Genomic DNA, 55,292 nt, shown 5'->3' with positions numbered 1-55,292 from the left:
ACCGCCGATGTAGAAACCGGTCCAGTTGTAGATCGGAGCAGGCACATAGGCCGGCGCCTTGGTGTAGGTACGGGCCGGCAGGTCAGCCGCGAAAGCCGACGTGCCCAGCGCGATCAGCGCCACGCTGCCCAGCAGGATCTTCTTCATCATCGTATTCTCCACTACATCCCCACGCGCACTGAGACGGCGCGCTTGAATGGCCGGGTGATACAGGGATTCCATTAAGAAAGCTGTGACGCGTCGGCAACACACAGAGGCTGTCGTGCGAAAAAATGGAACCGCTAACTCCTTGAAAATGACATCAAATTTCCAAATTTTCTGGAGCGGTTCCAAGTTTCGCTAACCCGCAATCCTTGCCGAAAAAAGTTCAACTCGAAATGATCTGGCAAGGGTTTGAAAGTGCACGCAGAAATAGCGCGGTCGTCGACCTGCGACGATTTGCTGAGGCCGTGCGAGCAAAAAATCTAGCCGGATATGAGTGGCGGCGACCGCGCGGCCTGCCCAAAAGAGTGGGGCCTCGCGCCGGGCGCGGGCCCCTGATCACAGGAACGTGAGTGCCATGCGCTACGCGGCGCCAAGGGCGGCGATCAGGCGCGTGGCGTGATCCTCGAGCACCTGCGGCGTCTCCTTGTGGCTCATCGGCGGCAGCAGCGCGACGCCGGTGGTGCGCGGCATCACATGCATGTGCAGGTGGAACACGGCCTGGCCGCCGGCATGTTCGTTGAACTGCTGCACGGTGATGCCGTCGGCGTTGAACGCCTTGCGGGCGGCGCTGGCGATCTTGTGCGCGGTGCGGGCGACATGGGCGAAGTCGTCGGCCGTGATGTCGAGGATGTTGCGCGCAGGCGCCTTCGGGATCACCAGCACATGGCCCGGCGAGCGCGGCATGATGTCGAGGAAAGCGAGGGTATGCGGGTCCTCATAGACCTTGTAGCAGGGGATCTCCCCACGCAGGATTTTGGCAAAGATGTTCTCGGGGTCGTATGCCGTCATCGGGGCCTCTTGCTTGCGAACCATCGCGCGGCGCCACTCTCGCCGCCGCGCCAGAGCCGGTCAAGCCGCTCAGCCCTGATCGTCGCCCGCCTTGCGGAACGGACCAGCGTCGGTCATCTCGCTGATGTCGTCGGCGACATGGGCGCGCTCATGCGTCAGATACTCGCGCACCGCGCGGCGGAAGCCGGGGTCGGGGATATAGTGGGCGGAATACGTCGTCTGCGGCAGGTAGCCGCGCGCCACCTTGTGCTCGCCCTGGGCGCCGGCCTCGACCCACGTCAGGCGGTTGGCGATCGCATAGTCGATGGCCTGATAGTAGCAGACCTCGAAATGCAGGAAGGGGTGATGCTCGATGGCGCCCCAGTTGCGGCCGAACAGCGTGTCGGAGCCGATGAAGTTGATCGCGCCCGCGATCCAGCGATCGTCGCGCTTCGCCATCACCAGCAGGACATGGTCGCGCATGGTTTCGCCGATCTCGGCGTAGAACTTGCGGTTGAGATAGGGCCGGCCCCATTTGCGCGAGCCGGTCTCCATATAGAACTCGAAATAGGCGTCCCACGCCTCCTCGGTGATGGCCTCGCCGGTGAGGTGGTGAATGGTGATGCCGGCGGCGAGCGCATCGCGGCGCTCGCGCCGGATCGCCTTGCGGTGGCGCGAGGCGAGGTTGCCGAGAAAATCCTCGAAGCTCGCATAACCTTCATTGTGCCAGTGAAACTGACGGTCGGTGCGCTGCAGGAAGCCGTGCTCGGCGAGACGCTGCCATTCCTGCTCGCGGGCGAAGGTGACATGCACCGAGGAGGCGTCGGTCGCGTCGCAGAGCCCGATCAGGCCGCGCGCGAGCATGGAGGCGATCGCGTCGCGGTCGACACCGTCGCGGATCAGAAGGCGCGGTCCGGTGGCGGGGGTGAACGGCACGGTGGCCTGCAGCTTGGGATAGTAGCGCCCGCCGGCGCGTTCATAGGCGTCGGCCCAGCCATGGTCGAAGACGTATTCGCCCTGGGAGTGCGCCTTCAGATAGCAGGGCACGATGCCGACGATCGCGCCGTCACGACGTGCCACCAGATGGCGCGCGCCCCAGCCGGCGCGGGCGCTGGCCGAGCCGGAGGCTTCCAGCGCGGCGAAAAAGGCATGGGACACGAACGGATTGAACGCCTCGCCGGCCGGATGGGCACAGGCGTCCCAGTCGGCGGCCGGGATCCTGGCGACGGAGGGAACGGCTTCAAGCGTCAGGTCGGGCTCAGGCATTCAGCGGGCAGGGCGGTTGCGCGGCAAGGGGCGGTGGTCGGTGATGTCCATCGGTGTCCTTCAGATCGGAACGCGCGCGCCATTTTGCAAGCGGGCGCGGCCGTCATGGCTGCGGCACGAACCCCTCGAAGATCATCTGGTCGGCATGGCGCGCGGCGCGCTGGCGCTGTTCCGTGGTGCGCACCGTCCAGGTCAGCAGCGGGCAGCCGAACACGTTGCGGGCGATCCAGGGCGCCGGCGCCGGCAATTGCTCGATCCAGTAGGCGACGAAATGCGGCTGGGTGTGAAAGCCATGGCGCAGCCCCAGCATGGCGTTGCGCTGCGCAAGGGGCAGATGCTGCCAGTAGTCGTCGTCATAGCTGCGCTGGGCGACGATCCCGCGCGGCAGCGACGGCGCGATCTCGCGCACCGCCAGCACCTGATCCGGATCGAACGACATCGCGACCGCGGGGCCGCTGTACTCCGCGAGCACCTGCGCCATCCGCCGCACCAGCCGCCGGTCGCCCGTGAACGCGCTCTTGACCTCGATCACCAGCGGGACGCGTCCTGCGACCAGGGTGCAGAGATCACTGAGCGTCATCATGCGGTCGGTGGTGTCGCGAAACGCCACCGCCTTGAGCTGTGCCGCCGTCAGGTCGGCGAGCTTGCCGGTGCCCTCGGTCAGCCGGCCGAGCGCGGCGTCATGATGCACCATCGCTTCGCCGTCGGCGGAGAGCTGGATGTCGACCTCGATGGCGAAGCCGCGCGCGGCCGCAGCCGCGGCCGCGGCCGGCATGTTCTCGATGATGCCGCGCGCGCGGTCGTGCAGTCCACGATGCGCGACCGGGCGCGCCGTCAGCCAGTCGGGGGCGCGCATCGCGGTCAGGCGACCTCGAAGACCGCTTCGACTTCCACCGCCGCGTCCGAGGGCAGGGCGGCGACGCCGACGGTGGTGCGCGCATGGCGCCCCTTGTCGCCGAACGCTTCGACCATCAGGTCGGAGGCGCCGTTCAGCACCTTCGGGCCGTCGAGGAAGTCGGGAGCTGCGTTGACGAAGCCGCCGAGCCGCACCACGCGGGTGACCTTGTCGAGGTCGCCGAGCGCGGCCTTGACCTGGGCGAGCAGGTTGATCGCGCAGGCCCGTGCGGCGGCGCTGCCCTGTTCGATGCTGACGCCGGCGCCGAGCTTGCCCTTCGCGACCAGCTGGCGGTCGGCGCCGAAGCACACCTGGCCGGACACGAACAGCAGGTTGCCGGTGCGCACGAAGCCGACATAGTTCGCAACCGGTGCCGCCGGCGCATGCAAGGTGATGCCCAATGTCGCGAGTTTCTGCTCAACCGTTCCGGCCATTGTGTGTGTCCTCGATCCCAGGTTGCGGCGCGCCGGCTCGGCTGTGTCGGCTTTCAAGCCGATTTGACCGGAGCTCGTGTCCCGGTTCTAACATTTGCGCCACTTTGCGGAAGGCTTTTTTGCGAATGTCAGAATCAGAGGGACACTTGCAAATATAAGATTCTAGAGTGGTTTTGGACCTGACATTCGCTTGATGGACTGGCGGAGATGCCGAAGCGAATGCCAGATCCACCAAACCGGCCTTATTTCACCCATCAACGGGCGCCATGCAAGTTTGGCAATGACAGGAAACATGGCCGTTTTTTAATGGAGCCGGCGACGGTTTCGAGAGCTATCCCGATTGCGGCGCACCATGGCGGCAACTATGGTTTGATTCGTTTGTCCAAGGAGGCGGCATGCGTCGCTCGCAGCTCTACGTTCGCTCAAGTGCCGTGACCATGCGCAAGATCGCGCCGCTGTTGGCTGCTGCCGTGCTGACCTTCACCGCCGGCGATACCGTGCGGGCGGCGCCTGCGGCCAGCGTGCCTTTCCTCGCCCATCAGGCGGTCTATGATCTCAGCCTGCGCAAGGCGCGCGGCAATGCCGCGGTGAACAGCGCGCGCGGGCGCATCCTCTACAGTTTCTCGGGCAGCAGCTGCGATGGCTACACCACCGACTTCCGCCAGGTGTCGGAGCTCGACAGCGGCGAGAGCAGGACCACCATGAGTGACCTGCGCTCCACCAGCTGGGAAGAAGCCGACGGCAAGAGCTATCGCTTCAAGGTCGAGACGCGGATGAACGACAACGCCCCGGCCGCGGTCGATGGCATGGCCGAGCGCACCGCCCACGGCATCACGGTGAAGCTGAAGCAGCCGCAGCAGAAGACCTTCAACCTCGGCGAGGAGACGGTGTTTCCGACCGAGCAGGTCAAGCGCATCATCGCAGCGGCCAAGGCGGGCAAGACGATCCTTGAGCTCGTGGTCTATGACGGTTCGGACGATGGCGAAAAGGTCTACAACACCCTGACGGTGATCGGTCAGCCGATCCCCGGAGACCGCAAGCCGGCGCAGCCCGACGCCAGCAGCGACAGCGATGCGCTCAAGAGCATGACCCGCTGGCCGGTGACGGTGAGCTATTATGATCGCGCGGCGAAGTCCGACGCCGGCGAGCAGACCCCGGTCTATGCGATGTCGTTCGAGCTCTACGAGAACGGCGTGTCGCGGGCGCTGGTGCTCGATTACAACGATTTCGTCATCGCCGGCGCGATGGGCAAGATCGACGTCAAGGATACCAAGCCCTGCAAGCCGTGAATTCTTCAAGTCGTGAATTCTTCAAGCCTTGAGTTCCTGTAAGCCTTGCACTGAGCGTTTCGGGTCGGCGGCTGCGGACGCGCCAAGCCGGCCGCTTCCTCTGTCTGCTTCAGTCTGACTTGGCTGGACCGTCATAGGCGATGCCGCGGATCACGGCGGCCGAGCCGAATTTTTTCCTGAGGTCATCCATGGCCCGCTCCGCATGGGCGGAGCGGCGATCCAGCATGTCGGTATCGTCGGCGGCGCTGGCGCCGGGCTTCAGCGCGCTGACGCCGGCACCGATCAGGCGGAATGCGGTGCCGTCGATTTCCCTCGCGAGCATGTCCCGCGCCGTCGCGAAGATGCGGCCGGCGAGCTGGGTCGGCGCGTTGATCGACTGCGAGCGCGTGCGCTGGCGGAAATCCGCCGTCTTGAGCTTGAGCGTGATGGTGGAGCCCGCGAGCTCGCCGCTCTTGAGGCGGCCGGAGACTTTCTCGCACAGCCGCCACAGCACCTTCTCCAGCGTCGCCAGGTCCTTGATGTCGCTTTCGAACGTGGTCTCGTTCGAAATCGTCTTGGCGTCACGGTCGGCAATCACCAGGCGATCGTCGATGCCGCGCGCCAGCCGCCACAGCCGCCGTCCTTCCGGGCCGAACTGCCGCATCAGCTCGATCTCGTCAGCACGCTGCAGGTCGCCGATCAGGCGGAAACCGCGCTGGGCGAGCTTGGCTTCGGTGGCGGGGCCGACGCCATAGATGAAGCCGACCGGCTTTGTCGCCAGCATTGCGGCGGCTTCCGCCTGGTCGAGGGCAGCGAAGCCGCGCGGCTTGTCGAGATCAGAGGCGACCTTGGCGATGAATTTGTTGACCGACAGGCCGATCGAGACGGTGATGCCGATGTCGCGCTCGACGTCGCGGGCGAAGCGCGCCAGCACCTTCGCCGGGATCATGCCATGCAGCCGCTCGGTGCCGCCGAGGTCGAGGAAAGCCTCGTCGATCGACAGCGGTTCGACCAGCGGCGTCAGCGCCAGCATGGCGGCGCGGACCTCGCGGCCGACGCGGACATACTTGGCCATGTCGGGCGGGATGACGACGGCGTCCGGGCAGCGCTCCAGCGCCTGGAACATCGGCATCGCCGAGCGCACACCATAGGTGCGCGCGATGTAGCAGGCCGCCGACACCACGCCGCGCTTGCCGCCGCCGATGATCACCGGCTGGTCGGCAATGTCGGGACGATCGCGCTTCTCGACGGTCGCATAGAACGCATCGCAGTCGATGTGCGCCAGCGTCAGGCCGGGGAGGTTGTGGTGGCGCACGATGCGGGGGGAGCCGCACGCCGTGCATCGCGTGGTCGTGCGTGGCAGGTCTGCCAGACAGTCGCGGCAGAAGCACTGCGGCGCCTCGCTCACGGGTCCTCACGCTCCCATGTCGGCCCGCCCAGCACCTCGCGGGCGTTGGAGACGATCTTGGCGTCGAGATGCGACGATTCGCAGAAGGCGAGCAGCGCCGCCTCGTCGCGCAGCAGGAAATCCAGCACGCCGGTGAGGAATTCGGGGTCTTTCGCGGCCGTGCGCAGGGTTTCCGGCCCGATGCCGGTCTCGGCCAGGAAGGCGCCCAGCCGCTCGACATCGCCGGCGATGAAGGAAAGCGCCTGAATCGCCACGATTTCAGCAACTTCGCGGGGATCGTGCGATCGCTTTGTCATCAATTCTGTTTGCCTTTCCGTAACTTATCGTCTCTATTTTGAATCATCATGCCCGAGTCAGCGGAGCCTTATCAAGCGACGCCATGGTCCGACTCGTGCTGTGATCGCGCTGTCCACGTTGTTTTGAAATGAGCGCCTGGCGCGGCGAAAGTGATTGTTTGCCGATGACGGATGCATTGCACCGGATAGGAGGGACGGGATGGCCAAAACCGTCCTGATCGTGGAAGACAACGAGCTCAACATGAAGCTCTTCCGCGACCTGCTGGAGGCCCATGGCTACCAGACCGTCGGAACCAACCGGGGGACCGATGCGCTCGACCTCGTGCGCCGGCACCGGCCCGACCTGATTCTGATGGATATTCAGCTGCCCGAAGTCTCCGGGCTCGATGTGACGCGCTGGATCAAGAACGATCCGGAGCTGCGCGCCATCCCCATCATCGCCGTCACCGCGTTCGCCATGAAGGGCGACGAGGAGCGGATCCGCGAAGGCGGCTGCGAGGCCTACCTGTCGAAGCCGATCTCGGTCGGGAAATTCATTGAAACGGTCCGGCAGTTCATCGGATAAGATGAGGTTGCGATGTCCGCACGCATTCTGGTCGTCGACGACATTCCAGCCAATGTGAAGCTGCTGGAAGCCCGCCTGTCCGCCGAATACTTCGACGTGCTGACCGCCAGCAGCGGCGCCCAGGCGCTGGAGATCTGCGAGCGCGCCGAATGCGACATCGTGCTGCTCGACGTCATGATGCCGGACATGGACGGCTTCGAGGTGTGCCGCCGCCTGAAGTCCAATCCGAAGACCCACTTCATTCCGGTGGTGATGGTGACCGCGCTCGATCATCCCTCCGACCGCGTCAAGGGGCTGGAGGCGGGCGCCGACGATTTCCTGACCAAGCCGGTGTCGGACGTGGTGCTGATCGCCCGTGTCCGCTCGCTGACGCGGCTGAAGATGATGACCGACGAGCTGCGCATGCGCGCGATCACCTCGTTCGAGATCGGCATCCAGAGCCCGGAGCGGGAGGCGGTGGCCGATGTCGGCAAGGGCGGCCGCATCCTGCTGGTCGACGACCGCCCCTCGTCCTATGAGCGGCTTGCGCCGGTGCTCAGCACCGAGCACACCGTCGACGTCGAGACCGATCCGAACGAGGCGCTGTTTCACGCCGCGGAGGGCAGATACGATCTCCTGATCGTCTCGCTCAGCCTCGAGAACTTCGACGGCCTGCGGCTGTGCAGCCAGGCGCGCTCGCTCGATCGGACCCGCCAGGTTCCGATCCTGGCGCTGGCGGATGCCGACAACAATGCGCGGCTGCTGCGGGGCCTCGAGATCGGCGTCAACGACTACCTGCTGCGCCCGGTCGACAAGAACGAGCTTCTGGCCCGCGCGCGCACCCAGATCCGCCGCCGCCGTTACACCGATCACCTGCGCGACAACGTGCAGAGCTCGATCGAGATGGCGATCACCGACGCGCTGACCGGCCTGCACAACCGCCGCTACATGGAAAGTCATCTCGCGACGCTCGCCGAGCAGGCCGCCACGCGCGGCAAGCCGCTGGCGCTGATGATGCTCGACATCGACTTCTTCAAGTCGATCAACGACAGCTATGGCCATGACGCCGGTGACGACGTGCTGCGCGAGTTCGCGGTGCGCATCCGCAAGTCGATCCGCGGCATCGATCTCGCCTGCCGTTACGGCGGCGAGGAGTTCGTGGTGGTGATGCCGGAGACCGACATCAGTGTCGCGGCGATGGTCGGCGAGCGGCTGCGCCGCTCGATCGCCGGCGAGCCGTTCGCGATCGAGAAGGGCGCGCGGCGCATCGACGTCACCATCTCGATCGGCATCGCCGTGCTCGGCGGTAACGGCGAGCCGGTCGCTGACGTCATGAAGCGCGCCGACCAGGCGCTGTACCGCGCCAAGCACGACGGCCGCAACCGCGTCGTCGCCAACGCCGCCTGAACGGCGACGGCGCAGTCCAATCCGCTTACGTTTTTGCGCCTCGCGACCGGCGCGTGGCGTGCGCCGTCTTCGGTGTGCGGCGAGGGGCGGCCGCCTCGCGTGCGGCCCGCGGCGCGGCGGCGAGCGGCGCATCGAGCTGTACTCCGGCGTTACGCAGCAGCACGGCGGCCGCGGCTTTCGCCGCCTGCGCCATCGCCGGATCCCGGCGCACCAGGTCGGCGGCGATTGCGCCGTCGATCAGCACCACGATCTGGGTGGCGAGGCGATCGGCCTCGGCGGCGCCGAGCTGTGTCAGCAGATCCCGCGCCCACAGCCGGCGGCTCTCCTTGAAGTCGAGGGCGATGCGCCGTGCCGCATGGTCCTCGCTGCTGAGCTCGGCCACCGCGTTGACGAACGGGCAGCCGCGATAGTCGCTACGGCCCGAGGCGCGCGCCAGACGATCGAACGCCCCGAGCAACTGCTCGAGCGGCGGCTTGTCGGAGGCGGGCACCGGCGTCGAGCGGCGTGACAGGTAGGCGGCGATCAGCAGGTCCTTGGACGGGAAGTGATTGTAGAGCGTGCGTTTGCTGATGCCGACCTCGGCCGCCACCGTGTCGACGCCGACGGCACGGATGCCCTGCAGGTAGAACAGGCGGTCGGCCGCGGCGAGGATCCGCTCCTTCATGGTCGGCTTGGGCGAACCCGGCTGTGCGGGAGTGGCTGGCATGACACAGACCTGTGTTCTTTTCCCTTGACGCTGGGGGCGCTGCCGACTCTAATTACACAGATCGGTGTAATCAAGTCGCGAAAACGGCGGCAAAGGGGAGGCCGCGGGCCGCAACGGCCGAGCGGACAAGACCTCGGGAGAACAACAACAATGCCGACGACCGTGCTGCGAACCCTGCGTCCTGCGTTGCCCATCCTGATCGGGGCGTCGGTGATGCTCAGCCTCAGTATGGGGCTGCGGCAGAGTCTCGGCATCTTCATGCAGCCGCTGACCCATGACATCGGCATCTCGGTCGCCGATTTCACGCTGGCGATCGCGGTGCAAAACCTCGCCTGGGGCTTCCTGCAGCCACCGGCTGGTGCATTGACGGTCCGCTACGGCTTCCGCCCGGTCATGATGGCCGGCGCGCTGCTCTATGTGGCCGGGCTGGTGCTGATGGCGGCGGCGCAGGGCCTGCTCGCCATCATGCTCGGGGCGGGGCTCCTGATCGGCGTTTCGCTGGCCTGCACGGCGGCCGCGATCGCGATGTCGGTGGCGACGCGGGCCACGCCGCCGGCGGTGCGCAGCACCGTGCTCGGCATCGTGTCGGGCGCCGGATCGCTCGGCGCGCTGATGGCGGCGCCGCTCGGCCAGGTCCTCAGCCAGGCCCACGGCTGGCGCATCGGGCTGGTCGGCTTCGTCATCCTCGCGCTGGCGCTGATTCCGTCAGCTTGGTTCGCCGGCAAGGTGGACCGCGTGCCGCTGCCCAAGCCTACGGGCGCTGAGATCCGCGAGACGTCGGCGGGCGTCGCGCTGCGTGGTGCGCTCGGCAGCGCGCCGTTCGTGGTGATGACCGCAGCCTATTTCGTCTGCGGCATGCAGCTCGTGTTCATCACCACGCATCTGCCGTCCTATCTGCAGTTCTGCGGCATGGATCCGATGTTGAGCGCACAGGCGCTCGGCGTGATCGGCGGCTTCAACGTGCTCGGCAGCCTGTTCTTCGGCTGGGCCGGCGGGCGCTGGAACAAGCTGATGCTGCTCGGCATGATCTATGTCGCGCGCTCGCTGGTGCTGGCCTGGTATTTCATGTCGCCGCCGACGGCGACGAGCACGCTGGTGTTCGCCGCGATGATGGGCTTTCTCTGGCTCGGCGTCGGCCCGCTGGTCGCGGGAGCAGTGGCGGAGATGTTCGGGCTGCGCTGGCAAGCGATGATCCAGGGCGTCGCCTTCATGAGCCACCAGATCGGCAGCTTCCTCGGCGCCTATGGCGGCGGCATCATCTACGACGTGTTCGGATCCTACACGCTGGCCTGGCGGTTCGGCGTCGCGCTGGGGCTGACCGCGGGTGTCGTGCAGGTGGCGTTCGCCCTGGTACGGCCGTCAGAGCCGCCACTGGTTGCCGCCGGGCGGGGCTGACCAAAGGTCAGGCCGGTAAGACAACAGGGAGCCAGAACAAAAAACGGGGCCGCAAGGCCCCGTCCCGTCGATCGGCAGACGGCTCGCGCCAGCGGCGCGATCTGCGATCGCTTACTTGATCTTGGCTTCCCGGAACTCGACGTGCTTCTTCGCGACCGGGTCGTACTTCTTCTTGACCAGCTTGTCGGTCATGGTGCGCGAGTTCTTCTTGGCCACGTAATAGAAGCCGGTGTCGGCGCTGGAAACCAGCTTGACCTTGATGGTGACCGCTTTGGCCATGCGAAACCCTCGGGTGTTCTGAAAAATGCGAAAAGCGGGCCAGCCACGCCGGACCCGCGTTTGGGCGGCAAACTAGCCGGGAACGCCGCAAAGTCAAGCTTTTGGCAAGAAAATCACGGGTCTTTCTCGCCTCGCGGGCCCCGGAACCGGCGCTTACAGCCGATTTCAGGCCTTTTTCACCCCGATTTGCCGCATCATCCGTGGCACGATCAGGCGATGGAACGGCAGCACCAGGCACAGATAGGCGCGACCGAGTCGGTTGTGGGTGCGCACCAGGGTGGTTCCGGTGACCTCGCCAGTGCCGGGGGCCTCGATCACCAGGCGAAAATCGAGGTGCCGGTCGTCTATTCCGAGCACGACCCGGTCGGGTGCTTCGCTGAGCACGGGGAAGATGCCGAGGCGGGTCATGCTCTCGGGCAGCGGCTCGCGGCCATGCTTGAGCCCGAACGGCGACACGAGGAGGTTGCGCAGCGCCAGCAGCGCCGCGACCCACGGCAGCGGCTGCGTGGCGCGCCGTGCGACGGTGAAGGCGTCGAGCTGCGGATCGACGGCGTCGATGCGGTAGGCATCGGCGAAATCGGCGCCCTGCAGCAGCGCCGCATGTCGGGGATCAGGAGACACGGGCTGCACCTTCATGATGTCTCTCCTCGCACCGGCCGGGGGAGCGCCGCGACAGCGTGCGGACCGGGGTTTGCCGATCGTAGCAACCCTGGCGGCGCGTGCGCCGGACAAATTGTCCAAGGTGACAACCCACCGCAGACTCCTGTGAACGGCATTGTCACGATTCTGTCGTCGACGGGGGACTAGTGTCCGCGCCGTTTGCCGGCTCGCAGCGGGGGGAATGGATCCCGCGCGACCGGCTGCGCCAGGGAAGACTGCGTGCGTTGCGAATCCGAGCGGCCGTGTCAGGCCATTCCGCCCGCCTTCAATCGCGGCCGTGCCGGCTGGGCGGCCCTCTGGCTGATGCTCGCGCTGACGTCCGGCGCGATGCGGTCCGCCGTCGCGCAGCACGATGCGGCCGCGCCGTTCGATATTCCCGCCCAGCCACTCGCCGCGGCGCTCGACGCCTACAGTGCTGCGACCGGTCTCGTCGCCGTCTACAATGGACGTCTCGCCTAGGGGCGAATCTCCAACGCCGTCCGCGGCATCTTCGCGCCCGAGCAGGCGCTGCACCTGCTGCTGCGGGACAGCGGCCTCGTTGCCCAGTACACCTCGGCGGGGGCTTTTGTTGTCGTCGTCGCGCCGGACGATCCGGGACTGATGCGGACGCCCGCCGCGATCGCGCGCGCCGCATTGTCGGCGCAGGACGCCGTGGAGCGACGCTATTCTGCGCTGCTGCAGCAAAGCGTCAACGAAGCGCTGTGCGGCAGGCCGCTGACGCGGCCCGGCGACTACCGCGCCGCGCTCAGCCTGTGGGTCGGCGCGGATGGCGCGGTGACGCGGGTTCGCCTGTTGAGTTCGACCGGCGACGTGCAGCGCGATGCGCAGATCATTGACGGCGCCACCGCGGTCGCGGTCGGCGAGCCGCCGCCGGCACGGATGGCGCAGCCCTTCACCATGGTGCTGCTGCCGCGCGCCTCGGGCGGCGTCGTCGCCTGCACGGCCACGGAGAACCATCGCCGTGGCTGACGAGCGCGACGAAGCCAATGCGGCCGGCACGGGCCATGGCGCCCCCGCGCTGCGTGCGCTGCTGACCGAGCGCTATGGCGACCTGAAATCGCGTCTGGCGCGGCGGCTGGGCTCGACCGAATGGGCGGAGGACGCGCTGCAGGACACCTATCTGCGCCTCGACGGTGCCGAGGCGGTCGGCAAGGTCCGCAATCCCGTCGCCTACCTGTTTCGCGCCGCCTTCAACATCGCGCTCAACCAGCGCCGCGCCGAGGTCCGCCGTCTCGGCGCGGCGGAGGTCGACGACCTCCTGCACATCGCCGACGATGCGCCGGACGCCCAGCGCATCATCGAGGGCCGCTCGGACATCGAGCGGCTGAAGCACATCATGGCGGAACTGCCGCCGCGGCCGCGCGCCATCCTCCTGGCAGCGCGCCTCGAGGGGCTGTCGCGGCAGGCGATCGCGCAGCGCTTTCGGATTTCCGTCAGCCTCGTGGAAAAGGAGCTGCGCCGGGCGCAGGAATATTGCGTCACCCGTTTTCGCCAGGGCCGCGGGAGGCGTTGACGATGATCCCTCAACAAATTGATGCGGGTTTGAGCATCCACAGGTGTCTATGCAACGGAGGGGCCTTGAGCCGCTCCGCCGGCAGGATTGCGACGGCCGGGGTGGACGCGAGAGGGCGATGGTGGTGACCGACGGGCAGACGGAGGAGCTGGCGGCCTTGCAGGCCGAGGCCCTGGCGTGGGTCCGGCGCCTGACCTCGGGCGAGGCGACGACGGCCGATGCGGCGGCGCTGCGGCAGTGGTGCGCGCGCAGCCCGGCCCATGCGGCGGCCTTGTCGGAGGCGCGCCAGTTCTGGGATGCGTTCGGTCCGGCTGGCCGCAGCCTGCTCGATGACGAGCGGGCGGCGGCCGATCGCGCGCGGATTGCGACGGCCTCCCGCCGCATCGGCCGGCGGGCGCTGCTCGGCGGTGCGCTCGCGGCGTCCGCGGCGGGCGTGATGGTGGTGCGGCCACCGCTCGGACTGTGGCCGTCGGTGTTTGAGCTGCGCGCCGACTATCGCACCGCCACCGGCGAGCAGCGTCACGTCACGGTCGCCGACGGCATTTCGGTGCAGATGAACACCCGCACCAGCCTGTCGGTCGGTGCCGGATCTGACGCCCGCACGGTGGAGCTGATCGCAGGCGAGGCCTCGTTCAACCTCGCGCAGCAGGCGCGAGCCACGGGCGCAGAGAGCGAAGGGCTGTTCCGCGTCGTCGCCGCCGGCGGCCGCACCACGACGCGCGGTGCGAAGTTCGATGTCCGCATGACCGGCGCGACGGTGTGCGTGACATGCCTTGCCGATGACGTGCGCGTCGAGCTGGGCGCGCAGGCGGTGACGCTGTCATCGCGTCAGCAGGTCGTCTACGGCGCCGACGGCCTGCGCCCGGTGGCGGCGATCGATCCCGCCGTCGTCGCGGCTTGGCAGCAGGGCCTGATCGTCTGCAACATGCAGCCGCTCGCCGAGGTCATCGACGAGCTCAACCGCTATCGCGCCGGACACATTGTCTTGCTCAACGCCGACGCCGGGCGCCTGCCCGTGAACGGCCGCTTCCGGATCGACCGGCCCGACGAGGCGCTGGCGCAGATCGAGCAGGCGTTCGGCGTGCGCCGGCGCTCGCTGCCGGGCGGCGTGGTGCTGTTGTCGTAATCATGCACGCACGCGATCGCGTGTGATGTGAGGCGGCCAGCGGCGAATCGCCGGTTCCCCGCTGACACCGAACTTTCATAAAAATCCTTTGAGGCTTTGCAGGTCCCTGGGTGTCTCAGCATTGAGGCGTGCGTACCGCGCGCGCGAATGCTGAAAGGACACGTCATGCCGCTTCGGAATGCAACCTCGCGTGCGGGGAACTCGCATCGGTTGTGGTGTCGCGGCGCGACGGTTGTTCGGCCGTCGGAGCATGTGGCGTGTAGCCTTGATCGTCGCTTCGGACGAGACGCTCGGGCATGAATGTCGTGTCGTCCGTGACCCAAACTAACGAAGCCGCCGCGCCGCGCGTGAATCCGGCTGAGGCGATCGACTATCAGGTGACGCCGTCGTTCGTGGCGCTGCTGGAGCGGCTCGGCTGCTCGCTGGTGATCACCAACTATCAATCGAGCACGGTGATGACGTTCTCCAGCCTCGGCGAGGGGCGTCCGGTGCAGATGTTCGCTCGCTTTCCCGCGGCGATGGGATTGGCGCTCGACGGTGATCGGCTGGCGGTCGCGGCGCGCACCGAGATCGTGGTGATGAGCAACATCCGCAAGCTGGCGCCGGGCCTGCCCAAGTTTCCCGGCGTATTCGACGGCTATTTCGTGCCGCGCGCGCGCTACCTCACCGGCGAGTGCGCGCTGCACGACATGGTGTTTGCTCCCGAGGGCCTGCTCGCAGTGAACACCGCGTATTCCTGCATCTGCCGCATCGACGGCTTTCACAGCTTCGTGCCGGTGTGGCAGCCGCCCTGGATCAGCGAGATCCGTCCCGGCGATCGCTGCCATCTCAACGGCATGGCGGTGGTGGATGGCGAGGTGCGCTATGTCACCGCGCTTGGCACCACTGACACGCCGCGCGGCTGGACCGCAAACCGCCTCGATGGCGGTGTGCTGATGGATGTGCCGGGCAGGCGCATGCTCGCCTCCGGCCTGTGCATGCCGCATTCGCCGCGGCTGATCGGCGAGGATCTCTACATCCTCGAGGCTGGCACCGGCACGCTGCTGCGGATCGACCGCGCGAGCGGGGCGTGCTCGCCGGTGGTGTCGCTGCCGGGCTTCGCCCGCGGCGTCGCCGTTCATGGCGGCTACATGTTCGTCGGCCTGTCGCTGATGCGCGGCAGCCAGCCGTTCGAGGGGCTGCCGGTCGAGCGCGGCGGCCGCGAACTGATCTGCGGCGTGGTAGCGATCGAGCTCGCACGCGGGCAGGTGGTCGGCACGCTGCGCTACACCGGTGGCTGCAGCGAGATCCATGACATTCAGGTCGCCGCCGGCGTGCGCCGGCTCGGCATCAGCGGCCTCGACACCGACACCGCGACACTGGCGGTCGACATGCCGGAGGTCGGCCTCTGGCTCGAGCCGCCGTCCGCCAGCGATGACGCCGCATCGTTGCCGATATCCCTTTCATCGTGACGCCTGCCAGCGCGCCGTCCCTGCAACCGTTTGCCTGAGGATACCCCATGTCATTCCCTGCCAAGTCCGCCAACGGAGCCACCAAGGCGCGTCGTTCGCGTCACGCTGCGCGGCGTGTTGCACCGCTGCCGATGGGGCGGCCGGCCGGGCTGATCTCGCGGGCGGCCTTGCTGGCAGGCACCAGCCTGCTGACATTGCTGGTGGCGGCCGAGCAGGTCTCCGCGGCGCAGCTCGGCGGCGGCGTCGGCATTCCGGCGACGACCTATGCCACCGATGCCGCGGCGCTCGCCGCGCAGCAGGCGGCGGCAGCGGCCCAGCAGGGCCAGAGCGCGATGCGGCGCTCGATCGAAGCGATCCAGGCGATGCAGGGCGCCCAGGCGGCGGCGCGTGCGGCTGCTGCGGCCGCGCAGCGCTCGGCGACGATGCCGCAGATCACCGTGCCCAATGGTCTCGGGGCGGGCGGCCTGCAGGTCGCGCCCAATGCAACCTGGAGCGGCGCCAATGCGCCCGTGCAGAGCGTGAATGGCAGCGGCACGACCGTCACCATCAACCAGACGGCGCCACAGGCGATCCTGAACTGGCAGAGCTTCAACGTCGGCGCTCAGACCACGGTCAATTTCAACCAGCAAGCCTCGACCTGGACGGCGCTGAACCGTGTCATCGGCAATGTCGGGCCGAGCCAGATCCTCGGCCAGATCAACGCCCCCGGGCAGGTGCTGATCATCAACCAGAACGGCATCATCTTCGGCGGCGCCAGCCAGATCAATGTCGGCTCGCTGATCGCGTCCACCGCCGGCATCACCGACCAGCAGTTCCTGACGAAGGGAATCTATTCCAATACGGGCGGCAGCAACGGCTACCTGCCGAGCTTCACGGGCGCGGGCGGCAAGATCATCGTCGAGAACGGCGCGTTGATCACCACCAGTGCGCCGACATCCGCCACCTCCGGCGGCGGCTTCGTCGCCTTGCTTGGTAGCGAGGTGCGCAACGCCGGCACCATCGCCACGCCGAAGGGGCAGGCACTGCTCGCCGCCGGTGACGATTTCGTCCTGCGCGCCGGCTATGGCACGGCAGGCAACCAGTTCTCCACCACCAATGGCAACGAGGTTGCGCCGATCCTCTATGCCGGCAGCGCCAGCGGCACAGTCGGCAACAGCGGCCTGATCTTCGCGCAGCAGGGCGATATCACGCTCGCCGGCCGCACGCTGATCCAGGACGGCGCGCTCCTCTCGACCACCTCGGTCAACCAGCGCGGCACCATTCACCTGCTCAACTCGGCAAGCGATGCCAACGGCAGCGTGACGCTGACCGGCAACAGCACCACGCTGATCCTGCCGGAGCTGCGGTCCTCCGATACTGCGTTGAACTCCCAGCGCGATGCACTGATCGCGGCGTCCGGACCCAACGCGCTGGCCCTCGGTCTGTTCGATAATCTGTCGACGTTGGGTGACCGCAAGGACCAGTCGCGCGTCGAGATCGTCACCGGTGGTCTCGTGAATTTCCAGAACGGCTCCGTCACCATGGCCCAGGGCGGCCAGATCGCGGTGTCCGCTGGCAAGCGTGTGTTCACCGAGAACGGCGCGACGCTCGATGTCTCCGGTGTGCAGGGCGTGCTGCTGCCGATGTCGGCCAACGCCATCCAGGTCAACATCCAGGGCAACGAGCTGCGCGATTCACCGGACAACCGTGACAGCGGGTTGTTGTTCAACCAGAACGTCTGGATCGATGCACGCTCGCTGACGCTGGTGCCGGCCGGCACCGGCGGCTACGCGACCGATCGCTACTACACGGCCGGTGGCCTGCTCGAAGTCTCGGGCTATCTCAGCAACACGCGGCACACCATCGGCGAATGGACCGCGGTCGGAGGCACCATCACGCTGTCGGCGCCGGAGGTGGTGGCGCAGCAGGGCTCGATCTTCAACATCTCCGGCGGCTCGGTCACCTACCAGGGCGGCTTCCTGCCGCAGAGCTATGTGCTCGGCAGTGACGGGCGGATCTACAACATCAACAGCGCGCCGGCCAACCTTAGCTATTTTGGGGTGATGAGCGGCTTCACGGTTTACCACAACCAGGGTGGTAAGCGTGACAACAGCCTGACAGAGACCTACGCCAGTCCTCTGGGCTTCGGCGGCAGCATCTGGCAGGACGGCTACACCATCGGGCGCGATGCCGGCCAGCTCATCCTGTCGACGCCGACCTCGGTGTTCGAGGGCCAGATCATCGCCGACGTGATCACCGGCCTGCGGCAGGCCAGCGCGCGTCCCACCACTGTGACCGACGGCTACAAGCAGACGCAGGGCACCGCGCCGCTTGCGGGCACGCTGGCGCTCGGCCAGTACAACACCTACGGCCTGGCTGGCGCCTACAATACCGACGTGAAGTTCGACCACGTCACGCCGGTGGTTAACCAGATCGGCGCGACCGATGCGCTGTCGGCTGACCGCACCAATACCGCGTACTTCGATGCGCCAGCCCTGAACAGCTATGGTCTCGGCGGCCTCAACATCAACACCGGCAACAAGATTGCGGTCGATGCGCCGCTGAACCTTGCGCCGGGCGCCCAGGTCAAGCTGACGGCGCCGGTGGTGGATGTTGCCGCCAACATCACCGCGCCCTCCGGCAGCGTCAGGATCAGCAATATTCTCAACGGCGCCAAGGGCGATACCGTGCTGACGCCGGCGGTCGGGAACGTCCAGCTGACCCTGGAATCCGGTGTCACCATCGATACGCGTGGCCTGTGGGTCAATAGCGTGACGGATCCCGCCAGCGTTTCGGGGCTCGCCTTCCTCAACGGTGGCAACGTGACCTTCGATTCCACCGGCAACGTGGCGCTCGCCGATGGCAGCGCCATCGATGTGTCGTCGGGCGGCGCCATCCTTGCCAACGGCAAGACGCAGGGCGGCAAGGGCGGCAATGTCACTGTTATCGCAGGCGACACCTTTGGTGGCGATCCCGGCGACGTGACGTTGTCGTTCGGCAGCGCGATCCGAGCCTATGGCGTGACGGGCGGCGGCACGCTGACCATTTCCTCGCCGGGCAACATCCTGATTGGCAACAACGCGTCGCTGGCGGGCGGTGTGCTGGCGGCCGGCACGGCGGCGCCCGTCGCGCTGAAACTCCAGCAGGCGCTGACTATTCCGGCAGGGCAGCCGTTGCCGGCGGCACTGACGGTGACGCTGACGACCATGATGCTCGATACGCCGGCACTCGCTGACATTACGCTCAGCAATATCATGCCGAGCGGACCGACCGGCGCCGATTGGCCGCTCCCGGCCGGGCTGACGGTATGGACAACCACCGGATGTTACGGCGGATGGCCCTGTGCGTCCGCAACCGTGCCGATCGGCTCGATCATCACCACCTGGGCGGGATCCGGAAAGATTCCTGCAGGAGTCACCGTTCCCTCGAGCGTCTTTCCCAACGGCCTTCCGGTCCTGCCCTACCAGGTGACCTACGCCGCCGGATCGGTGCAATCCACGCCAATGACCTATCCGGTCGGCTACATCATTCCGGCAGGCGCGGTGCTGCCGCAGACGGTCGCGATCGCGCCTGCGCCCGCGCTCGATCCGTCGCTCTTCACCGCCGGCTTCTCCAGCTACGACATCAATGGCGGGCAGAGCGTGCTCGTGGCGAACGGCACCGTGCTTGCGCCGACGATGCCGGTCTACCGTTTCACGGACGCGAGCTTCAGTGCGCGCACGGGCAGCGATCCGGCGTCGGCGATGTCGGTGTGGCTGCCGCCGCTGTTCATGGAGAATCCGCAAAGCGCGACATTGACCCAGCGTGCCGGCGCCAGCCTCGCGCTGCGTTCGGTGATCAAGTCGGGATATGGCAGGGGGAGCGCCGTCGTGATCGGCGACGGCGCTTCGATCACCGTCGACCCGGGACAGAGCATCACGCTCGATGCCTTCGGGCAGATTGCGGTCAACGGCAGTCTCACGGCTCACGGCGGCACGATCGCCATGATCAATGAGGCCAATGGCAGTATCGATGTGGCCAGCCGAAATTTCGATGCAGCAGGGCACGGCCGTGGCGTATCGATCTGGATTGGCACCGACGCTACGCTCGATGTGTCCGGACTGGCCTATCGCGCGACTGACGCCGCGGGGCGTCCCTATGGTGTCGCGTCCGATGGCGGCACGATCAGTCTCAATGGTGGCGGGGCGTTCGTGATCCTGCGTCCGGGCGCCGAGCTCAATGCCGACGGGACGCAGGCCGCGATCGATCTCTCCGCCGGCACGAAGGGCGGCACACCGTCCCAACCGCTGACGCTCGCCAGCAATGGCGGCTCCATTGCGCTCAGCTCATCGAGCGGCCTTTACCTCGATGGCAACATGCACGCCGCGGCGGGCGGCGCTGGAGCGGCCGGCGGCAGCCTGTCGATCGCACTCATCACGCCGATATTCCGCGACGACACTTTCGTCCAGAACGGCCAGACCGTTACGCCGCCCAATGTCTTTCTGCCGAGCGTCATGACGGTCGTGCAGACGCGCCAGCTTTCGCTGTTGCCAACGGACATCGCGCCGGGGACTGACGCTTCATCGCTCGTGTTCGGCCAGACCACAGTCAGTGCCGACATGGTGAAAGCCGGTGGCTTCGGCGCGCTATCGCTGAGTTCCGGTGACTACATGCAGTTCGCGGGCGATGTCTCGCTCGCGCTCGGACGGAGCCTGACGCTCACCGCTGGCGCGTTCAGCTCGGGCCCCGCCATCGCGGGTGGCCCTGATCCGTCGGCGCCACCTGTGACCGGCAATGTGCAGCTGTCGGCACCATATATTCTGCTCCGGGGGAATCCCGTCATCCTTCCGGATCACATGATCACTGGCGGCATTCTAAACCCGGCGCCGTCCGGGTCACCGACCACCGCCACTTTTGAGGCGGACGCCAACCAGATCGACATCCAGGGGCTGGTTGCCTTCTCGGCGGCGGCGCCGAACAGCATGCGCGCGCCCGGCTTCTCCTCGGTCAGGCTGGTCAGCCAGGGGGACATTCGTTTCCTGTCGACCACGGCTCCGCAGGGGACGACGCTCCAGACGGACTGGAATCTGGATCTGATTGCGGCGCAGATCTATCCGGCGACGAACGTCGTCGCCACAGTCTATGTCGGACAGAACAATATCAGCTACGACCCGGACAGTCCGCCGACCCTGACCATCGGTCGGAGCACCGCGACCATTCCGGATGCACCTCTGTCCGTGTTCGGCAGCCTGACGCTTGGCGCGCGGGTCATCGAGCAGGGGGGCATCCTTCTGGCTCCGTTCGGCAGCATCCAGCTCGGCCAATTCATGTCGGGGACCGCGCGGGCGATGGTGTCGCAACGGGTCGATCTGCTGCCGGGCAGCATTACGTCCGTCTCGATGGCGGGCGTGACCATTCCTTACGGCGGCACGCAGGATGGCGTGACCTACACCTACAACGGGGCCAGCGTCACGTCGAAGCCTCTGACGAACATGGACACGCGTGCATCCGGCGTCACGATCGATACGCTGTTCAGCAACGTCCAGAGCGGGGCGATCCTCGATCTCTCGGGCGGAGGCACGCTTGCCGGCGCTGGCTTCGTCTCGGGCCGCGGTGGCTCGGTCAACGTGCTCAATACGCCGTTGGTCAACGCCAATCCGACGACGACCCTGAGCAAGGCCTCGGACAAGGTCTATGCCATCGTGCCGGGCTACGGCTCCGCATACGCCCCCGTCGCTCCCGAAAACGGTGCGGGCGACCCGGTGATCGGCCAGCAGATCACGATCCCTGCGGGCGTGCCGGGGCTTCCGGCCGGCACCTACACGCTGCTGCCGTCCAACTACGCGCTGCTGCCGGGCGCCTATCGCGTCGAGCTCGGGGCGCCCACCGCCGCACCGATTCCGGCTGGGTTCGCCATCGGCAACGGCACCTATGTCACTTCTGCCTATACCGGCATTGCCAACACCGGCATCCGCAGCAGCCTGCCGTCGCTTGCCCTGGTCACGCCGGGGACGTCCGTTCGTCGATATTCGCAATACAACGAGCAGAGCTACAGCGACTTCATGGTCGTCCAAGCGGCGCAGTTCGGCGGCATTCGCCCGCTGCTGCCTGCCGACGGCAAGACCTTGTTCCTGACGTTCGAGACGCCGACGCAACAGCTTTCGGGATCCGCGCTGGTGTTCGACGGCACCGCCTTGTTCCAGGCCGGGGCGGGCGGTGCTGCGGGGCAGGTGGTCCTCAGGAACATCGGCGAAATCTATGCGGATGCGCCGACACAGGGCTTTGCCAGCCCGTCGGTCCGTGCGTCCGATCTCGATGCCATCGCGGCGCCGCGGCTGCTGATCAATGGTTCGGCGGGGATCATCGATGGTACGATGGTTCTGTCGGGGGGCAGCGACCTCTTCATCCGGGACGGCGTCACGCTCAGGGCCGCGGAGCTATTCCTGTTCGGCGGCAACATCACGATCGGCAATAATGTGGTGCTGACGACCGTCGGCCAGGGACCTGCGCCTTACGATTCCGCCTCGCTCGGCGTCGGCTATTCGACCGGTGTCGGCACGACTGTGCTGGCGTTGTCGAACGGCGACCTCCAATTCCTGGGCTCGAAGGGAACGGGAGCGATCACGGTCGGGGCCGGGTCTGAGCTCTATTCCGAGGGAACGCTGGCGTTCGCCACCAATGGGGTTTCCACCCTCGATCCATCGGCCCACTTCGGCTCGCGCAACATCACGCTCGCGGTCGGCACGATCAACATCGGGGATGATGCCACCATCGCGGCGGCGGGATCTCCGGCAGGGCTGCTGTTCAACCAGGCGCTGTTCAACACGCTGGTCAACGGCGATCCGACCCACGGCGCGCCGGCGCTGCAGACCATCACACTGAGCGCGGCCAATGCCATCAACGTGTTCGGCTCGACCGGCCTCGATGCGACCGCCGCCGGCATCAACCTGACTTTCAACACCCCGGCGATCTACGGCTACGGCTCGGCCGGCGACAGCGCGACCATCGCCGCCGGCAAGATCGCCTGGAACGGCATCTCCGGGGCCTCGCCGCCGCAGGTCGTCGTCGGTGGGGCAGGGAGTGGAGCAGGGACACTCAACCTCGTCGCCAGCGAGATTGATTTCGGCAAGTTCGTCTCCCTCGACACCTCCTCGGCGAGCCGGGTCATCTACGGCTTCGGCAACGTCAACCTTGTCGCCAGCACGCAGATCGTCTCGGCCGGCAACAGCTCGCTGTTCGTCTACCAGGCGCCGAGCACTGCGGCAGGCGCGGTGTTTGGCCAGAGCGGCACCGGCGGCAACCTGACGCTGTCGACGCCGCTGCTCACCGGCGTGCAGAAGTCGGTCATGGCCTATGCGGCCGGTGGCGTGCTCAACGTGGTCACGCCAGCGGGCCTTGCGCCGAGCACGGCCAGCTCCACGGTGTCGGGCGCCGAGATCGACCTCAGCGGTGACAGCGTTGCCATCGCCAGCACCATTCTGCTGCCGAGCGGCAAGCTGGTGGTCAATGCCACCAACGACATTACCTTGAATGCCGGCAGCCGCCTCGACCTGTCTGGCCAGCCGTCGATGATCCAGCGCGCGACCGTTTACGGCTTCGGCGGCACCGTCATCCTCAGCAGCGCGCAGGGCAGCGTGACCCAGGCGGCGGGGGCGGTGGTCGACGTCTCGGCGATCAATGCCAATGCCGGCTCGATCACCGTCAATGCGGGCAATGGAGGAGTTTCCTTCGGTGGTGCGGTGAACGGCACCGCCACCGCCGGGTATACCAGCGGCGGGTTCAGCGTTACCGCCGGCACGCTGACTGATTTCGCAGGCCTCAACGCCACCCTCAACCAGGGCGGCTTCTTCGACAGCCGCAGCTTCGACATCAAGACTGGCGATCTCGTCATCGGCGACGGTGTCAAGGCGCACAACGTGACCGTCTCGGTCGATGGTGGCAGCCTCACCGTTGCCGGCACCATCGATGCATCGGGCGCCACGCCCGGCACCATCCGCCTGTCGGCCATCAACGGGCTGACGCTAGCCTCGACCGCGGTGCTCGATGCCCACGGTACCGTGCTGCAGGTCGACAGCTACCGGCAGCCGATCGAGGCCAGGAACCGCGGCCATATCGAGCTGACCGCGACCCGTGGCCGGCTCGTGCTGGCGGGCGGCGCGACCATCGACCTGTCGACGCTGGACGGCGTCGCCTATGGCGAGATCAATCTCAACGCGTCGCGCACTGGCGAAACGTCGGGCGATATCAACATCAATGCTTCGGGGCCGCTCAACATCCGCGGTGCGCAGAGCCTCGCGGTCAATGGCTTCTGGACCTACGCACCGACCGATGCCTACGGAACCATCGTCCAGGACAATGGCGACACCAGTCCGGTGTCGGCCTCGACGGGCTTTGTCGGTCTGAAGCAGATCGATACACAAAGCCAGGCTTTCATGACTGCGGCGCTCGCCAACAGCAGCCTGCAGGGACGCCTCGCTGGACTGAGCGCCTATACCAATGCCTTCCATCTGCGTCCCGGTGTCGAGATCGACGGCGTCCCCAGCGCAGCGAACCCGACCGGCACGCTGACGGTGGCAGGCGATCTCGAGCTCGCCGGCTTGCGCTATCAGAGCCTCAATCCGAACTTCCAGAAGACCGGCGTCTACGGCTCGGGCGAGCCCGGCGCGCTGGTGCTGCGCGCCAGCGGCAATCTCGACATTGTCGGCAGCATCTCCGACGGCTTCATGCCCGCGCCGGCCACGTTCGACGACAACAACTGGCAGCTGAAGACCGGAGTACAGACCGGCAGCGTGGTGACGCTGATGCCGCTGGTGCTCAGCAGTGGGACCAGCTTCCCCAACACCGCGGGGCTGTCGCTGCGCTATGCGATCAGCATCAATCCGGCCACCATCCGTGCTAACACGGCGATCCCCGTGCCGGTGACGCTGGCAGCCGACGTGACGCTCCCGGCGGGGACGCGGCTGACCGGCAACGTGCTCGACGGCAGCGGCAACGTGCTGTATCCGGCAGGCACTGTGCTGGGTTCGGCAATGACCATTCCGGCAGGCGCGCAATTCGCGGCTGGTTCGGTGTTGCCGACCACGGTCAGCATCACTGCGATGACTTGGCCATCAGGTGCCTCGCTCGGCGTCTTCACCGCCGCGGTGACCACCAGCGGTGACACCACGGTGCCGTTCGAGGGGATCATTCCGGTCGGCGCCAATGTTCAGATGGCGCAGTCCAGTGCACCGACCCGTCCAACGGGATCATCGGGCAAGCAGGGGACGATTCTGCCCATCGCCGCGATGTTGCCGCAGGGCTCACTATCCTGGTCGATGCGGCTTGTTGCCGGTGCCGACTTGAGTGCGGCTGATACGCGCGCGGTCAGGCCGACAAGCGCGCTCCAGGCGTCGGGCGCCAGCGGCAACCTGACGTTGACAGATAGCCATTTTCAGGCGGCGACGACTTTCTTCTACTACTTCAACGGCAACAAGAATGGCCCCAAGAGCGTGGCCAAGTACGGCTACCTCTGTAACTATTATACGTGCGTGACAGGACCTACGCCGGCCGTGCCCAGTGTCGTCCGAACAGGAACCGGGAATCTCGACCTGATTGCCGGCGGCAGCTTCAGCGAGCAGTCCCTGTTCGGCGTCTACACCGCCGGCACGCAGTCGGCGCCGATCACGGCGTCCGATGGCAGCAACCCGTACAACCAGCCGCGCGCCTTGCAGAAGAATGGTACGCTGCTCGGCGGGGACAACGCCATCAATGCTGCAGCCGCGCTGGCCGCGTACCAGGCCTGGTATCCTGAGCATGGTGGCGACGTGCTCGTGTCCGCCCAAGGCAACCTCACCGGCAACATCGCGCTCACCGACACCCCGGTACGTTGGGTCGATACGGATCGGACCGGAAACTGGCTGTGGCGCCAGGGCGGCGGTGGCTTCGCGACGCAGCCGACGGCGTGGTGGATCAATTTCGGCACCTACGCTCAGGCGAGCGGAGATCCGAACGCTTCGACGAACACAACCTTCGACGCCAGCGTGGTCGGCTTCCAGGGCATCGGCACGCTCGGTGGCGGCAACCTCACCGTCATCGCGGGAGGGAATGCGGGCGTGCTGAACATCGGTCGCAACACCAGTTCGACCGGTCTGGACCTCGCCGTCGCCTCGACCGGACGGGTGCTGCCGGATGGCACGCTGGTGCAGACCGGCGGCGGCGATCTCACTGTGAAGATCGGCGGCGCGCTCAACCCGGTCATTCCCATCGGCTCGTTGGCTGTACAGGCGGACTATTTTGGATCGATCGCCGACCTGCGCGGCAACATCACGATCAATGCGGGCGCGGTCGGCGCGCTCGCTCCGGGTGCTGGCGGCGCCTATTTCTCATCACTCGATCCGCGCACGCTCGATGCCAATACCTTCAGGCGTTCGTACAAAACCCCCGGGCCGGTGGTGACGCCAGGCGATGGCAGCGTCAGCATCACCACCCGTGGGGACCTCGTCCTCGGCGGCGCAGCGGACGCTGGAATGGGCGTGCCGGTTGATCAGAACGGTCTGCCCTATACGCTGAGCGCGAACGGGACGTTCTATGCCGGCGGCGCGGCCTCGAGCTTCGCCCTGTGGACCCCGGCGACGTCGATCAGCCTGTACGCGGCCGGCGGCGACGTCGCTCCCCTGAACGTCAGCAATGCGGGGCAGGGCGCCACGCAGAATGGCAACGGCTTCTATCCGGGCACGCTGATCGCGGCTGCCGCCAACGGCGATATCCGCTTCGCAGAACCTGGGGTGACCGGGTCCGCGTTCCCGGTCATCGAGCTGATGCCGTCTCCGTTCGGTCAGCTCGAATTGCTGGCGGCGGGCTCGATCTATGGTTCGACCCAGGTGGTGGCGATGTCAGGCGCGGCAATGAGCAGCGTGGCCACCCCGTTCCATCCGATTTTTGCTCAGTCATTTGGCAACGTGACCGCTGGCAAGACCAATGCCAGCCCGAATTCGGGCTATGTCATGACCGGGACCAGCCCGATCGCGTTCGGGCCGGATACCGCGACCAACCTGCATGCCGGCGACACGCGGCCGGCGCTGATCTATGCCGGTGTCGATATCGTGGATCTGATTGTCGGGCAGGCCTCGCAGACCTTCCCGACGCTCGACTTCAGGCCGGAGTTGTCGATCTGGTATACGGTCGCCAAGCCCTTCCAGATGATCGCCGGCCGCGACATCGTGGGCACGGGTACGACGCCTGATGTGTTCTTCAACATCGGACCGAACGATATCTCGCTGGTCCGTGCCGGGCGCGATGTCATCTACCAGTCGGTGACGATCGCCGGCCCGGGATTGCTCGATGTGGAAGCTGGCCGCAACCTCTATCAGGGGTATTACGGCACGCTGGCCAGTTTGGGCGACCTGTCCAGCAGCTCGTTGAGCAAGTCCAACGGCGCGGGCATCACGACAGTCGTTGGCGCCGGCGCCAAGGGGCCGGACTACAGCGCCTTCGCCAGGCTGTATTTCGACGCCGCCAATCAATTGTCCGGCGATGGCACGCCGCTCGCCGGCAGCGGCAAGGTGGTTCACGCCTACGACCAGGAGCTGCTGACCTGGCTGCAGCAGCGCTTCGGCTACAACGGCACATCAGCCGATGCTCTCAGCTATTTCCTGGCTCTCCCGGCGGAACAGCAGGGCATCTTCGTCCGGCAGGTCTACTACGCCGAGCTGACCGCCGGCGGTCGTGAATACAACGACCCGACGAGCCCGCGGAGCGGCAGCTACCTTCGGGGGCGTGAGGCCATCGCGACGCTGTTCCCGAGCGTCGATCAGCAGGGCAAGCCGATCACCTATAGCGGGGGCCTCTCGATGTTCAGCGGCCTCGCGCCGAACGGCTCGGGAGGGACCTTCCTCGCCGACGCCGGCATCCGGACGGAGTTCGGCGGGGACATCCAGATCCTGGCGCCCGGCGGGCAGACGCTGGTCGGCGTGGAAGGCGTCACGCCCGGCGCCAAGGCGGGCCTCATCACGCAAGGCGCCGGCAATATCGACATCTACTCGCTCGGCAGCGTGTTGCTCGGCCAGAGCCGCGTCATGACCACCTTCGGCGGCAACATTCTGGTGTGGTCTGCGACAGGCGACATCAACGCCGGCCGCGGCTCGAAGACGACGACCATCTTCTCGCCGCCCAAGCGCGTCTATGACGGCTACGGCAATGTGACGCTGGCGCCAACGGCGCCGGCATCCGGCGCCGGGTTCGCGACGCTGCAGCCGCTTCCGCAGGTGCCTCGCGGCAACATCGATCTGGTGGCGCCGCTCGGCACCATCGACCTCGGCGAGGCCGGCGTCCGCTTCTCCGGCAATCTCAACCTTGCCGCGCTGCAGGTGGTGAACGCCGCCAACATCAGCGGCCAGGGCACGGTGACCGGCATTCCCACGGTGCAGGGGCCGCCGACGGCGGCGCTGACCGCGGCGTCGAACACCACGGCGGCAACGCAGCAGGCTGCGCCGCCGGCGCAATCTAACGGCGGCGGCCAGCCGTCGATCATCATGGTCGAGGTGCTCGGCTATGGTGGCGGCGACGGATCGCCGGCGCCGAAACAGAATGATGATGACGATAAGCGCAGCCGCTCGCGTGACCAGAGCTACAACACCAACAGTGTGCTGCAGCTGGTCGGCAATGGGTCACTCTCGCCGACCCAGCAGGAGGCGCTGACCGATGAGGAGCGGCGCAACCTCGCCGCCCGCTGACCGAAAAATGCATAGGGCCGGACATATTGCGTCCGGCCCTTTTGATTTTAGCGCTCGCCGGACCGGCGAGGGGCAGAGGCCGCCCGTCAGCTGAAGAACCGGTTCTTCGGCCGTGGCAGGCCGAGGTGCTCGCGCAGCGTCGCGCCTTCGTACTCGCGGCGGAAAATGCCGCGGCGCTGCAATTCCGGCACGACGCGGTTGACGAAGTCGTCGAGGCCTTCGGGCAGATAGGGGAACATGATGTTGAAGCCGTCGCTGGCTTCACTCACCAGCCATTCCTCCATCTGGTCGGCGATGGTCTTCGGCGTGCCGATGAACTTCAGGCCGGAATAGCCACCGAGCCGGCGGGCGAGCTGGCGCACGGTGAGATTGTCGCGCCGTGCCGCCTCGACGACGCGGGCGCGGCCACTCTGGCTGGCGTTGGTCTCCGGAATTTCCGGCAGCGGGCCGTCCGGATCGAAGCCGGAGGCGTCGTGTCCCAGCGCGATCGACAGTGAGGCGATGCCGGAATCGTAGTGCACCCTGCTGTCGAGCAGGGCGAGCCTCTCGCGCGCCTCCTCATCGCTGTCCGCCACCAGCACGAAGGCGCCGGGCAGGATCTTGAGGTGGTCGCGATCGCGCCCGAGCTTGTCGAGGCGCCCCTTGACGTCGGCGTAGAACTGCTGGCCCGCGGCGATGTTGGCGGAGGCACCGAAGATCACCTCGGCCGTCTCGGCCGCGAGCTGCCGGCCAGCTTCCGACGCGCCGGCCTGCACGATCACCGGCCAGCCCTGCACCGGGCGGGCGATGTTGAGCGGACCGCGCACCGACAGGTATTTGCCCTTGTGGTTGAGCACATGCATGCGCTGGGGATCGACATAGAGACCGCTCTCGACATCGCGGACGAAGGCGTCGTCCGCAAAGGAATCCCACAGGCCGGTGACCACGTCATAGAATTCGCGGGCGCGGCGGTAGCGCTCGTCATGCTCCATGTGGTCGTCGAGGCCGAAGTTCAGCGCGGCGTCCGGATTGGAGGTGGTGACGATATTCCAGCCGGCGCGGCCGCCACTGATATGGTCGAGCGAGGCGAAGCGCCGGGCGATGTGATAGGGCTCGTCAAATGTTGTTGATGCGGTGGCGACCAGGCCGATGCGCTCGGTCGCGCCCGACAGCGCCGACAGCAGCGTGAACGGCTCGAACGACGTCACCGTGTGGCTGCGCTTGAGCGCGTTGATCGGCATGTTGAGCACGGCCAGGTGATCGGCCATGAAGAACGCATCGAATTTTCCACGCTCGAGCGTCTGGATGAAACGTTTGATGTGCGAAAGGTTGAAATTCGCGTCAGGAAACGCGCCGGGATAGCGCCAGGCGCCGGTGTGGATGCTGATCGGGCGCATGAACGCGCCGAGATGCAGTTGACGTTGGCCGGCCATCGATGAAGTCCCCCCGAATGATCACCTGCGTGATGGTGGGACCTGATCTATGGCGTCGGCCTGCGGGCGCAAGGGGCGGTGTCAGGACGTCGACGTCAGGGTATCCATGCGCATGGCGCCGTCGTACCAGTGGAAGAACGGGATCGGAGCGTCGTGGCGCAACGGGCCATTGGCGAGCCGCAGTTCGAGCTGGCGCAGCACGGCCTTGGTCATGTTGTGCGCATCCGCCAGCGGCTCCGAGCCGATCTCCACCCACACCAGCTCGACGAGCTCGGCATCTGCATGCACCACGCCGGGAATGCGGTGGGTGATGGCGGACGCTTCCGCCGAGAAGAAGCGGGTGTCGAAGCGCCGCACCCGGCCGGGCGGCGTGATGGCGCGGGCGATCAGGAACAGGCTCGATGGATCGGGCAGCAGGCCGTTGTCGGCGAACGGCTTCCACACGCCGTCGAGTTTTCCGGCCCGGCCGTCCTCGACCTTGCGGCCGAGGCACAGGCCGGTCTCCTCGCAGGCTTCGCGGATCGCGGTGACGGCGAGGGAGCGGGCGCGCGACGCTTCAGTCTTGGGGCGGCCGCGCAGCAGGCTCGCCTCCAGCTCGGGCGGGATCGGTGCGGCGACCGGCACGCGGTTGTCGGTCTTGTCGACGCGGCCGCCGGGAAACACGTACTTCCCGGGCATGAACACCACCTTGTCGTGGCGCCTGCCGACCAGCACCTTCGGCCGGCTGCCGCTGCGATCGATCAGGATCAGTGTCGCGGCATCCTTGGGGCGGACATAGGGATGGCTGTCGTCTTCTTTTTCATTTTTCGCAAGTGCCAGTGGAGCGTTCATCCCAAGTCCTGCTTTTGTCCTGTTTTTGTTGTTGTTGGCGCGGCTGTTATTTCTGCGGGGCGGAAGGATCCGGCTCAGACGCGTCGTCGAAGCCGTGCATCCGGAAGGCCCATTGCAGCGCCACCACCGCGCCCTTGACGGGTTGCAGCAGAGCAAGCGAGGCGACCAGCGTCAATGGCAGATAGATCGCGAGCTGCAGCGCCACCGGCGGCGCATAGTTGGTCTCGATCCACAGCGCCAGCGGCACCACGATGTGGCCGACGATGACGATCACGAGATAAGCCGGCAGATCGTCGGCGCGGTGATGGCTGAAATCCTGGCCGCACACCGAGCACTTGTCGGCGACCTTGAGGAAGGCGCGGAACACCTTGCCTTCGCCGCAGCGCGGACAGCGGCAGCGGAAACCGCGCTTGATCGCGAGCCAGGCGTCGCGCTTGGGCGGCTCGGCGTCTTTCGGGGTCCAGGTGGACAGCGCGTTCCGTGTCATCGCTTGCCCTTCTTTGGCTTGCCCTTGCGCGCGGGATGCTTGCCGGCCTTGCTCTTCGCCTTGCGCTTGTGGTCGGTTTTGTCGTTGTGGCCGGCCGCCTTGCGGAACTCGGCAGGGCGAGCGTCGGGCGCCCGGCTGCGCTCGGGCCGGCGGCGGCTCCTCGCTGTGGTGCCTTCGGACAGCAGCTCGAAGCGCAATGCGCCGGCGACCGGCGCGGCTTCGACGAGGCGCACCTCGACGACATCGCCGAGGCGATGCATGGTTCCGCTGCGCGAGCCGATCAGCGCGTGGCGGGCCTCGTCATAGTTGTAGAACTCGGTGCCGAGCGTGCGGATCGGGATGAGGCCGTCAGCGCCGGTGTCGGTGAGCTTGACGAAAAGGCCAGCGCGGGTGACGCCGGAAATGCGGCCTGCGAAGGTTGCGCCGACGCGGTCGGCGAGGAAGTGCGCGATCAGGCGGTCGGCGGTCTCGCGTTCGGCCTTCATCGCACGCCGTTCGGTCAGCGAGATGCTGGCGGCGACCTCGTTGAGGGTCTCGACGGTCTCGTTGTCGGGCAGGGCACCAGCGCCCAGGCCGAGCGCGCGGATCAGGCCGCGGTGCACGACGAGGTCGGCGTAGCGGCGGATCGGCGAGGTGAAGTGGGCGTAGCGGCGCAGGTTCAGGCCGAAATGGCCGTAATTCTCTGACGCATACTCGGCTTGCGACTGCGACCGCAGCACCACCTCGTTGACGAGCGGTTCGGCGTCGTGTCCCTTGACCTGTGCCAGCACGCGGTTGAACATTTCGGGACGCAGCGCGCCGCTCTTGGCGAAGTTCATGTCCAGCGTCTTGAGGAATTCCTGAAGGTTGTGGACCTTCTCCGCCGTCGGCTGGTCGTGCACGCGGTAGATCAGCGGCAGCGACTTCTTCTCCAGCGTCTCCGCGGCGGCGACGTTGGCGAGGATCATGAACTCCTCGATCAGGCGGTGGGCATCGAGGCGCTCTGGCACCACGACACGGTCTACGGTGCCGTCGGCCTTCAGCAGGATCTTGCGTTCCGGCAGGTCGAGGTCGAGCGGGTCGCGGGCGTCGCGGGCCTGCTTGACGCAGGCATAGGCGGCATAGAGCGGCTCGAGGATGGTCTTGAGCAGCGGGCCGGTGATGTCGTCGGGCCGGCCGTCGATCGCCGCCTGGGCCTGTGCATAGTTCAGCTTCGCCGCCGAGCGCATCAGCACGCGGTGGAAGGTGTGCGAGACCTTGCGCCCGTCGGGGCCGATCACCATGCGCACCGCGAGCGCGCCGCGCGGCTCGGACGGTTTCAGCGAGCACAGGTCGTTGGAGATGCGCTCGGGCAGCATCGGCACGACGCGATCGGGGAAGTATACGGAGTTGCCGCGCTTGAGCGCCTCGCGGTCGAGCGCGGAGCCCGGCCGCACGTAGAACGCGACGTCGGCGATGGCGACATGAACGATGAAGCCGCCGCGGTTGGCCGGATCGGGATCCGGCATCGCATGCACGGCGTCGTCGTGGTCCTTGGCGTCCGGCGGGTCAATGGTGACGAGCGGGATGTCGCGCCAGTCTTCACGGCCGTCGAGCGTAGCGGGCTTCGCCGCCTCGGCCTCCTGCACGACGGCCTTGGGAAATTCCAGCGGGATGTCGTGGGCGTGGATCGCGATCAGGCTGACGGCCTTCTCGGTGCTCAGCGACCCCAGCCGCTCCTTGACGCGACCGGCAGGCAGGCCATAGCCACGGCCGCGCAGCAGGTTGACGCTGACAAGGTCGCCGTCCTCGGCGCCGCCGCGATCGGCTTCCGCGATCGCAAGCTCGCGCCCAGCCTGCTTCTTGTCGACCGGGATCAGCCGGCCGCCGCCGTGGGGCAGGGCGCGGAAGATGCCGAGCACGCGGTCGCGGCCATGGTCGAGGACCTTGATGACACGGCCGCGATAGGCGGCGACGTCGTCGCCCTCGATCGGGTCGATGCGGACGAGGGCGCGGTCGCCGACGCCGACCGCGGTGCCGGGTTGGGGCCGGCGCGGCAGGTAGAGGCGGATCTTCGGCGGCTCGCCGTCCTCCTCGTCCCATTCGGCGGGAGCGGCGAGCAGCTCGCCGTCCGTGTCCTTGCCGGTGACGTCTGCCACGAGGGTCGGCGGCAGCGCCGCGGTCTCCTGCAGGGCCTTGCCCTTCTTGGTGATGACGCCGGCCTCACGCAGCTCGCGCAAAAGGCGCTTGAGCTCGACGCGGGCGGCATTCTTGAGCCCGAATTCACGGGCGATTTCGCGCGTCCCGACCTTGCCGGGCTGGGCGCGAAGGAACGCGACGATGCTGTCCCGGTCGGGGAAGGCATCGCTCGCGCTACGGGTCTTCTTCAATGAAATAGTGTCTTTCGTTGCTTTGGACATGCGCCGAAAACCGATTCCCCGATTTTCGGATCATGCCTCATCCGCGGGCTTTTCCGGCGGTTTTCTTGGTGACGGGTTTGGGCGGCGCCTTGACCGCCTTCGGCGCGGCGGCGGCGCGGGGCTTGGCGGCCTTGGCCTTGCCCCCAGCCTTACCCGCAGCCTTGGCGGCCGGCTTGGCTTTCGCCGCCGGCTTGGCTGCCGAGCCGTCCTCGGATGCCTTCTTGGCGGCCACCTTGGGCTTGGCCGCCTTCTTCGGCGCGGCCTTCTTGCCGCCGGCCTTTGCTCCGCCACCCTTGGCCGCGCGCTCGTCGATCAGCGCGATGGCCTCGGCGAGGGTGAGCGCGTCCGGCGTCTTGTCGGACGGGATGGTGGCGTTGATGCCATTGGCGGTCACATAGGCGCCGTAGCGGCCGCTCTTGAGGCTGATGGTGCCGTGCTCGGGATGCTCGCCCACGGGCTTGCCCGGGTCGGCGCCGAACCGGCGCTTGCTCGGCCCCTTGGCGATCTTGTCGGCGATCAACGTCACCGCGCGGTTGAGGCCGATGGTGTAGACGTCGTCGCCGGCCTCGAGGCTGGCGTAGGTCTTATTGTGCTGGACATAGGGGCCGAACCGGCCGATGCCGGCCTTGATCGGTTCGCCATCCTCGGGATGCAGGCCGACCTGACGCGGCAGCGCCAGCAGCTTGAGCGCGAGCTCGAGCTCGACGTCCCCCGGCGACATGCCCTTGGGAATGCCGGCGCGCTTGGGCTTCTCCTCCTCGGAATAGTCCTTCTGCTCGCCGAGCTGGATATAGGGCCCGAAGCGGCCCGACTTCACGGCGACGTCGAAGCCGGTGTCCGGGTCCTGGCCGAGCACGCGGTCGCCACCGCCTTCGCCGCCGGAGGCGAGCGGGCGGGTGTAACGGCATTCCGGATAGTTCGAGCAGCCGACGAAGGCGCCGAACTTGCCGGCCTTGAGGTTGAGCCGGCCGGTGCCGCAGGTCGGGCACTGGCGCGGATCGCCGCCATCCTCGCGCGGGGTGTAGATGTGCGGACCCAGCATCTCGTCCAGCACGTCGAGCACCTGCGAGACGCGCACGTCCTTGATGTCGTTGATGGCGCCGACGAAGTCCCGCCAGAAGTCCTTGAGGACCTGCTGCCAGGAGATCTCGTTGTTGGAGATGCGGTCGAGCTGTTCCTCGAGGTTCGCGGTGAAGTCGAACTCGACATAGCGCGCGAAGAAGTTTTCCAGGAACGCGATCACGACGCGGCCCTTGTCCTCGCCGTGCAGCCGCTTCTTGTCGAGCTTCACATAGCCGCGATCCTTGAGCACCTGGATGATCGAGGCGTAGGTCGAGGGGCGGCCGATGCCGAGCTCTTCCATGCGCTTGACCAGCGAGGCTTCGGAGAAGCGCGGCGGCGGCTCGGTGAAGTGCTGGTTGACGGCGAGGCCTTCACGCTTGAGCGCTTCGCCTTCGCTCATGGCGGGCAGGCGGCGGCTGTCGTCGTCGTCGCCGGCGTCGTCGGTGCCTTCGGTATAGAGCGCGAGGAAGCCGTCGAACTTGACCACCTGGCCGGTGGCGCGCAGCTCCAGCGTGCGGGCACCGGCCTTGGCGGTGATGTCGACGGTGGTGCGCTCGAGTTCGGCCGACTCCATCTGGCTGGCGATGGTGCGCAGCCAGATCAGCTCATAGAGCTTGGCCTGGTCCGGATCGAGCTTCTTGGCCATGTCGCGCGGGCGGCGCGACAGGTCGGTCGGGCGGATCGCTTCGTGCGCTTCCTGGGCGTTCTTGGCCTTGGTCTGGTACTGGCGCGGCTGCTCCGGCACGTACTCGCGGCCATAGTCCTTGCCGATCACCTCGCGGGCCTGGACGATCGCCTCGTTGGCGATCTGCACGCCGTCGGTACGCATATAAGTAATGAGGCCGGTGGTCTCGCCGCCGAGATTGACGCCTTCATAGAGGCGCTGGGCGATGCGCATGGTGATCGCCGGCGCGAAGCCGAGCTTGCGGCTCGCTTCCTGCTGCAGCGTCGAGGTCGTGAACGGGGCGTAGGGGTTGCGGCGCGCGGGCTTGGCTTCCACCGTCGACACGGTGAAGTTCGCCGCCTCGATCGCCTTCTTGAAGTCTTCGGCCTCGGCGCCCGAGCCGATGTCGAGGCGCTGGATCTTCTTGCCGTCGGCGCCGACGAGGCGGGCCTCGAAATTGTCGCCGCGCGGGGTCGACAGCGTCGCGATCAGCGACCAGTACTCGCGCGCGACGAACTTCTCGATTTCGAGCTCGCGGTCGCAGACGAGGCGCAGCGCCACCGACTGCACGCGGCCCGCCGAGCGGGCGCCGGGCAGCTTGCGCCACAGCACCGGGGAGAGGTTGAAGCCGACGAGATAATCGAGGGCCCGGCGCGCCATGTAGGCGTCGACCAGGGCGCCGTCGATCTGGCGCGGATGCTTCATCGCCTCGGTGACGGCCTGCTTGGTGATGGCGTTGAACACCACGCGCTCGATTTCCTGGCCCTTGAGCGCGCGCTTCTCCTTCAGCACCTCCAGGACGTGCCAGGAGATCGCTTCGCCCTCGCGATCAGGGTCGGTCGCCAGGATCAGCTTGTCGGCGCCCTTGACCGCACGGGCGATATCATTGAGCCGGCCGGCCGCCTTGGCGTCGACCTCCCAGATCATCTTGAAATTGGACTCCGGATCCACCGATCCATTCTTGGCCGGCAGGTCGCGAACATGGCCAAACGAGGCCAGAACCTCATAGGACGACCCCAAATACTTATTGATCGTCTTGGCCTTTGCGGGCGACTCGACAATAACGATATTCATGTCTTTCCAATAACTTATGGGAAGAATGCAGGCCGATTCCGCGAGAGTCGCGCCGGCCGCGCTGGCGGATACATGGGTAAATCGGCCGGTCCTGTCAAATGGACATCCGGTGATCGCTTAAGGAACCGGCAAGGGCAGGCGCCGTTTCCGGGCCAATTTCATATACATATGGTTTTGAATTCGGTTGCTCACAATCTGTGGCTGCGTCCCGATTGAAGGTCTCATGATACCGTTAATGTACGGTCGTGAGGTTAGGCCAGTGCGACCAGCCCGCCGCCTTGCCGCTCGAGCCGGCCGGCGAGTTCGAGCTCCAGCAGCACCATGCGCACCACTGCCGGCGACGCGCCTGACAGGCGGATCAGGTCATCGAGGCTGACGGCCGTCGGGCCGAGCAGGGCGACGATCCGCTGGCGCTCGCCGTCACCGGGATCGGCACCTGTGGCGGGCAGGTCCGGTTCGTCCAATGACAGCATCGGCTGGCCGAGGATCGGTCGCACCGCCTCGATCACGTCGGCGGCCGAGGTAATAAAGACAGCACCCTGCTTGATCAGGGCATTGGTGCCGGCGCAGCGCGGATCGAGCGGCGATCCCGGCACCGCGAACACCTCGCGGCCCTGCTCGCCGGCAAAGCGCGCGGTGATCAGTGAGCCCGAGCGCTCTGCCGCTTCCACCACCACGACACCGAGCGACAGGCCGGAGATCAGGCGGTTGCGGCGGGGAAAGTCGTGGGCGCGTGCGGTGTGGCCGAGCGGCAGTTCGGACACGGCGGCGCCGCTCGACCGTACGATCGCGGCGTAGAGGTCGGCATGCTCAGGTGGATAGATGCGGTCGAGGCCGCCGGCCAGCACCGCGATGGTGCCGCTCGCGATGGCGGCGCGATGGGCGGCCTGGTCGATGCCGCGCGCGAGGCCGGAGACGACGACAAATCCGGCGTCGCCGAGGTCGTGCGCCAGCATCTGCGCGAGCTTCTGCCCGGCGGCTGAGGCGTTGCGCGATCCGACGATGGCGAGCATCGGCTGCTGCAGCGCCTCGGCGGTGCCATGCACGCCGAGCAGAGGCGGGGGATCGTCGATCTGCACGAGGCGAGACGGATAGCTCGCCTCGCACGAGGCGATCATCCGTACGCCGAGGCGACGGGCCTCTGCGATCTCCTGCTCAGCATCGGCCGCACTGCAGATCTGCCCGTGCCGCACGGCGCCGCCGCGGCGGGCGAATTCGGGCAGCGCCGTGAGCGCGGCGGCGGCGCTGCCGCAATGACGCAGCAGCATATGAAAGGTGCGCGGCCCGACATTCTCGCTGCGGATCAGCCGCAGCCAGTCGCGCCGCTCGGTGTCGGTCAGAGATGTCGCGTCAGGCGATCGGCTGTTCACGTGAGCCCCCGGGCGGGGCAGTGTCGCGCAACTTCGTCGCCGCGACAATCGCTACAGGGGCGCTATATGGGTCCGGCGTCAGCCCTTGCTGCCGATCCGGCCTTCGGTGCCGTTCATCAGGCGTTCGATGTTGGGGCGGTGCTTCCACCACAGCAGCCCCGTCAGCACCACGAACAGGATCGCGAGCGGGTAGTGGCCGAACCACCACAGCGACAGCGGCGTGATCGCGCTCGCCACCAGCGCCGACAGCGACGAGTAGCGCGAGGTCGCGGCGGTGGCGAGCCAGACCACGGCAAAGGCAAGCGCGGCGGGCCAGAACAGCCCGAGCAGCACGCCGATATAGGTCGCGACGCCCTTGCCACCCTTGAAATTGAGCCACACCGGGAAGAGGTGGCCGAGGAAGGCGCCGAGGGCCGCCGCCATGGCGGCCTCCGGACCGGCGGTGAAGCCGGCGATGATCACTGCGACGGTGCCCTTGAGCATGTCGCCGATCAGGGTCGCCGCGGCGAGGCCCTTGCGGCCGGTGCGCAGCACGTTGGTGGCGCCGATGTTGCCGGAGCCGATGGCGCGGATGTCGCCGCCGCCGGCGAGCCTGGTCAGGATCAGCCCGAACGGGATCGAGCCCAGGAGGTAGCCGAGCACGAGGGCCGCCAGCAGCATCAGTTCACGCGACATTGGGGCTCCTTGGGGTGAGGGCGAGCGGTCGGGTCATGGCGATCGGGATATTCTGCCACATCGCTCGTCATTTCTCCTCATGGTGAGGAGAACCATGAGGCCCGAACAGCTTGGTGGCCTCGCCCTTCGAGACGCCCGCTGCGCGGGCTCCTCAGGACGAGGGAAGAAGTTCATAACGTACCGCGCCGCCTATCCGGTCGCGTCAGACCAGTTCGTAGACTGTGCGGCCGCCGATGATGGTGCGCTCGACGCGGCCGGAGAACTTCGCTTCGTCGAACGGGGTGTTCTTGCACGCCGACTTGAGGTCGGCCGGATCGAGCACCCACGGCACGTCGGTGTCGATCACGATGATGTCGGCGGGGGCGCCGGGGCGCAGCGTGCCACCGGGCAGGCCGAGCAGTTCCGCTGGCCGCGTCGACATCGCGCGGATCAGGTCGGTGAGCTTGAGGCCGTCATTGTGCACGAGGCGCAGTGCCGCCGGCAGCATGGTCTCCAGCCCGATCGCGCCGGCGGCGGCTTCCGCGAACGGCAGGCGCTTGGTCTCGACGTCCTGCGGATTGTGGTCCGACATCACGACGTCGATCAGGCCGGAGGTGATGGCGGCGGCGAGCGCCAGCCGATCGTCCTCGGTGCGCAGCGGCGGCGCCAGCTTGAGGAAGGTGCGGTAGGGGCCGATGTCGTTCTCGTTCAGCGTCAGGTGATTGATCGACACCGAGGCGCTGACCTTGAGGCCGGCATCGCGGGCGCGGCGCAGGATCTCCAGCGACTCGACGCAGGTGACCGAGGCGGCATGGTAGCGACCGCCGCTCAGCGCCACGAGGCGCATGTCGCGTTCCAGCACCACGGCCTCGGCGGCGGTCGGAATGCCGAGCAGGCCGAGGCGCGAGGCGAACTCGCCCTCGTTCATGACGCCGTCGCCGATCAGCTGCGGATCTTCGGTGTGATGGACGATCAGCGCGTCGAAGTCGCGGGCGTAGGTCAGCGCGCGCCGCATCACCTGGGCGTTCATCACGCTGTGGCTGCCGTCGGTGAAGGCGACGGCGCCGGCGGCCTTGAGCAGGCCGATCTCGGTCATCTCCTCGCCGCGCATGCCCTTGGTCAGCGCCGCCATCGGATGGATGTTGACGATCGCGGTGTCGCGGGCGCGGCGCAGCACGAAGTCCACCGTCGCCGAGTTGTCGATCACTGGCGAGGTGTCGGGCTGGCAGATGATGGTGGTGATGCCGCCGGCCGCGGCGGCGCGGCTCGCGGACGCAAAGGATTCGCGATGGCTCGCGCCGGGTTCGCCGACGAAGGCGCGCATGTCGATCAGGCCGGGGGCGACGACCTTGCCGGCACAGTTGACGATGTCGGTGCCCTCGGGGACGCCGGCGGCGCCGATGCCGCGGCGAGCGTCGCGGATGACGCCGTCGGCGATCAGCACGTCGCCGGGGCCGTCGAGGTCGCGCGACGGATCGATGATGTGCGCGTTGGCGAGCAGGATGGGGCGGCGGTCGGTCAGCATGGCATCACGCGTTCGGCAGGTTGCGGGCGAGCGCTTCCAGCACCGCCATGCGCACGGCGACGCCCATCTCGACCTGTTCGCGGATCAGCGACTGCGCGCCGTCGGCCACGATGGAGTCGATCTCGACGCCGCGGTTCATCGGTCCGGGGTGCATCACCAGCGCGTCCGGCTTGGCGTAGGACAGCTTCTTCTGGTCGAGCCCGAAATACTGGAAGTACTCGCCGCTGGAGGGGATCAGCGAGCCGTTCATGCGCTCGCGCTGCAGGCGCAGCATCATGACGATATCAGCGCCGTTGAGGCCCTCGCGCATGTCGCGCGCGACCTCGACGCCCATGCGCTCGATGCCCGGCGGCAGCAGGGTGGAGGGGGCGACGACGCGCACCCGCGCACCCATGGTGTTGAGCAGGATGATGTTGGAACGCGCCACGCGCGAATGCATGACGTCGCCGCAGATCGCGATCAGCAGGCCCTCGAGCCGGCCCTTGTTGCGGCGGATCGTCAGCGCGTCGAGCAGCGCCTGGGTCGGATGCTCGTGGGCGCCGTCGCCGGCATTGATCACCGAGCCGTCGACCTTGCGGGCGAGCAGTTCCACCGCGCCGGAGGCGTGGTGGCGCACCACCAGAATGTCCGGGTGCATCGCGTTCAGCGTCACCGCGGTGTCCATCAGGGTCTCGCCCTTGCGCATGGAGGACGATGACACCGACATGTTCATGACGTCGGCGCCGAGACGCTTGCCGGCGATCTCGAACGACGACTGGGTGCGGGTGGAGGCCTCGAAGAACAGGTTGACCTGGGTGCGCCCGCGCAGGTCGGAGCGCTTCTTGTCGACCTGGCGGTTGAGCTCGACATACTCTTCGGCGAGGTCGAGCAGGCCGGAAATGTCGTGATGGGAAAGGCCTTCGATCCCCAGCAAATGCCGGTGGGCGAAGACAAAGGACGATTTCGGTGCTGCGGTCATTAAAGCAAGACCTATAGGGACAGTTGCAAAGCGGGGCAAGGTGGAATTCCCGGCCGCCGACTTATCCCCCGTTTCAGTCCCGCGGGGCCGCGACCGCGCCGGCTTGCATTCGCGGGGGTACCATGGTCGGTGACGTTCCGTTGATCCGGAGATGACAATGGAACGGGCCGCACTCCACGGTTTCGCCGCAGTTCGCAGGCGCAGGCTGCGCGCCGTGCTGCCGGTGCTGGCGTTTGTCCTGGTCTGGATGTCCGGCGCGGCCGCTCAGGCGCTGCCGGATGACTTTATGTATCTGCGTGAGGTGGCGCCAACCATCCGGCAGGACATCCGCTACGCGGGGGGCAACAATTTCGTCGGCCGGCGGCTGCCGGGCTATGAGGCCGCCGAATGCATCGTGAAGCGGCCGGTGGCGGAGGCGCTGGCGCGGGTCCAGCAGGATCTCGCCCGCCAGGGGTTGTCGCTGAAGATGTACGACTGCTACCGGCCGGTGCGGGCGGTGCAGGCCATGGTGGCCTGGTCCCGTGACGGCGCGGAGACGCCGGCCCAGCACGCCTACAATCCTGCTTTCCGCAAGGCGGACCTGTTCCGTCTCGGCTACATCGCCGAGCGCTCCGGCCATTCCACCGGCGCGGCCGTGGACCTGACGCTGGTGCGGCAGGACGCGCCGGCAGCCGCACCATTCGATCCGAACCGGCTCTATGGCGATTGCACTGCGGACGCCGCCCGGCGGGCCCCCGACGACGCCATCGATATGGGAACCGGCTATGACTGCTCCGACCTGAAGGCGCACACCGCAGCCGCCGGCATCACGCCGGCACAGCGGCGCTGGCGGCAGCTCCTGGTCGCGGCCATGGCGAGGCAGGGCTTCGTGAACTATGCCAAGGAATGGTGGCACTTCTCGCTGCGCGGGGCGGGGGGAGGAGCCTATGATTTTCCGATCGTGCGCGCCCGTTAGCCGCGATGCAATCGCGCCGCGAAGCGCGTAGTCTTTTCGCCATCGCTCGTTTCGACAGGAAATTGCCCATGACCCAGGCGCCATTCGCGACCCACGACGTCCTCAACCAGTCGCCGCCGTTCGAGGACGTCAACCTGTTCACGCTCGACCGGCCGCTGGTGGACGCGGTGCGGGCGGCGGCGGGCGATGGCGCGCAGGACGAGCTCGCGACGTTCGGCGGCCACTGGGGATCGGCGGCGATGGCCGAGCGTGGCCGCATCGCCAACGAGAACGGCCCGAAGCTGCGGCTGTTCGACGCCAAGGGTTTTCGCCGCGACGTCGTCGAATTCCATCCGGCCTATCACGAGCTGATGGCACACAGCGCCCATGGCGGCCTGCACAACTCGACCTGGACCCCCGACGGTCGTCTCGCGGGCGGTAGCGCGGAGGTGATCCGCGCCGCGAAATTCTTCATCGCCGCGCAGGTCGAGACCGGGCACCTCTGTCCGATCACCATGACGCGCGCCGCGGTCGGAGCGCTGGCGATCGACCCGGCGCTGCTCGCTGCGGTGATGCCGGTGCTCGGCACCCGCAGCTACGATCCGGCGTTCGCGCCGTGGCCGCAGAAGCGTGGCATGACCATGGGCATGGGCATGACCGAGAAGCAGGGCGGCACCGACGTGCGCGCCAACATGACCCGCGCCGAGCCGGATGGTGACGCCTACCGCATCACCGGCCACAAGTGGTTCATGTCGGCGCCGATGTGCGACGCCTTCCTGGTGCTGGCGCAGGCGAAGGGCGGGCTGACCTGCTTCTTCATGCCGCGCTTCACGCCCGACGGCCGGGTCAACGAGATCCATTTCCAGCGTCTCAAGGACAAGCTCGGCAATCGCTCCAACGCCTCGTCCGAGGTCGAGTTCACCGGCGCGTACGCGCTGCGGCTCGGCGAGGAGGGGCGCGGCGTGCCCACCATCATCCAGATGGTGTCGCTGACGCGCCAGGACTGCGCCATCGCCTCCAGCGGCCTGATGCGTTCGGGGCTTGCGCATGCGCTGCATCATGCGCGCCATCGCAGCGTGTTCCAGAAGCACCTCGCCGACCAGCCCTTGATGCGCAGCGTGCTCGCCGACATGGCGCTTCATGTCGAGGCGTCCACCGCGCTGACGATCCGTCTGTGCCATTCGTTCGACCGCGCGCCGGCGGATGCCGGCGAGGCGGCGCGGATGCGGCTGCTGACCCCGGTGGTGAAGTACTGGACCTGCAAGAGCGCGCCCGGCTTCCTCTACGAGGCGATGGAGTGTCTCGGCGGCAACGGCTATGTCGAGGACGGCATCCTGGCGCGCCACTACCGCGAGGCGCCGGTCAATGCGATCTGGGAAGGCTCGGGCAACGTCATGTGCCTCGACGTGCTGCGGGCGCTGGGGCGCGAGCAGGACGCGGCGCAGGCGGTGCTGGCTGGGCTCGCCGGCGAGACCGCAGGGCTGTCCGGCGCGGCCGAGGCGGTGGCGTTCATCGCCAAGGCATTGCGCGGCGGCGACAGCGAGCGTCTCGCGCGGGCCGCCGTGGAGCGGTTGGCGCTGCTCGCCGCCGCGGCGGCCTTGAACGGCATCCATCCGGCGCACGCCGAACTGTTCGCCCGTACCCGCCTGACAGATGCGCGCGGCGATTTTTATGGCTCGGCCGATCTCTCGGTGGAGGACAGCCGCGGCCTGCTGGCGCGGGCGCTGCCGGAGAGCTGATCCTAACGCACCAGCGCCAGCGCGAGCGGCATGGTGATGGCGGCCAGGGCGGTCTGCAGGGTGATGACCTGCGCCAGCAGCGGGGCGTCGCCCCCCATCTGCCGCGCCAGCACGTAGGCGCTCGATGATGTCGGCACGGCGGCGCAGCACACCACGACCGCGAGGTTGGCGCCGTCGAGATGGAATGAGAACGCGAGGGCGGCGGCGATCAGCGGCATGACCACGAGCTTGAGCAGCACGGCCGCGATCGCCGCGGGCCCGATCCGTAGCAGGCCGTCGAGCCGTAGCCCAGCCCCGGTGACCAGCAGGCCGACCGCGAGCGAGGCGTTGCCCAGCGCGGTGCCGAACTGGAAGACCGGCCCGCCGAGCGGGATGTGCAGCAGGCTGATCGCGATGCCGATCAGGCAGGCCCAGATCAGCGGGTTGCGCAGGATCAGGCCCACGACCTGCCAGTGTGTCAGCGGCTTGGACGCCGCATAGCGCGTCATCACGGCAACGCTCAGCACATTGAGGATCGGCACCATCGCCACCGTGGCGACCGAGGCGAGCGTCAGGCCTGTCGTGCCATAGAGGTTGCCGACCACCGACAGCGCCACATAGGTCTGGAAACGCGTGGCGCCCTGGAACACGGACGTGAAGGCCGGGCCGCTGACGCCAAGCCGTGCCAGCAGCGGCCGGATGACGAAGCACAACGCCGAGGTGATCAGTGCGGCGAGCAGCAGCGCGAAGCCGACGTCGGCCGCCGGCACCGAGGCGAGGTCGGCGCGGCCCAGCGTCACGATCAGCAGCGCCGGGAACAGGACGTAGTAGACGATCCGCTCCAGGCCCACCCAGTGAATGTCGTCGGGCAGCAGCACGCGGCGCAGGATCAGCCCGAGCGCGATCAGCATGAACACCGGCAGCAGGGCGTTCAGGACGACCAGCATATCCGTCAGGCCGCTCCGCCGGCGCGGCGCAGGGTGGCGAGGCGGTCGAGCGCGCCCTGCAAGATGAAGATCGCCGCGTGCTCGTCGATCACCTTGGCGCGCTTGGCGCGGCTGGCGTCGGCGGCGATCAGCTCGCGTTCCACCGCGGCTGTCGACAGCCGCTCGTCCCACAGTCCGATCGCAAGGTTCGTCAGCCGGGCGAAGTTGCGGGCGAAGGCGCGGGTCGACTGCGCGCGCGGGCCCTCGCTGCCGTCCATGTTGATCGGCAGGCCGAGGACGAAGCCGACGACGCCGCGCTCGGCGGCGAGCGCCAGCAGGCTGTTGGCGTCGGCGGTGAAGGCGGTGCGGCGCACGGTTTCGACGCCGGTCGCAACCTTGCGGTCAGGGTCGCAGACGGCGACGCCGATGGTCTTGGTGCCGAGATCGAGGCCGATCAGGGCGCCGCGCTCGGGCCACAGCGGCGCAGCATCGGCGAGAGGAAGGATTGGCGCGGGCATCGCTATCGCTTAACACGCATGCCGTAATCGACGCAAAGCGGGAATGACGCCGTGGATGCCCTGACCTGGTTCGGACTGTTCGCCGTGACGGCGATGCTGGTGTGCTATGCGCTGGAGCAGCGCAGCCCCTGGTTCATCCTCGGCTTCGCCGCCGCATGCGCGCTGGGATCGGTTTACGGCTTCCTGCAGGGGGCCTGGCCGTTCGGCGTGGTCGAGGCGATCTGGGCACTGGTGGCGCTGCACCGCTGGTGGGGGCAGCCCGGCGACTGATCACGGCCACCCCGACGGCGTCGGCCGCTTGCACAGGGTTCCGCCGGCGCGCGTGCAAAAAGAGCTGCGGATCAGTATCTTGTCGACAGGAAGCGGTTCTGGCTTGCGGCGATGGAGTTGGCGCAGGCCGCCAAAATGCTCTATACGGCGGCTGAACGCGGCTGCTGGCCGCCGGCTTTCGCTGTGGATGCGACCTTCTGTCCGATCGGGTGGTGGGGCGCTCCGGACCTTGAGGATCACGTTGATGTCAGTCGATGCGGCCACCGTGCGCAAGATCGCCCATCTCGCGCGCATCGCGGTCAAGGACGACGAGGTCGCCCACCTGCAGGGCGAGCTCAACGCCATGCTGGCGTTCGTCGAGCAGCTCTCCGAAGTCGACGTGACCGGCGTCGAGCCGATGACCTCGGTGACGCCGATGCGCATGAAGGAGCGCGACGACGTTGTCACTGACGGCGAGATCGCCGACATCGTGGTCGCCAACGCGCCGATGACCGAGGATCACTTCTTTCAGGTGCCCAAGGTGGTCGAGTAACCGGCGACGAGCCCGGGAGAACCGCAATGTGCCTGCTGTGCGACGACGAAAAGGCCTACCAGGCCTATATGGCCTACCTCGACGCGATGGAGCGCCAGGGCAAGGACGCCGATCAGGACAAGGCGATGGACGCGGCGCTCGCGGTTCTCACCTCGTCGAAGCCGGTCCCCGACACCACGCTCTCGACCCACACTCCTTCGGTCTCCGCACCTCGTTCTCCTTTCTCCTGTGCCCCGGTTGATGAATGACTGACCTCACTTCGCTGACGCTCGCCGATGCCCGCGACGGTCTGAAAGCCAAATCCTTCACCGCCCTCGAACTGACCGACGCGCATCTTGTGGCGATGGAGCAGGCACGGGCGCTCAACGCCTATGTGCTGGAGACGCCGGAGGAGGCGCGCATGATGGCGCGCGCCGCCGACATCAGGATCGCCAAGGGCGAGGCGGGCCCGCTGGAAGGCATCCCGCTCGGCGTCAAGGACCTGTTCGCGACGCGGGGCGTGCGCACCACGGCCTGCTCGAAGATCCTCGGCAACTTCGTGCCGCCTTACGAGTCCACCGTCACCTCGCAGCTATGGCGCGACGGCGCGGTGATGCTCGGCAAGCTCAACAACGACGAGTTTGCGATGGGCTCGTCCAACGAGACCTCGGCGTTCGGCCCGGTGGTCAATCCGTGGCGGCGCGATGGCTCTGATGCCAAGCTCGTGCCCGGTGGCTCGTCGGGCGGTTCGGCGTCGGCCGTCGCCGCCAATCTCTGCCTCGGCGCCACCGGCACCGACACCGGCGGCTCGATCCGCCAGCCCGCCGCCTTCACCGGCATCGTCGGCCTCAAGCCGACTTACGGCCGCTGCTCGCGCTGGGGCGTCGTCGCCTTCGCCTCGTCGCTCGACCAGGCCGGGCCGTTCGCACGCACGGTGCGCGACACCGCCATTCTGATGCGCTCCATGGCCGGCCATGATCCCCGGGACACCACCTCGGCGGATCTGCCGGTGCCGGACTACGAGGCGGCGGTCGGCCGCTCGGTGAAGGGCATGAAGATCGGCATTCCCAGGGAGTACCGCATCGACGGCATGCCGGCGGAGATCGAGAAGCTGTGGGGAGCCGGTGCCGAGTGGCTGAAGGCCGCGGGTGCGGAGCTCGTCGAGGTGTCGCTGCCGCACACCAGGTACGCGCTGCCCGCGTATTATATTGTCGCGCCGGCCGAGGCGTCGTCGAACCTCGCCCGCTATGACGGCGTGCGCTACGGCCTGCGCGTACCCGGGCGCAACATCATCGACATGTACGAGAACACCCGTGCCGAAGGCTTCGGCGCCGAGGTGCGCCGCCGTGTCATGATCGGCACCTATGTGCTGTCGGCAGGGTACTACGACGCCTACTACCTGCGTGCCCAGAAGGTGCGTACCCTGATCAAGAAGGATTTTGAGGACTGCTTCGCCAAGGGCGTCCACGCCATCCTGACGCCGGCGACGCCCTCGGCGGCGTTCGGCATCGGCGAGCGCGGCGGCGCCGATCCGGTGGAAATGTACCTCAACGACATCTTCACGGTGACCGTGAACATGGCCGGCCTGCCGGGCATCGCGGTTCCCGCCGGCAAGGATGGCCAGGGCTTGCCGCTCGGACTGCAACTGATCGGCCGGCCGTTCGACGAGGAGACGCTGATCTCGCTCGGCGCGGTGGTGGAGAAGGCGGCCGGTCATTTCACGCCGGCACGGTGGTGGTAGCGACCACACTGGCGCCTGAATTAACCGGGAGTTCTGGTTTTCGCCCCACTCTGTCGTGGGGTTGCGACATCAAGACGGATCGCGCGACGTCGTGAACGGGCGGGGCGTCGGCTCGGGAGTGGATACAGTGCTGCGTTGGTGGCGTTTTGCGGCGGTCATGATGGTCAGTGCGCTGGCGGTGGCCGGCTGCGCCTCGGTCTACAACCTGCCGTCCAACCAGCCGCTCACTGCGGCTCAGCCCGCCAATGTCGTCGGCGCGACCGAACCGGTCTCCGAGGGCGATCTGCTGCTGGCGCTGTCGTTTTCCGGCGGCGGCACCCGCGCCGCGGCATTCTCCTTCGGCGTGCTCAACGAGCTCGATCGGATCCATTTCGGCACGGCGACACTGCTCGATCGCATCGACTTCGTCTCCGGTGTCTCCGGCGGATCGGTCACGGCGGCGTATTATGGCCTGAAGCGGCGCGGCGCGCTGGCCGACTTCCGCGAGCGCTTTCTGCTTCGCAACGCGGAGGAGGGGCTGCGCACCGAGATCAGCCTCGGCAATCTCGGGCGGGCGCTCCGCGGCGGCGTCAACGACAGCCAGTTCCCGCGCTGGCTCGACCAGAACGTGTTCGAGGGCGCGACCTTCTCGGCGTTCCGTGACAACCGTCCGACGATCTGGATCAACGCGTCCGACATCTATAACCGTGTGCCGTTCATCTTCGACAAGACGGCGTTCGACGCGCTGTGCAGCGACATCGGCGCCTACAAGATCGCCGACGCGGTCGCGGCATCCGCCGCAGTGCCGGTCGCGTTCGCGCCGATCGTGCTTGAAACGTTTCCCGGCGGGTGCGGCGCACGGCTGCCAGACTGGATCGAGCGCGCGCGCAGCAATCCGTCCACCCAGCCGCTGCTGCGTTCCTATGCCTCGGCGCTCGGGCGCTACCAGGACGGCGGGATGAAGTTTGTGAAGCTGCTGGATGGTGGCCTCGTGGACAATTTCGGCCTGTCGGGTCTCAGCATCGGCATCCTGGGGGCGCAGCGTCCGTTCGAACCGCTGGGCGAGCGTCAGGCGGCGCGGGTGCGGCGCCTGATGTTTCTGGTGGTCGATGCCGGGCGTGGTGCGTCCGGCGACTGGGCCAACCGCCTGGAAGGGCCGGCGGGGGTAGACCTCGTGGAGGCCGCCGCCGACACCGCCATCGACGCCAGCGTGCGTTCGAGTTACGCGGCATTCAGCGCGCTGGTGAACGACTGGACCAACAAGGTGCGCCGCTGGCGCTGCGGGCTGTCGGCGGCCGATCGGGCGCGGCTTGGCCTGCCGGCGGGCTGGAAGTGCAACGATGTCGTCGCGTTCGTCGACCGCATCGGCTTCGACCGGCTGGGCGCACCGCGCTCCGGGCTGCTGGAGGCGATCCCGACCCGCCTCGCGCTGCCGGCCGAGCAGGTCGACATGCTGATCGAAGGGGGCGCCGATGCGCTGCGCAAGAGCACGGCGTTCCAGTCGTTCCGGCAAGGCCTATGACCGCGCCGGCGACGGCCGCCGGACTTGACTGGCTGTCGCCGTTGCGCGAAGCGAAACGGAGCATCCGCGCGGACACCGTCCGGCGCGCCGGAGTTTGGATAAAGCCATGAACGCACCTGTGAAACCGTCGAAGCTGATCAAGGGCGCCACCGGCGACTGGGAAGTGGTGATCGGGCTCGAGATCCATGCCCAGGTCACCTCGAGGTCGAAGCTGTTTTCCGCTTCCTCGACCGCGTTCGGCGGCGATCCCAACAGCCATGTCTCGCTGGTCGACGCCGCGATGCCGGGCATGCTGCCGGTGATCAACGAGGAGTGCGTGGCACAGGCGGTGCGCACCGGGCTGGGGCTGAAGGCACAGATCAACCTGCGCTCGGTGTTCGACCGCAAGAACTACTTCTATCCGGACCTGCCGCAGGGCTACCAGATCAGCCAGTACAAGTCGCCGGTCGTCGGCGAGGGCACGGTGATCGTCGACGTGCCGGAGGGCGAGACCTTCACGGTCGGCATCGAGCGGCTGCACCTCGAGCAGGACGCCGGCAAGCTGCTGCACGACCAGCATCCGACCATGACGTTCGTCGACCTCAACCGCTCCGGGGTCGCGCTGATGGAGATCGTGTCGAAGCCGGACATCCGCTCCTCGGAGCAGGCCAAGGCCTACGTCACCAAGCTGCGCACCATCCTGCGCTATCTTGGAACCTGCGACGGCGACATGGAGAAGGGCAACCTGCGCGCCGACGTCAACGTCTCGGTGCGCCGTCCTGGCGAGCCGTTCGGCACCCGCTGCGAGATCAAGAACGTCAACTCGATCCGCTTCATCGGCCAGGCGATCGAGTACGAGGCGCGCCGCCAGATCGGCATCATCGAGGACGGCGGGGTGATCGAGCAGGAGACGCGGCTGTTCGACGCCGGCAAGGGCGAGACGCGCTCGATGCGCTCCAAGGAAGAGGCGCACGACTATCGCTACTTCCCGGATCCGGATCTCTTGCCGCTCGAGTTCACCCAGGCCTATGTCGACGACCTCAAGGCGCATCTCCCGGAACTGCCGGATGAGAAGAAGGCTCGCTTTATCAGCGACTTCGGCCTCAAGCCGGACGATGCCGGCGTGCTGGTGAGCGAGCGCGAGAGCGCCGACTTCTATGAAGCCGTGCTGGGGACGCTCGCCGACAAGGCGCGCGACGGCAAGCTTGCCGCCAACTGGGTGATCAACGAGCTGTTCGGGCGCCTCAACAAGGAAGGCAAGGATATTGCCGCCTCGCCGGTGTCGGCGGCACAACTCGCCGCGATCATCGACCTGATCGGAGAAGGAACCATCTCCGGCAAGATCGCCAAGGACCTGTTCGAGATCGTCTGGACCGAGGGCGGCGATCCGCGCGCGGTGGTCGAGGCGCGCGGCATGAAGCAGGTCACCGATCTCGGCGCGATCGAGAAGGTGGTCGACGACATCATTGCAGCCAACCCGGACAAGGTGGCGCAGGCGCAGGCGAAGCCGGCGATGGTCGGCTGGTTCGTCGGCCAGGTGATGAAGTCGTCGGGTGGCAAGGCCAATCCGCAGGCCGTGAACGATCTTCTGAAGTCGAAGCTCGGTCTCTGAGCGGGCGTGGCGGTTGCTGAGCGACCGCATGCCGTGCCGCGTGACGCGGCACGACCAGTCGCGATCATCGACAGACGATCGTCAGCGCGCTCATGATGTGATGGCGCGCGCGCCTCACAGCGTCTGCGGGCATCGTCGCGTTGCGAATCGGGGGGACGCGATTCGCATCGGGACGGCGGGTTTGACCAGTGTCGCGGGCGCTTCTCGACCCGATCACTGAAAATAATTTTGTTGCCAACTTTTCCGACTCAGAGTCCGCGACGGGCGTTTTTGCGAGTCGCCGCGACTCGCCACAATCGTTGGTGAACAAACATGCGCAACGAAGCGAATTCAGGATAGGCCTTTATTTAAGGCACTTCTTCGATGTTGACACGCTGCTGTCTGGACTTCTTGCACGTCGCGACGAGGAAGTCGCGCGTTTGCTGCGTTGTCTCTTGCTAACGCGCGCGTCGCAACGCGCGGCGCAGGCGTCAACACTTCCTTAAGCGGGACACTGTTTTTTTCCATGTGTTGGTGTAATCCAAGAGAAGTGCATTTCGATTCCCGAATGCACGAAGCGATTAAGCCATCTCACATCTGACGGAGGGCAACATGGCCAAGAAAGCGAAGAAGGCGAAGAAGGCAGTGAAGAAGGTCGCGAAGACCGCGGCGAAGAAGACTGCCAAGAAGACCCGCAAGGTCGCCAAGAAGAAGAAGTAAGGCTTCGCCTTATGGATTGCCGGCAGCTTGATGCCGGCATCGTCTTGAGAGCGCCCTGACTTGATCCGCGACCCGCGGAGATCGGACAGACCGCACTGAATGACGAAAGAGGGTGTCGGCGAGACATCAGGTCAGGCGACCAGATCGTCACTTTCATCGGGGTACGCTCGGATGAAGGCCGGTCTGGTGGAAACGATCACAAGTCGTTTGCGGACTTCGGTCCGCAGTTTCACCAGCGGCTTCGTCTGCGTGAGATCTCGATCCTGACGTGTTCACCGACGCCCTCGTTCTTCCGCAGCCGGTCCGAGGGCCGGCTTTTTTATTTTGATCCCCGCACATCGTCGCTCTGGTCTCCGGTTGCATGCAGCCGGTGCGTGTTCGCGTGCGTCACGCGGCGCGCGGACGACGGGTTGGCGCGATGGTTACCGCGACGGCAAGGCGGACGGTAAACCGAACCCTGCCGAATCGCGGAAGGCCTTGTAATCGGACAGCTTTTTGTCGTGATGCGCGGCCGCACGACGCCCGCTTTCACCTTCGATTCATCGCGATACTTAAACTGCTCTTCAAATTTGATGGGTCATCATCCCTGCAACACGCCGGGCCAAACCGGCGGTCAGGGAAGGCGGCACCCGGACAATTGGACAGGAGCCGCGGCGGTGTTTTCGGCGGACGGTCGTTGCGGACCGCGCCGGCAAAAGATGGGGAAGTGTCATGTTGCAGTTCGAGATCGATGTCGCTACGGCGATTCCTGCCGAGGCCAGCAATGATCCTGACGTTCTGTTCGACCTCGGCATCGTCTGCTCGAGCGGCCGGACCGGCGCTATCGACCTGGTGGCCGCGCACAAGTGGTTCAACCTCGCCGCGCTCAAGGGACGGACGGACGCGGTGCCGATGCGGCGCGAGGTCGCCACGATGATGTCGGACGCCGAAATCGCGCTGGCTCAGCGCGAGGCCCGGGTCTGGATGACCGCGCACTGAGGCGGTCTCGGGCGGAGGCACGGTAAGATGTTGCGCCCGGCCGATGAATCACCGGCGATGGCGGTCAGGCAAACCGGCTGACAACATCCAGCATCACGCGGTTGAACAGTTGCGGCCGCTGCAGCGGTGCGAAGTGGCTGACACCCGGCAGCACGATCAGCTCCGCCCTCGGGATCGTGCGCGCAAGATAGGCGGCGTGCTCGGGCAAGATGAACTCGTCGAGCTCGCTGTGCACGATCGTGACCGGCACATCGATGCCGGCGAGATCGGTGGCCGTGGCATCGGGCTGGGTCGCCATCATCGCGCTGACAGCCTCGCTGAATGCCTTGAACTGATCCGGCGTCGCCGACAGCGCCGCGTAATCTTTGATATGCCGTTCGAGGCAGCGGCTGACGACCGGGCCGAGGGCCTCGATGGGCTTGGCGCCGCTCGGATCCATGTTGCAGCCAAAAAACAATACGCCGGCGACCCGTGCCGGGGCGGCCATGGCGAGCGTCAGTGCGATGCAGGCGCCATCGCTCCAGCCGACGAATGCGGCCTTGTCCAGCCGCAGGCTGTCCATGACGGCGATCACATCCGATGTCATCAGCTCGTAGGCGTACGGTCGCCCGTCGCGGGTGCTGCGGCCATGTCCGCGGCTGTCGATGACGATGACCCGGTAACCGGCGTCGATCAGCGCAGGCACTTGATGACCCCAGTTGCCGCTGTGGCCGAGGCCGCCATGCAGCAGCACGACCGGCGCTCCGGTGCCGAAGGCCGCATACCAGATCCGCGCCCCGGCGTGCGCGACATGATCCTGATGGCTCGCCGGCGGCAACGCCGGTGCGCCGCCGGCTGCGAAGATGGCGAGGTCGTCGTCCTGATCAGGCTTCATGCTGCGCTCCTTCGCATGATCCGGACGTTGCGTCATCGCGGCGGGGATGGGAGGTCCCTTATTCTTCCGGCGGTCTCGCATTCCGGCGTGGCGGGCTGCTGATCTCTGGAAGAGATCGGCACAGCGGGTCCGATGATCGTGGCGGCCTGCCGCTGTCGTCAGGTTCGTGGGGCTGGGGGCATGGTCGGCGAGGAGCGGCTGAACAGCATGGCGACGCGCGATGCGAGAAGCTTGACCACCAGCGCCGGGGGATAGCCGGGATGATTTGGCACGTCGTCGGACAGCACGATCGTGTCGGGTTTGAAGCGGGTGCAGATCCGCATCTGCAATGGCGGGGCGTGCTCTCCCAGCCGCGCGCGATATACCGAGATCCAGTGCGGCCCGCGATCGAAGTTCACGAACATCGCGGTGTGACAGCAGGTCGCGACCACTCTGTTGGTCGGGGTTGTCCGCCCGTCGAGCTTGTAGCCCTTGAGCAACTCGGCGCCACGTGTGCACGCCACGCGGTCACGGCGATAGAGCGCATAGCCGGTCCCTCCGTCGGGATCGGCGACACGCTGCGCATTCGGCAGCGCTTCGATCTGGCGCGCTCCTTTCTGGCAGTCGCGGCAGTAGCAGGCGGCGCTTGCGATCGGGGTGCCGGCGGCCGTCACTTCGACGCGTCCGCAGACACACGAGGCGGTGAGGGCGGGGGCGGGCATCAGTGGGTCTCCGCGCGGCTGCCGTAGGACGTCCAGCGAATCAACGCCGCCGTCCTGGCGTGGTGGCCGTGGCCGCGCTGGCGGGGGCCTCCGGGGCGCCATAAGCTGGCGATATGTCTTTGGACAAACATCGAAAACTCGGACATCGGTCTGTTTCCTCACAACACTTCACAACGGGATCCGCGGTTGAATAAAACTAGACTGTCCAGTACTAGTCAATTGTGACAACGGCATTGGCCATCGAGGTGGGGACAACATGACGTCAGGCGTGGTGATCGGGGAGCCCGAGGCGGGGGGGCGTTCGGCGCGCAAGCGGCTCGCCATTCTCGACGCGGCCACCACCATCTTTCTCCATGACGGCTATCTCGGTGCCAACATGGATGACATCGCCGCGATGTCGGCGGTGTCGAAGCAGACCGTCTACAAGCATTTCGCCAGCAAGGAAGCGCTGTTCATCGCAATCGTCACGCGGATGGCGAATGATGCGAGTGATACGGTTCACAACGACATGCCGATGGTCGCTGATGGCAGTGACCTTGCTGCGTATCTCGAACGCTATGCGGAGCGTCAGTTGATGGTGGTGCTGACGCCGCGGCTGATGCAACTGCGGCGCCTGGTGATCGGTGAAGTCGGCCGCTTTCCAGAGCTGGGACGTGTGCTGTTTGCGGGCGGACCGAAGCGGGCGATGGCTGCGCTTGCGGCCGCGTTTGCGCAGCTCGCGGAGCAGGGGCTGCTCGCGCTCGATGATCCGGCGGTCGCTGCGGGGCACTTTAACTGGCTGGTGATGGCGGCGCCGCTGAACCGGGCGATGCTGCTTGGTGACGACGCGATCCCCGGTCCTGCGGAACTGCGTCGCCACGCGGTCGATGCCGTGCGGGTGTTTCTCGCGGCTTACGGCAACAGGGATGTCGGCGACCTCGGGAGCAAGCGCGACCTCGGGAGCAAGCGCGACCTCGGGAGCACACGCGACCTCGGAAACAGGCGCCGCCTTTGAGACGCCTGCCGGTCTGGCTTGGGCGCCGTTTGTGCGGCGCTCGTTCGCTCGCGAGATGGCGTTAGCCCTGACGAGGCGATGATTGAGCCATCCCGCGTCCTGCATCTGCGCCGATGGTTGCAGGCCCGCGAAAAAAAATCAGGGCGAATGCAAGATGCGGGGCCCGCGTGCGGCGCGGCTCGAGGTTGTTACGAGCGGTGTTTTCCCTGCAAATTCAGCGGGAAGTCCGACGTTTCGACGCCCTTTTCAACACCCCGAATTTTGCTTTGCAACAGGCGCTTGACAAAACGTCGTGAGAGCTTCATATCACCGGCCATGGCGCTGCCCGTTGGGCGCTGCTCCGGCCCCGAGCCGAAGCAAGCTTACGCGCTTCAGTAGCTCTCCATCGCGATGWGTGAAGMTCCAGCCGATCAGTTGTCGGTTGGGCTTTGTCGTCGAAGAGGGTTGCTGATCTCTCTTTTTATAGAGAGTGAGGTCTTCGGAYCTCGGGCTGTTTGACAAGTGAAGATGAAGAAAGAGAAACGTGGACGGCGGAGTCCTTGCGAGCTGCTCGCGGAGAGAACGTAAGTTCTTGAAGTGGTAGCTGGACGAAAGACTTCGGCGGTACACGTTTACATAGGTAACACCATCGTA

General features: G+C 66.9%; 42 protein-coding genes and 1 pseudogene. 20 read left to right on the top strand and 23 right to left on the bottom strand.

Features of this window, described 5'->3' with window-relative positions; genetic code table 11:
- The 5 genes and pseudogenes from AB4Z37_RS30580 to AB4Z37_RS30560 all read right to left on the bottom strand — a co-directional run.
- Positions 1-147, bottom strand: a pseudogene (locus AB4Z37_RS30580) (porin family protein); the annotation flags it as partial.
- 417 nt (positions 148-564) lie between these two features.
- Positions 565-993, bottom strand: coding sequence for an HIT family protein (locus AB4Z37_RS30575; RefSeq protein ID WP_441520483.1), 429 nt, complete (start codon positions 991-993; stop codon positions 565-567).
- 69 nt (positions 994-1,062) lie between these two features.
- Positions 1,063-2,238 carry a GNAT family N-acetyltransferase gene (locus AB4Z37_RS30570; protein WP_441520482.1) on the bottom strand — a complete coding sequence of 392 codons (1,176 nt, stop codon included), beginning with the start codon at positions 2,236-2,238 and terminating at the stop codon, positions 1,063-1,065.
- Positions 2,239-2,341: 103 nt separating this feature from the next.
- Complete coding sequence (locus tag AB4Z37_RS30565; RefSeq protein WP_441520481.1) at positions 2,342-3,094, bottom strand: glycerophosphodiester phosphodiesterase; 753 nt, start codon at positions 3,092-3,094, stop codon at positions 2,342-2,344.
- 5 nt (positions 3,095-3,099) lie between these two features.
- Entirely contained in the window at positions 3,100-3,567 is a 468-nt protein-coding gene (locus AB4Z37_RS30560; RefSeq protein WP_441520480.1) for a RidA family protein, read from the bottom strand.
- A 437-nt stretch (positions 3,568-4,004) separates the two neighbouring features.
- Here AB4Z37_RS30560 and AB4Z37_RS30555 point away from each other — a divergent pair, with 437 nt between their 5' ends.
- Positions 4,005-4,856 carry a cell envelope integrity EipB family protein gene (locus AB4Z37_RS30555; protein WP_441520486.1) on the top strand — a complete coding sequence of 284 codons (852 nt, stop codon included), beginning with the start codon at positions 4,005-4,007 and terminating at the stop codon, positions 4,854-4,856.
- 109 nt (positions 4,857-4,965) lie between these two features.
- Here the strand turns inward: AB4Z37_RS30555 and AB4Z37_RS30550 are convergent, their stop codons facing one another.
- Both AB4Z37_RS30550 and AB4Z37_RS30545 read right to left on the bottom strand, forming a co-directional pair.
- Positions 4,966-6,243, bottom strand: coding sequence for a DNA polymerase IV (locus tag AB4Z37_RS30550; RefSeq protein WP_441520479.1), 1,278 nt, complete (start codon positions 6,241-6,243; stop codon positions 4,966-4,968).
- Positions 6,240-6,539, bottom strand: a complete 300-nt coding sequence (locus tag AB4Z37_RS30545) for a DUF3572 domain-containing protein (RefSeq protein WP_441520478.1) — start codon at positions 6,537-6,539, stop codon at positions 6,240-6,242. The genes AB4Z37_RS30550 and AB4Z37_RS30545 overlap by 4 nt, the downstream gene beginning before the upstream one ends.
- Before the next feature lie 199 nt (positions 6,540-6,738).
- Here AB4Z37_RS30545 and AB4Z37_RS30540 point away from each other — a divergent pair, with 199 nt between their 5' ends.
- Positions 6,739-7,104, top strand: a complete 366-nt coding sequence (locus AB4Z37_RS30540) for a response regulator (protein ID WP_441520477.1) — start codon at positions 6,739-6,741, stop codon at positions 7,102-7,104.
- A gap of 12 nt (positions 7,105-7,116) precedes the next feature.
- Positions 7,117-8,490 carry a PleD family two-component system response regulator gene (locus AB4Z37_RS30535; protein ID WP_441520476.1) on the top strand — a complete coding sequence of 458 codons (1,374 nt, stop codon included), beginning with the start codon at positions 7,117-7,119 and terminating at the stop codon, positions 8,488-8,490.
- A gap of 25 nt (positions 8,491-8,515) precedes the next feature.
- Here the strand turns inward: AB4Z37_RS30535 and AB4Z37_RS30530 are convergent, their stop codons facing one another.
- Positions 8,516-9,196 (bottom strand): TetR/AcrR family transcriptional regulator, encoded by a 681-nt coding sequence (locus AB4Z37_RS30530; protein ID WP_441520475.1) that lies wholly within the window; start codon positions 9,194-9,196, stop codon positions 8,516-8,518.
- A gap of 150 nt (positions 9,197-9,346) precedes the next feature.
- Here AB4Z37_RS30530 and AB4Z37_RS30525 point away from each other — a divergent pair, with 150 nt between their 5' ends.
- Positions 9,347-10,591: an MFS transporter gene (locus AB4Z37_RS30525; protein ID WP_441520474.1), complete on the top strand. Its 1,245-nt coding sequence runs from the start codon at positions 9,347-9,349 to the stop codon at positions 10,589-10,591.
- Between the two features lie 111 nt (positions 10,592-10,702).
- On the opposite strand, the gene rpmG is transcribed toward AB4Z37_RS30525, so the two are convergent.
- Complete coding sequence (gene rpmG, locus AB4Z37_RS30520) at positions 10,703-10,870, bottom strand: 50S ribosomal protein L33 (RefSeq protein WP_002712167.1); 168 nt, start codon at positions 10,868-10,870, stop codon at positions 10,703-10,705.
- Between the two features lie 165 nt (positions 10,871-11,035).
- The gene (locus AB4Z37_RS30515; protein ID WP_441520473.1) at positions 11,036-11,506 is read right to left on the bottom strand and encodes a DUF2867 domain-containing protein; all 471 of its coding nucleotides are present in this window, start codon (positions 11,504-11,506) and stop codon (positions 11,036-11,038) included.
- Between the two features lie 243 nt (positions 11,507-11,749).
- Here AB4Z37_RS30515 and AB4Z37_RS30510 point away from each other — a divergent pair, with 243 nt between their 5' ends.
- From AB4Z37_RS30510 to AB4Z37_RS30485, 6 genes are all read left to right on the top strand, one after another.
- Complete coding sequence (locus AB4Z37_RS30510; protein ID WP_441520472.1) at positions 11,750-11,989, top strand: hypothetical protein; 240 nt, start codon at positions 11,750-11,752, stop codon at positions 11,987-11,989.
- A gap of 141 nt (positions 11,990-12,130) precedes the next feature.
- On the top strand, positions 12,131-12,499 hold the full coding sequence (locus AB4Z37_RS30505; RefSeq protein WP_441520471.1) for a hypothetical protein: 369 nt from the start codon (positions 12,131-12,133) through the stop codon (positions 12,497-12,499).
- On the top strand, positions 12,492-13,043 hold the full coding sequence (locus tag AB4Z37_RS30500) for an RNA polymerase sigma factor (RefSeq protein WP_441520470.1): 552 nt from the start codon (positions 12,492-12,494) through the stop codon (positions 13,041-13,043). The genes AB4Z37_RS30505 and AB4Z37_RS30500 overlap by 8 nt, the downstream gene beginning before the upstream one ends.
- A gap of 118 nt (positions 13,044-13,161) precedes the next feature.
- Positions 13,162-14,169: a FecR family protein gene (locus AB4Z37_RS30495; RefSeq protein WP_441520469.1), complete on the top strand. Its 1,008-nt coding sequence runs from the start codon at positions 13,162-13,164 to the stop codon at positions 14,167-14,169.
- Between the two features lie 314 nt (positions 14,170-14,483).
- Positions 14,484-15,620 (top strand): TIGR03032 family protein, encoded by a 1,137-nt coding sequence (locus tag AB4Z37_RS30490; RefSeq protein WP_441520468.1) that lies wholly within the window; start codon positions 14,484-14,486, stop codon positions 15,618-15,620.
- Between the two features lie 47 nt (positions 15,621-15,667).
- Positions 15,668-28,288: a filamentous haemagglutinin family protein gene (locus tag AB4Z37_RS30485; RefSeq protein WP_441520467.1), complete on the top strand. Its 12,621-nt coding sequence runs from the start codon at positions 15,668-15,670 to the stop codon at positions 28,286-28,288.
- An 86-nt stretch (positions 28,289-28,374) separates the two neighbouring features.
- Here the strand turns inward: AB4Z37_RS30485 and AB4Z37_RS30480 are convergent, their stop codons facing one another.
- The 9 genes from AB4Z37_RS30480 to AB4Z37_RS30440 form a co-directional block, all read right to left on the bottom strand.
- Positions 28,375-29,700, bottom strand: coding sequence for an LLM class flavin-dependent oxidoreductase (locus AB4Z37_RS30480; RefSeq protein ID WP_441520466.1), 1,326 nt, complete (start codon positions 29,698-29,700; stop codon positions 28,375-28,377).
- Between the two features lie 81 nt (positions 29,701-29,781).
- Entirely contained in the window at positions 29,782-30,531 is a 750-nt protein-coding gene (locus AB4Z37_RS30475; protein ID WP_441520465.1) for an NUDIX hydrolase, read from the bottom strand.
- Between the two features lie 46 nt (positions 30,532-30,577).
- Positions 30,578-31,018, bottom strand: a complete 441-nt coding sequence (locus tag AB4Z37_RS30470; protein WP_441520464.1) for a DUF983 domain-containing protein — start codon at positions 31,016-31,018, stop codon at positions 30,578-30,580.
- On the bottom strand, positions 31,015-33,396 hold the full coding sequence (rnr, locus tag AB4Z37_RS30465; RefSeq protein ID WP_441520463.1) for a ribonuclease R: 2,382 nt from the start codon (positions 33,394-33,396) through the stop codon (positions 31,015-31,017). The genes AB4Z37_RS30470 and rnr overlap by 4 nt, the downstream gene beginning before the upstream one ends.
- 37 nt (positions 33,397-33,433) lie before the next feature.
- Positions 33,434-36,196, bottom strand: a complete 2,763-nt coding sequence (gene topA / locus AB4Z37_RS30460) for a type I DNA topoisomerase (RefSeq protein ID WP_441520462.1) — start codon at positions 36,194-36,196, stop codon at positions 33,434-33,436.
- A 251-nt stretch (positions 36,197-36,447) separates the two neighbouring features.
- Positions 36,448-37,566: a DNA-processing protein DprA gene (gene dprA / locus AB4Z37_RS30455; protein ID WP_441520461.1), complete on the bottom strand. Its 1,119-nt coding sequence runs from the start codon at positions 37,564-37,566 to the stop codon at positions 36,448-36,450.
- A 78-nt stretch (positions 37,567-37,644) separates the two neighbouring features.
- Complete coding sequence (gene plsY, locus AB4Z37_RS30450) at positions 37,645-38,241, bottom strand: glycerol-3-phosphate 1-O-acyltransferase PlsY (protein ID WP_441520460.1); 597 nt, start codon at positions 38,239-38,241, stop codon at positions 37,645-37,647.
- Between the two features lie 202 nt (positions 38,242-38,443).
- Complete coding sequence (locus tag AB4Z37_RS30445; RefSeq protein WP_441520459.1) at positions 38,444-39,745, bottom strand: dihydroorotase; 1,302 nt, start codon at positions 39,743-39,745, stop codon at positions 38,444-38,446.
- Between the two features lie 4 nt (positions 39,746-39,749).
- Complete coding sequence (locus AB4Z37_RS30440) at positions 39,750-40,703, bottom strand: aspartate carbamoyltransferase catalytic subunit (RefSeq protein ID WP_211970904.1); 954 nt, start codon at positions 40,701-40,703, stop codon at positions 39,750-39,752.
- A gap of 247 nt (positions 40,704-40,950) precedes the next feature.
- Here AB4Z37_RS30440 and AB4Z37_RS30435 point away from each other — a divergent pair, with 247 nt between their 5' ends.
- On the top strand, positions 40,951-41,658 hold the full coding sequence (locus AB4Z37_RS30435) for a M15 family metallopeptidase (RefSeq protein ID WP_441520485.1): 708 nt from the start codon (positions 40,951-40,953) through the stop codon (positions 41,656-41,658).
- Positions 41,659-41,726: 68 nt separating this feature from the next.
- A complete protein-coding gene (locus AB4Z37_RS30430; protein ID WP_441520458.1) occupies positions 41,727-43,376 on the top strand; it encodes an acyl-CoA dehydrogenase family protein in 1,650 nt (549 codons plus the stop codon).
- Positions 43,377-43,378: 2 nt separating this feature from the next.
- Here AB4Z37_RS30430 and AB4Z37_RS30425 read toward each other — a convergent pair whose 3' ends face one another.
- Complete coding sequence (locus AB4Z37_RS30425; protein ID WP_441520457.1) at positions 43,379-44,302, bottom strand: AEC family transporter; 924 nt, start codon at positions 44,300-44,302, stop codon at positions 43,379-43,381.
- A 5-nt stretch (positions 44,303-44,307) separates the two neighbouring features.
- A complete protein-coding gene (gene ruvX / locus AB4Z37_RS30420) occupies positions 44,308-44,799 on the bottom strand; it encodes a Holliday junction resolvase RuvX (protein ID WP_441520456.1) in 492 nt (163 codons plus the stop codon).
- 51 nt (positions 44,800-44,850) lie between these two features.
- On the opposite strand from ruvX, the gene AB4Z37_RS30415 reads away from it, so the two are divergent.
- From AB4Z37_RS30415 to AB4Z37_RS30385, 7 genes are all read left to right on the top strand, one after another.
- Entirely contained in the window at positions 44,851-45,069 is a 219-nt protein-coding gene (locus AB4Z37_RS30415) for a hypothetical protein (protein ID WP_441520455.1), read from the top strand.
- A gap of 244 nt (positions 45,070-45,313) precedes the next feature.
- Positions 45,314-45,601 (top strand): Asp-tRNA(Asn)/Glu-tRNA(Gln) amidotransferase subunit GatC, encoded by a 288-nt coding sequence (gene gatC / locus AB4Z37_RS30410; RefSeq protein WP_441520454.1) that lies wholly within the window; start codon positions 45,314-45,316, stop codon positions 45,599-45,601.
- Positions 45,602-45,627: 26 nt separating this feature from the next.
- The gene (locus AB4Z37_RS30405) at positions 45,628-45,849 is read left to right on the top strand and encodes a hypothetical protein (RefSeq protein WP_441520453.1); all 222 of its coding nucleotides are present in this window, start codon (positions 45,628-45,630) and stop codon (positions 45,847-45,849) included.
- Positions 45,846-47,321: an Asp-tRNA(Asn)/Glu-tRNA(Gln) amidotransferase subunit GatA gene (gatA, locus tag AB4Z37_RS30400; protein ID WP_441520452.1), complete on the top strand. Its 1,476-nt coding sequence runs from the start codon at positions 45,846-45,848 to the stop codon at positions 47,319-47,321. Before AB4Z37_RS30405 ends, gatA begins: the two co-directional genes overlap by 4 nt.
- A gap of 157 nt (positions 47,322-47,478) precedes the next feature.
- The gene (locus tag AB4Z37_RS30395; RefSeq protein ID WP_441520484.1) at positions 47,479-48,822 is read left to right on the top strand and encodes a patatin-like phospholipase family protein; all 1,344 of its coding nucleotides are present in this window, start codon (positions 47,479-47,481) and stop codon (positions 48,820-48,822) included.
- Between the two features lie 106 nt (positions 48,823-48,928).
- A complete protein-coding gene (gene gatB / locus AB4Z37_RS30390; RefSeq protein ID WP_441520451.1) occupies positions 48,929-50,413 on the top strand; it encodes an Asp-tRNA(Asn)/Glu-tRNA(Gln) amidotransferase subunit GatB in 1,485 nt (494 codons plus the stop codon).
- Positions 50,414-51,823: 1,410 nt separating this feature from the next.
- Positions 51,824-52,090, top strand: coding sequence for a hypothetical protein (locus AB4Z37_RS30385; protein WP_441520450.1), 267 nt, complete (start codon positions 51,824-51,826; stop codon positions 52,088-52,090).
- A gap of 64 nt (positions 52,091-52,154) precedes the next feature.
- Here the strand turns inward: AB4Z37_RS30385 and AB4Z37_RS30380 are convergent, their stop codons facing one another.
- The gene (locus AB4Z37_RS30380) at positions 52,155-52,964 is read right to left on the bottom strand and encodes an alpha/beta fold hydrolase (protein ID WP_441520449.1); all 810 of its coding nucleotides are present in this window, start codon (positions 52,962-52,964) and stop codon (positions 52,155-52,157) included.
- A 158-nt stretch (positions 52,965-53,122) separates the two neighbouring features.
- Positions 53,123-53,665 carry a GFA family protein gene (locus tag AB4Z37_RS30375; protein ID WP_441520448.1) on the bottom strand — a complete coding sequence of 181 codons (543 nt, stop codon included), beginning with the start codon at positions 53,663-53,665 and terminating at the stop codon, positions 53,123-53,125.
- Positions 53,666-53,921: 256 nt separating this feature from the next.
- Here AB4Z37_RS30375 and AB4Z37_RS30370 point away from each other — a divergent pair, with 256 nt between their 5' ends.
- A complete protein-coding gene (locus AB4Z37_RS30370; protein WP_441520447.1) occupies positions 53,922-54,659 on the top strand; it encodes a TetR/AcrR family transcriptional regulator in 738 nt (245 codons plus the stop codon).
- Positions 54,660-55,292: the final 633 nt, after the last annotated feature.

Source organism: Bradyrhizobium sp. 2TAF24 (assembly GCF_052115025.1).
Taxonomy (GTDB): domain Bacteria; phylum Pseudomonadota; class Alphaproteobacteria; order Rhizobiales; family Xanthobacteraceae; genus Bradyrhizobium_A.
This window is presented reverse-complemented; position numbering and strand designations above follow the sequence as displayed.

Bases quoted from the DNA above. Each gene is read 5' to 3' on its own strand.
- AB4Z37_RS30485 (WP_441520467.1), top strand. From the start codon at position 15,668: ATGTCATTCCCTGCCAAGTCCGCCAACGGAGCCACCAAGGCGCGTCGT.
- AB4Z37_RS30560 (WP_441520480.1), bottom strand. From the start codon at position 3,567: ATGGCCGGAACGGTTGAGCAGAAACTCGCGACATTGGGCATCACCTTG.
- AB4Z37_RS30405 (WP_441520453.1), top strand. From the start codon at position 45,628: ATGTGCCTGCTGTGCGACGACGAAAAGGCCTACCAGGCCTATATGGCC.
- AB4Z37_RS30425 (WP_441520457.1), bottom strand. From the start codon at position 44,302: ATGCTGGTCGTCCTGAACGCCCTGCTGCCGGTGTTCATGCTGATCGCG.
- AB4Z37_RS30495 (WP_441520469.1), top strand. From the start codon at position 13,162: ATGGTGGTGACCGACGGGCAGACGGAGGAGCTGGCGGCCTTGCAGGCC.
- AB4Z37_RS30565 (WP_441520481.1), bottom strand. From the start codon at position 3,094: ATGCGCGCCCCCGACTGGCTGACGGCGCGCCCGGTCGCGCATCGTGGA.
- AB4Z37_RS30380 (WP_441520449.1), bottom strand. From the start codon at position 52,964: ATGAAGCCTGATCAGGACGACGACCTCGCCATCTTCGCAGCCGGCGGC.
- AB4Z37_RS30555 (WP_441520486.1), top strand. From the start codon at position 4,005: ATGCGCAAGATCGCGCCGCTGTTGGCTGCTGCCGTGCTGACCTTCACC.
- AB4Z37_RS30515 (WP_441520473.1), bottom strand. From the start codon at position 11,506: ATGAAGGTGCAGCCCGTGTCTCCTGATCCCCGACATGCGGCGCTGCTG.
- topA (WP_441520462.1), bottom strand. From the start codon at position 36,196: ATGAATATCGTTATTGTCGAGTCGCCCGCAAAGGCCAAGACGATCAAT.
- AB4Z37_RS30470 (WP_441520464.1), bottom strand. From the start codon at position 31,018: ATGACACGGAACGCGCTGTCCACCTGGACCCCGAAAGACGCCGAGCCG.
- AB4Z37_RS30480 (WP_441520466.1), bottom strand. From the start codon at position 29,700: ATGGCCGGCCAACGTCAACTGCATCTCGGCGCGTTCATGCGCCCGATC.
- plsY (WP_441520460.1), bottom strand. From the start codon at position 38,241: ATGTCGCGTGAACTGATGCTGCTGGCGGCCCTCGTGCTCGGCTACCTC.
- AB4Z37_RS30540 (WP_441520477.1), top strand. From the start codon at position 6,739: ATGGCCAAAACCGTCCTGATCGTGGAAGACAACGAGCTCAACATGAAG.
- AB4Z37_RS30545 (WP_441520478.1), bottom strand. From the start codon at position 6,539: ATGACAAAGCGATCGCACGATCCCCGCGAAGTTGCTGAAATCGTGGCG.
- ruvX (WP_441520456.1), bottom strand. From the start codon at position 44,799: ATGCCCGCGCCAATCCTTCCTCTCGCCGATGCTGCGCCGCTGTGGCCC.
- AB4Z37_RS30525 (WP_441520474.1), top strand. From the start codon at position 9,347: ATGCCGACGACCGTGCTGCGAACCCTGCGTCCTGCGTTGCCCATCCTG.
- AB4Z37_RS30475 (WP_441520465.1), bottom strand. From the start codon at position 30,531: ATGAACGCTCCACTGGCACTTGCGAAAAATGAAAAAGAAGACGACAGC.
- AB4Z37_RS30385 (WP_441520450.1), top strand. From the start codon at position 51,824: ATGTTGCAGTTCGAGATCGATGTCGCTACGGCGATTCCTGCCGAGGCC.
- AB4Z37_RS30440 (WP_211970904.1), bottom strand. From the start codon at position 40,703: ATGACCGCAGCACCGAAATCGTCCTTTGTCTTCGCCCACCGGCATTTG.
- rnr (WP_441520463.1), bottom strand. From the start codon at position 33,396: ATGTCCAAAGCAACGAAAGACACTATTTCATTGAAGAAGACCCGTAGC.
- gatC (WP_441520454.1), top strand. From the start codon at position 45,314: ATGTCAGTCGATGCGGCCACCGTGCGCAAGATCGCCCATCTCGCGCGC.
- gatA (WP_441520452.1), top strand. From the start codon at position 45,846: ATGACTGACCTCACTTCGCTGACGCTCGCCGATGCCCGCGACGGTCTG.
- AB4Z37_RS30435 (WP_441520485.1), top strand. From the start codon at position 40,951: ATGTCCGGCGCGGCCGCTCAGGCGCTGCCGGATGACTTTATGTATCTG.
- AB4Z37_RS30530 (WP_441520475.1), bottom strand. From the start codon at position 9,196: ATGCCAGCCACTCCCGCACAGCCGGGTTCGCCCAAGCCGACCATGAAG.
- AB4Z37_RS30535 (WP_441520476.1), top strand. From the start codon at position 7,117: ATGTCCGCACGCATTCTGGTCGTCGACGACATTCCAGCCAATGTGAAG.
- AB4Z37_RS30370 (WP_441520447.1), top strand. From the start codon at position 53,922: ATGACGTCAGGCGTGGTGATCGGGGAGCCCGAGGCGGGGGGGCGTTCG.
- gatB (WP_441520451.1), top strand. From the start codon at position 48,929: ATGAACGCACCTGTGAAACCGTCGAAGCTGATCAAGGGCGCCACCGGC.
- AB4Z37_RS30570 (WP_441520482.1), bottom strand. From the start codon at position 2,238: ATGCCTGAGCCCGACCTGACGCTTGAAGCCGTTCCCTCCGTCGCCAGG.
- AB4Z37_RS30375 (WP_441520448.1), bottom strand. From the start codon at position 53,665: ATGCCCGCCCCCGCCCTCACCGCCTCGTGTGTCTGCGGACGCGTCGAA.
- AB4Z37_RS30430 (WP_441520458.1), top strand. From the start codon at position 41,727: ATGACCCAGGCGCCATTCGCGACCCACGACGTCCTCAACCAGTCGCCG.
- AB4Z37_RS30505 (WP_441520471.1), top strand. From the start codon at position 12,131: ATGCGGACGCCCGCCGCGATCGCGCGCGCCGCATTGTCGGCGCAGGAC.
- AB4Z37_RS30575 (WP_441520483.1), bottom strand. From the start codon at position 993: ATGACGGCATACGACCCCGAGAACATCTTTGCCAAAATCCTGCGTGGG.
- AB4Z37_RS30395 (WP_441520484.1), top strand. From the start codon at position 47,479: ATGATGGTCAGTGCGCTGGCGGTGGCCGGCTGCGCCTCGGTCTACAAC.
- rpmG (WP_002712167.1), bottom strand. From the start codon at position 10,870: ATGGCCAAAGCGGTCACCATCAAGGTCAAGCTGGTTTCCAGCGCCGAC.
- AB4Z37_RS30445 (WP_441520459.1), bottom strand. From the start codon at position 39,745: ATGCTGACCGACCGCCGCCCCATCCTGCTCGCCAACGCGCACATCATC.